General features: G+C 38.4%; 28 protein-coding genes and 1 pseudogene. 15 read left to right on the top strand and 14 right to left on the bottom strand.

Annotated features, from left to right (window positions below; translation table 11 throughout):
• The first annotated feature begins 541 nt into the window (after nt 1-541).
• From BVH04_RS22075 to BVH04_RS22025, 10 genes and pseudogenes are all read left to right on the top strand, one after another.
• Nucleotides 542-1,423, top strand: a complete 882-nt coding sequence (locus BVH04_RS22075; RefSeq protein WP_086543632.1) for an ABC transporter ATP-binding protein — start codon at nt 542-544, stop codon at nt 1,421-1,423.
• Nucleotides 1,424-1,426: 3 nt separating this feature from the next.
• Complete coding sequence (locus BVH04_RS22070; RefSeq protein ID WP_086543631.1) at nt 1,427-4,957, top strand: M1 family aminopeptidase; 3,531 nt, start codon at nt 1,427-1,429, stop codon at nt 4,955-4,957.
• 53 nt (nt 4,958-5,010) lie between these two features.
• Complete coding sequence (locus tag BVH04_RS22065) at nt 5,011-6,027, top strand: sensor histidine kinase (RefSeq protein WP_086543630.1); 1,017 nt, start codon at nt 5,011-5,013, stop codon at nt 6,025-6,027.
• Entirely contained in the window at nt 6,024-6,707 is a 684-nt protein-coding gene (locus BVH04_RS22060) for a LytR/AlgR family response regulator transcription factor (protein WP_086543629.1), read from the top strand. The genes BVH04_RS22065 and BVH04_RS22060 overlap by 4 nt, the downstream gene beginning before the upstream one ends.
• 863 nt (nt 6,708-7,570) lie before the next feature.
• Nucleotides 7,571-8,152, top strand: coding sequence for a hypothetical protein (locus BVH04_RS22050; RefSeq protein ID WP_086543627.1), 582 nt, complete (start codon nt 7,571-7,573; stop codon nt 8,150-8,152).
• A gap of 87 nt (nt 8,153-8,239) precedes the next feature.
• Nucleotides 8,240-8,509, top strand: a complete 270-nt coding sequence (locus BVH04_RS26735; RefSeq protein WP_086543626.1) for a nucleoside hydrolase-like domain-containing protein — start codon at nt 8,240-8,242, stop codon at nt 8,507-8,509.
• Between the two features lie 140 nt (nt 8,510-8,649).
• On the top strand, nt 8,650-9,159 hold the full coding sequence (locus BVH04_RS22040) for a nucleoside hydrolase-like domain-containing protein (RefSeq protein WP_086543625.1): 510 nt from the start codon (nt 8,650-8,652) through the stop codon (nt 9,157-9,159).
• A gap of 55 nt (nt 9,160-9,214) precedes the next feature.
• Nucleotides 9,215-9,595, top strand: a complete 381-nt coding sequence (locus tag BVH04_RS22035) for a hypothetical protein (protein WP_140160640.1) — start codon at nt 9,215-9,217, stop codon at nt 9,593-9,595.
• Between the two features lie 61 nt (nt 9,596-9,656).
• Nucleotides 9,657-10,325: pseudogene (locus BVH04_RS25240) on the top strand (IS1595 family transposase); the annotation flags it as partial.
• Nucleotides 10,326-10,343: 18 nt separating this feature from the next.
• Nucleotides 10,344-11,705: an apiosidase-like domain-containing protein gene (locus BVH04_RS22025; RefSeq protein WP_086543622.1), complete on the top strand. Its 1,362-nt coding sequence runs from the start codon at nt 10,344-10,346 to the stop codon at nt 11,703-11,705.
• Between the two features lie 738 nt (nt 11,706-12,443).
• Here BVH04_RS22025 and BVH04_RS22020 read toward each other — a convergent pair.
• Nucleotides 12,444-13,724 (bottom strand): DUF5690 family protein, encoded by a 1,281-nt coding sequence (locus BVH04_RS22020; RefSeq protein ID WP_086543621.1) that lies wholly within the window; start codon nt 13,722-13,724, stop codon nt 12,444-12,446.
• Between the two features lie 332 nt (nt 13,725-14,056).
• Here BVH04_RS22020 and BVH04_RS22015 point away from each other — a divergent pair, with 332 nt between their 5' ends.
• The 3 genes from BVH04_RS22015 (at nt 14,057) to BVH04_RS22005 (ending at nt 17,113) form a co-directional block, all read left to right on the top strand.
• Nucleotides 14,057-15,142 carry a zinc-binding dehydrogenase gene (locus BVH04_RS22015; protein ID WP_086543620.1) on the top strand — a complete coding sequence of 362 codons (1,086 nt, stop codon included), beginning with the start codon at nt 14,057-14,059 and terminating at the stop codon, nt 15,140-15,142.
• A 29-nt stretch (nt 15,143-15,171) separates the two neighbouring features.
• Nucleotides 15,172-15,873, top strand: a complete 702-nt coding sequence (locus BVH04_RS22010) for a phosphonatase-like hydrolase (protein ID WP_086543619.1) — start codon at nt 15,172-15,174, stop codon at nt 15,871-15,873.
• Nucleotides 15,874-15,979: 106 nt separating this feature from the next.
• Nucleotides 15,980-17,113, top strand: a complete 1,134-nt coding sequence (locus BVH04_RS22005) for a TIGR03364 family FAD-dependent oxidoreductase (RefSeq protein WP_086543618.1) — start codon at nt 15,980-15,982, stop codon at nt 17,111-17,113.
• A gap of 450 nt (nt 17,114-17,563) precedes the next feature.
• Here BVH04_RS22005 and BVH04_RS22000 read toward each other — a convergent pair whose 3' ends face one another.
• Nucleotides 17,564-18,142 carry a helix-turn-helix domain-containing protein gene (locus BVH04_RS22000; protein WP_086543617.1) on the bottom strand — a complete coding sequence of 193 codons (579 nt, stop codon included), beginning with the start codon at nt 18,140-18,142 and terminating at the stop codon, nt 17,564-17,566.
• Nucleotides 18,143-18,741: 599 nt separating this feature from the next.
• Here BVH04_RS22000 and BVH04_RS21995 point away from each other — a divergent pair.
• Nucleotides 18,742-19,320 (top strand): HDIG domain-containing metalloprotein, encoded by a 579-nt coding sequence (locus tag BVH04_RS21995; protein ID WP_086543616.1) that lies wholly within the window; start codon nt 18,742-18,744, stop codon nt 19,318-19,320.
• 166 nt (nt 19,321-19,486) lie between these two features.
• On the opposite strand, the gene BVH04_RS21990 is transcribed toward BVH04_RS21995, so the two are convergent.
• The 3 genes from BVH04_RS21990 to BVH04_RS21980 all read right to left on the bottom strand — a co-directional run bounded on the left by BVH04_RS21990 (nt 19,487) and on the right by BVH04_RS21980 (nt 25,421).
• A complete protein-coding gene (locus tag BVH04_RS21990; protein WP_205635905.1) occupies nt 19,487-19,978 on the bottom strand; it encodes an alkaline phosphatase family protein in 492 nt (163 codons plus the stop codon).
• 632 nt (nt 19,979-20,610) lie between these two features.
• Nucleotides 20,611-22,161 carry a SusD/RagB family nutrient-binding outer membrane lipoprotein gene (locus BVH04_RS21985; protein WP_086543635.1) on the bottom strand — a complete coding sequence of 517 codons (1,551 nt, stop codon included), beginning with the start codon at nt 22,159-22,161 and terminating at the stop codon, nt 20,611-20,613.
• A 44-nt stretch (nt 22,162-22,205) separates the two neighbouring features.
• A complete protein-coding gene (locus BVH04_RS21980; RefSeq protein WP_086543615.1) occupies nt 22,206-25,421 on the bottom strand; it encodes a SusC/RagA family TonB-linked outer membrane protein in 3,216 nt (1,071 codons plus the stop codon).
• Between the two features lie 708 nt (nt 25,422-26,129).
• Here BVH04_RS21980 and BVH04_RS21975 point away from each other — a divergent pair.
• Nucleotides 26,130-26,804: a phosphatase PAP2 family protein gene (locus BVH04_RS21975; protein ID WP_086543614.1), complete on the top strand. Its 675-nt coding sequence runs from the start codon at nt 26,130-26,132 to the stop codon at nt 26,802-26,804.
• Here BVH04_RS21975 and BVH04_RS21970 read toward each other — a convergent pair whose 3' ends face one another.
• The 9 genes from BVH04_RS21970 to BVH04_RS21930 form a co-directional block, all read right to left on the bottom strand.
• Complete coding sequence (locus BVH04_RS21970; RefSeq protein WP_086543613.1) at nt 26,805-28,358, bottom strand: ArnT family glycosyltransferase; 1,554 nt, start codon at nt 28,356-28,358, stop codon at nt 26,805-26,807.
• A gap of 189 nt (nt 28,359-28,547) precedes the next feature.
• Nucleotides 28,548-29,294, bottom strand: a complete 747-nt coding sequence (gene pstB / locus BVH04_RS21965) for a phosphate ABC transporter ATP-binding protein PstB (RefSeq protein WP_211328000.1) — start codon at nt 29,292-29,294, stop codon at nt 28,548-28,550.
• Nucleotides 29,295-29,305: 11 nt separating this feature from the next.
• On the bottom strand, nt 29,306-30,151 hold the full coding sequence (gene pstA / locus BVH04_RS21960; RefSeq protein ID WP_086543611.1) for a phosphate ABC transporter permease PstA: 846 nt from the start codon (nt 30,149-30,151) through the stop codon (nt 29,306-29,308).
• A complete protein-coding gene (gene pstC / locus BVH04_RS21955; RefSeq protein WP_086543610.1) occupies nt 30,148-31,026 on the bottom strand; it encodes a phosphate ABC transporter permease subunit PstC in 879 nt (292 codons plus the stop codon). The genes pstA and pstC overlap by 4 nt, the downstream gene beginning before the upstream one ends.
• Complete coding sequence (locus tag BVH04_RS21950) at nt 31,023-31,859, bottom strand: substrate-binding domain-containing protein (RefSeq protein ID WP_086543609.1); 837 nt, start codon at nt 31,857-31,859, stop codon at nt 31,023-31,025. The genes pstC and BVH04_RS21950 overlap by 4 nt, the downstream gene beginning before the upstream one ends.
• 513 nt (nt 31,860-32,372) lie before the next feature.
• A complete protein-coding gene (locus BVH04_RS21945) occupies nt 32,373-35,072 on the bottom strand; it encodes a bifunctional YncE family protein/alkaline phosphatase family protein (protein ID WP_086543608.1) in 2,700 nt (899 codons plus the stop codon).
• A 104-nt stretch (nt 35,073-35,176) separates the two neighbouring features.
• Nucleotides 35,177-37,177, bottom strand: a complete 2,001-nt coding sequence (locus tag BVH04_RS21940; protein WP_086543607.1) for a TonB-dependent receptor plug domain-containing protein — start codon at nt 37,175-37,177, stop codon at nt 35,177-35,179.
• Nucleotides 37,178-37,244: 67 nt separating this feature from the next.
• Nucleotides 37,245-39,695 (bottom strand): bifunctional YncE family protein/alkaline phosphatase family protein, encoded by a 2,451-nt coding sequence (locus BVH04_RS21935; RefSeq protein ID WP_086543606.1) that lies wholly within the window; start codon nt 39,693-39,695, stop codon nt 37,245-37,247.
• Nucleotides 39,696-40,177: 482 nt separating this feature from the next.
• Entirely contained in the window at nt 40,178-41,584 is a 1,407-nt protein-coding gene (locus tag BVH04_RS21930; RefSeq protein WP_205635904.1) for an alkaline phosphatase PhoX, read from the bottom strand.
• Between the last annotated feature and the right edge of the window lie 358 nt (nt 41,585-41,942).

Raw genomic sequence — 41,942 nt, 5'->3', positions numbered from 1 at the left:
TGGGTTTTGCAATAGTGTGGCTGACGTGCAAAGGCTCAAGTTCAGTTTTTCAATTTGGCTTTTGTGCAAGGGTTGGGCTGAAGGAATTCTATTGCCACACCATCGCAAAGCCCTAATCCGTTAGGTGCAAGCGTAGCGGACGACACAACAACCATCGACAGACAGACATTTAAACGAAAAAAGTAAACCATTTTGACAGGTGAACAAAGACATAGAAACGATATTACAAACGGTCTAAGAGTAAGCCGACACTCTTTGCCGACCCTTCTGTATTTTTTATTTTTTGCCGACCCACATTTTTTAAATACAATTTTAGCCAGCCGCACAAACGGCACATTTGGTTTTGCCCCGACACACAAGCCGACCCTTCGCAAAACCAAAAGAGCCGTTTCTTGCCAACGCTCCTTATCCATTTGTGAAAATATATTCGTACCAATTATTAGATATTCTACGTCAAATAATTACAATCCCATCACTTTCATTTTGTAACAGACAATGAAATTTGAATTTTTGCAGTATTCAAAATTTGAAAGAGCATTCTATGGCAATAATAATTTCCAACCTCAATAAGACTTACAGTAATGGTGTTAAGGCATTAGACAATATTAGCCTGACTTTCCACAACGGGATGATTGGATTACTGGGACCTAATGGTGCTGGAAAATCATCCTTAATGAGAACAATTGCCACCCTTCAGACACCTGATAGCGGAAGTATTTTGTTCAATGAAATTGATATTCTAAAAACTCCGATGGAATTGAGAAAAGTGTTGGGTTATCTGCCGCAGGAGTTTGGAGTATATCCAAAGGTTTCAGCAGAAGAGCTTCTTGACTATTTCGCAATTTTAAAAGGCATTACTTCAAAGAGTGAAAGAAGTAAAATCATACAATACGTTTTGGAAATCACTAACCTATATGAAGCCAGAAGGAAAAACGTAGAAAGTTTTTCAGGCGGAATGAAACAACGATTTGGCATAGCACAACTCTTATTGAACAAGCCTATGCTAATTATTGTAGACGAACCAACAGCAGGCTTAGACCCTGCTGAAAGAAACAGGTTTCTAAATGTTTTGAGAGAAGTTGGAACAGACAATACTGTAATTTTCTCTACACATATTGTAGAAGATATTAAAGACTTGTGTCAGAATATTTGTATAATGAATAAGGGCAAAGTTTTGAATTACACAACTCCTGCAAAAGCTATTCAAGAAATTCATGGTAAAATATGGGCCAAGAAGATAGCAAGAGAAATATTAGAAACTGAGGAATCGGAACATCAAATACTTTCATCAAAATACAATGCAGATAATAGCCTAACAATAAAAGTTCATTCAGAAAATCGTCCTGATGATGAATGGAATAGTATTGAACCACAATTGGAAGATGTGTATTTCATTTCATTAAAAAATAATGAAAATAAATAAGTAATGTTTAAGTCAATCTTAGCCTACGAATTAAAATACTGGGCAAAAAATCCAGCAGTATATTTCTACGGTATCATTTTATTCTTATTTGCCTTGCTATCGGTAGCAGGCAATGCAGGGTTGTTCAGCGAAACACAAAGCGGTGAAAAAAGTATTGCTAACTCGTCACTTGCTTTGTACAGTTTAATGTTGTTAGCAACCAAGCTAATGCTTTTTATTATTCCTGCTATTATAGGTAATTCCTTGTACAGAGATTTTAAAACCAATTCACATAGCATACTTTATAGCTATCCTATTACAAAACAAAGTTATTTATCTGCAAAATTTATTAGCTCATTAATCCCGCTTCTTCTGATTGTAATACTGTTTTTTTTAGGCTGCATTGTAGGAACTCAAATACCAGGTGTTAATAAATCACTTTTGTTACCTTTTAACTTCTCTACATACTTGCAATTGTTGATCATATATTTTTTACCCAATCTTTTATTGTTTGACATCATAGTTTTTTTAATAGTTTCTGCAACACGAAACTTATACACCGGATTTATTACAATAGTTGTGGTTTTAATCATTCGGCAAATAGCAATAAGATTAACAGCAAGTGCCGAAATCAGTTTTATAGCTATGATGATTGAACCATTTGGGGAAACGGCTACCTACTATTATACTAAAGATTGGAGTTTAACAGACCAAAACAATAATTTACTACCATTTTCAAAATTTCTTATCCTTAATAGGTGTTTTTGGATTACAATAACTGCTGCTATAACTTATCTTACTTTCAAATTATTTTCCTTTAGTGTAAATCCATTCAATCTAAGACTTTATAAGAAAGCAAAAGAAAAAAATGTTTTTCATGAGGTAGGGCAAGTATTAAAAGTAGAATTGCCTTTCGTCAGGTTTAGTTTTACATTATTGTCTAACCTATACAAATCATGGAAGTTATCAGCCATTGAGTTTAAATCTGTCACCAAAACAGGTGCTTTTGCAAGTATTGTTCTAACAGGTGCCGTTTTCGTATATGTTTTATTGTCTCAGATGAATTCCCCCTATGGCGTAAGAGTATTGCCTGTAACATGGGTTATGTTAGCATTTCCTGTTTTGTTTTTTTCTCTGCTTATTAACTTTATTACTTTTCTATACGCTGGCTTTTTAATAAACCGTAGTAAAGCCACAAAAATGTTTGCATTGGTTGATTCAACAGCAATCCCAAATTGGGTATTGGCATTTTCAAAACTCATTGCACTTATCAAAATTCAAATACTACTGTTATCTATTATCATGATTACTGGAGTAATTGTTCAACTATCTCAAGAATACTATCGCTTCGAAATCTTACACTATATTTTTGATTTATATGGTATTCATTTAGTTGGTTTTATAATCTGGGCATTTGTCGCATTATTTATTCACTCATTGTTTACCAATTCTTGGTTAGGGCTATTTGTGCTGATACTAATTTATTTTGGTTTGTCAGAACTACCATTGTTAGGTATCGAAAGATATATTTATCGCTTCAATCAAAATCCAGATGCTGGATTTTATTTAAGCTATTCAGATTTAAGTGGGCACAGCCATTCCATTTACGCATACTTTATTTATAAATTCTACTGGTTATTACTTGCACTAATACTTTTTGCAGGATGCTTATTACTCTGGCAGAGGGGATTAGTATTTTCATTTAAAGAAAGAATTGTTCTTGCATATAAAAGACTAAACCGAAAAACAGCAATACCCACAGTAGCAATATTGATTGTATTTATTTGTACGGCATATTCGATTAATACAAAAGAGAAAGGTTTGCCAAAACTTCATACAGAAACCGAAATAAATAATATTGCTGCCTATGCAGACAAGAAACATCATTCAATTGAAAAAATGATTCAGCCAAGAATTGTATGCGTTAATGTTTCAATGGATATTTATCCAGAGAGTTTAACTTTCATATCAAAAGGTACTTACACATTAATCAATAAATCAAATCAAAACATTGATACGTTAATTATTCAATCTGCTTTTGATGTTGTTACACAAATTTCTATCAATCAAAAAGCGACACTTATAACTAATGATACGATAGCAAATATTAGCGTTTACAAATTGGAAACTGAATTGCAACCAAAGGATAGCCTGATTATAGTTTTTGATGTAAAAAGTATTACTAACTCAATTTTTCACAAAAATTCATTGGTTGAGAAAAATGGCACTTACATTACTTCACTTATATATCCAACAATTGGGTATCGACTGAATAATATAGAAGGAATACCAACTGATTCATCAGCCCTTAAAAATCATAACCGTTCTGCTGATGCTGATTATATCAACTTTGAAGCCACTGTTAGCACAACACAAAATCAAACAGCCATTGCCCCCGGGTATTTACAAAAGAAGTGGCAGGCAAACGGAAGGAATTATTTTAATTATAAATCTACTACTCCTGTTACAATTGACTTTGCTTTTGTTTCAGGGATATATGAATTAAAGAAAGATGTTTACAAAAATCTTCCAATAGAAATATATTATCACAAAAATCATGATTACAATATTCAACTCATGATAAACGGAATAAAAGCAACACTTGAATATTGTGAAAAAAACTTTAGTACTTACCAACACAAGCAAGTTAGAATTATTGAGTTTGCAAGAACCCGAGGAGATTTTGCCCAGTCATTTGCTAATACAATTCCTTACTCGGAGTTAGGGTTTATTCTGGACATTGATGATGAAAATGAAACTACTTTAAATCTTCCATTCATTGGAGCAAGTCACGAATTTGCACATCAATGGTGGGGAATGCAGGCAATACCAGCCGATGTGGCAGGTGCTAAAATGATAACAGAAAGCATGGCGGAATATGTGTCCTTAAAGGTTTTTGAAAAGCACTATGGAAAAATCAAAGCATTGCAATTATTGAATAAATCACTAAACACCTATTTGAATAAACAAATAGATGCCGAAGAAACAGAATTGCCCTTAATTCTAAACTCAGGAAATAGCCAATCACATGTTGCTTATCAAAAAGGGATGTTGGTGTTTAATGCTCTGAGCCATTATATAGGTGAGGAAGCCCTGAATAGAGCGTTGAGAAATTATATGCAAAAAGTAAGACTTCAAAAAGCCCCATACACCACTTCATTAGAGATGGTTGATTTTATCAAAAAGGAAACACCTGATTCGATGCAGTATTTAATACATGATATGTTTGAAACAGTTACTTACTATGACAACAAAATAGTAAAATTGAATGTAACAACAGTATCAAATTCTAAGTATGAAGTAAGCATAAGCTATTTAATCAATAAGTATGAAAAGAAAACCAATGCCGCTACACTATTACCACTGAATGATTTTATTGAAATTGGCATTTATAAAAAAGGTTCGTTTTTGCCGGTGGAAGTAAAAATGGTTTTGGTAACTAAATCAAATAATCTGTTGAAATTTCAACTTGATTACTTAGCAGAAAGAATTGTAATTGACCCTAATTGTTTGTTAATAGACATTAAAAGGTCAGATAACAAAGAATATTTCTAAAACAATTCGCTCAATAAATTACTAAATTTGCAATCAATCGTATTCAAAGTGCTTTGAAAAACTTAAAAAGAAAAATACAAATAGTTGTTCTTAAAAAAGCAGAGTTACTTTTACTCCTTCTTTTGGGGTTCATTTATTTTACTATGGCAATTTTTGGAAGAGGAAATTACTGGAACTCATTTGAGAATACAAATCTCGTTGCAATCATTCTTTGCTTCCCAATAGTTTTTGTAATCAACTCCTATCTGCTAATTCCATTTTTAGCAAAAAATAAAAAATGGTTTCCGTATTTCGTTTTAGTAATTCTTTTATTCTTATTTATTGAATGGTTCAGAATTTTAGCAAATTCAGATGTACAGTTTTTAGGTAATGAAAACATTTCAATTTCATTTGTTCTTGCATTTGCAATGTCCTGGCTTTTTATAACCACAAGAGACTGGTTTCTTAATTTAAGACTAATTGAAAAATTGAAGGCAGCAAATTTAATAACAGAAATCGCTTTTCTTAAAGCTCAAGTTGACCCACATTTCATGTTCAATACTTTAAATGCAATGTATGCCTTAGCCTTAGAAGAAGAAAGCCCAAAAACCGCAGACAGTATTATAAAATTGAGCACATTGATGCGATACAATCTTCATGATTCCAACGAAGCATTCATAAGTATTGAAAAGGAAATTGACTACATTGAAAAATATATTGCATTGCAAAAGCTAAGATTAAATGAAAATAACCGACTTGATGTAGATATAAAACTGGACGCAAGCGTTACTCAAAATATCAAAATTGCACCACTTCTATTAATCCCATTTATTGAAAATGCCTTTAAGTTTGGAGTAAGCCCTTCAAAGGAAACAGAAATAGTAATTAAAATCCATGTCATTAATAATTCAATTGAATTGGAAACATCTAACACATTTTATAATAATGCTGTTGACCGTGAATTAAAAGGTATTGGATTACAGAATGTAAAAAAGCGACTTAATTTATTGTATCCGAAACAGCATACACTAACATCAAATCAATCAGGAGAAAAGTATTTTACACACTTAATAATTAAGTTTCAAAAATGATAAAGTGCATTGCCATTGATGATGAGCCTAAGGCTATTGAAATAATTAAATATCATGTTTCAAAAATTGACTATTTACAATTAGAAAATGTATTTACAGACCCCTTTAAAGCAATTAAATATATAAATGAATCAAATATAGAACTTCTTTTTCTTGACATTAACATGCCAGACATTGATGGAATGAATTTTGTTAAACACCTAATTCAAAAACCTTTAATAATATTCACTACGGCACACAGTGAATATGCAATGGAAAGCTACGAAGTTGAAGCTATTGACTTCTTATTAAAACCGTTTGACTTTTCAAGATTTTTAGCCGCAACCAATAAGGTGAAAGAGCGGTTATTAAAATTTCCAGTAATCACTTCTGCATTCTATTTTGTTAGTTCAGGAAATAGAAAAATAAAACTAATTTATGATGATATTCTTTTTATAAAAGGTGACGGCAATTATGTTACATATCAAACAAAATCAGAAAGAGTAATGGTGAGGACTTCAATAACAGAATCCCAAAGCGAACTACCCTCAAACACATTTATACAAATTCATAGAAGCACAATTGTTTCCCTAAAATGGGTTGATAAGATTGAGGACAATCATGTTTATATTGCCGACAATAAATTTCCAATTAGTTCAACCTATCGGGAATCATTTTTAAGAGCAATTAGAACAAAATAAAGCCAACGCATTTTGCAAGCACAATTAAAAACCGCACAAGACAACACACGACCAAAGTTTTTAATAGAGCTTGCAAAGCCGCCCCTAAAGAAAAATTGTTTTTAAAAAATTTGCAACGCTTCAAAAAAATAAAAAACGCAACTCACAGCCGACACTCAATGACACGACAACTCAATAACGACAATGGTTTACAATCACGGTGGACAAGAACGCCAGCACCTAACAGGCGTTTGGCAAAAAAGCGGGTTCAGTGCTTTAATGAAGAGTTGTGCTTCGTATCAAGTTCCGTGTTGGCAGACAGTTTAGTGCTTCGTATTCCGCTTCTTCGCCAAGCGCCAAAACGTCAGACTGTCTAAAAACCCTCCAGCATTTTCTTAAAATTCACCTACTTATCCCATGGGATTTAAGTAGTATTTTTTGTATCTTTTTATATGAAATTTATCCAAGGAACCGACCGAACTCAGCTCGCTCTTTTTCCCACCTGCCTGGATGATTCCCTTGAATTTGACAATGAAACCCGCCTGATTGATCTTTTTGTCAATTCCATTGACCTAACCTCTTCGGGGTTTGACATGGATTTTATCGACAACGGTCGACCCGCTTACCATCCCGGCGATTTGCTCAGGTTATTCATTTATGGGTACTTTTGTTACCTATGGAGTGGGACATTTCTATAGCTTGCCAGAGATATAGGAGTATGCATCTAAACGATTAGAAACTTTTTACAATTACACCATTGAAAAAGGTGGGTTTACGGAATACAACAATCCTGTTTATTCTTGGTTGGTAATGGATGAGTTAGCTAGGTTAGGGCAATATGTGATTGAACCGGAAGCTAGAAATAAATTGATGTTTTATATACCATGGCTTGGAATATGATGGCTCGTCATTTTCACCTTCCAACTTTCCAATGGGCGGGTACCCACAGTAGAAATTACATTACGCTGTTGCCTCTTGAGAAGCTTGCTTTTTTAAGTACTGCTTCAAATGGAACAGTAGAATACGCGGTAAATCCCAGAGAAAAAGATTTGCATAGGTTGAAACATAACATACCCACTGACTTGATCCCCTACTTCAAATCCCCCATTTTTCCAAGGTTGGAAGTTGATACTTTTCTTCGGAATGATCATCCAATTAAAGGCAACACCTTTTTGCAGGAATCATTCACCTTAGGAAGTGTTAATCGTTCAGACTTTTGGAACCAAAGGAGACCAATGTTAGTCTATTGGGGTGAAAAAGAATTGGTAAGTTTTTTACAGCCAGGGGTTTTGAACAACGGATATGATTTTGCAGTGGCACAATTTTTTTGCGTTCAGCATGAAAATATGATTTTGTGTGGGATCAATTTTGCTACAGATGGAGAAAACACTCAAATAAATTTGGACAGATTGAAAGAAGGACAAATTTATTACGAGGGATTTGAGACTCAGGTTCCTGTTGGCTGATGATCAAGATATGGAAACTTTTCTTATGGACAAACTCCGGTTTCCAAAAGGTTAGCCAATAATGATGAAGTAGACAACAGGCCCAGGATAATTATCCTTTCAGATATTTGCGTTCTAAAAGAACCCGATGATACCCAGTCGTTCGTCAGGTTCTTGCTTTATTCTAACGAGTTTGATATTGAGGGTATCCTAGGGAGAGGTTCCAAATATGGGCCTTTAAGAGGGGATATTGCTTATTTTGAAATGTTAATTGATGCATATGGTCAGGTAAGAAATAATTTACAAATTCATTCCAGTGGATACCCTACCGTGGACCAATTTAAATCTGTTTTAAGACATGTTCAACGTGAGGTATAGTTGGTATGGAAGGAGTCGGTAACGGTAAAAACACAGCCGGATTTGATTTAATTATTGAAGCACTTCTTAAGGAAGACGCAAGCCCATTATGGATAACCATTTGTGAAGCAACCGGAACTCTAGCATAGTCTCTTTGGGATATTAAGTATAATAAGCGCTTGAGTATTTCGGAAATTGATCTGCTCATATCGAGAATCAGGGTTTACGACATTGCAGGGCAGGATAATGCCGGAGGGTGGATAGCCGAAACATTTCCAGATATCTTTTATATAAGATCATCGGTGCAATTTCTGGGTTTTACCCAGGGGCATATTCCCGCTTCCCAGGAGGGTAATCTTTCGGTGGCCGACGGTGATTGGTTCCAAGCGAGTATAATGGGCCATGGACCTCTTGGCCCCCTTTACCCAAGGCAAAGAGCCATGTATGAGGGAGATACACCATCATGCCTATACCTTTATGGGAATTGGCTTTCTGATCCCGAATGTGTATATCAAGGTAGATGGGGAGGCCGTTTTAAGAGGGATAAGGTACAGAATGCCAATGAATACAGTCACACCAAGGTTGATGATTCTGATTTCTATGATTTCTACATCTACAATGATGTGCTTGATAGCTGGTCATATCAGGGGGTTGAATACAACAGTGTTTAATGCCCCCTATTCAGTCAGATAGAGAGAGGAGTACCAGAATGACTTCCTGGCCAGTATGAGTTGGACAATGCAGCCATTCGCAGAGGCAAACCATAATCCAGTATCCACTATTGACGGTGATAGCACCAAAGAAATAATCATCAAAAACATAGAGGCTGGACGTTGTTTCACTGCAGATGCCTCAAGTACATTCGACCCCGACACGGATAGCCTATCATTCGAGTGGTTTTATTACCGCGAAGCGGGTACCTACAATGGGGAGATACAAATATTGGATGCCGATTCTCCAAAAGCGCATGAAACCATACCAGATGATGCAGTAGGTACCGAAATTCACGTAATCCTTAAGGTAAAGGATAGCGGCAGCCCAAATCTTTACTCCTATCGTAAAGTCGTAATCGATGTAATTGGTAAATCAAATACATACTTTAAATAACAAATAATAGAGGTCACAATTTAAATGCATATAATTAAAGTCTAATAGAAGCTTAAAATGGATATTTAAAGGACAGAACCTTCTGGAGTTCTCTGATAAGTTCAAAACCAACGAAGATTGCAAAAAATATCTCTCAGAGGTCAAATGGGAATCCGGATATATCTGTAAAAACTGCGGTCATTCCAAATTCCAGGAACGTAAAGATTGTTCACGGACCTGCAATATTTGCAGTAAAACGGAATCAGCCATAGCCAACACACTTTTTCACAAAGTCAAATTTGGTATCCGCAAGGCTTTCTTCATTTGTTTCGAAATGTCTACGACTACCAAAAGCCTGTCAGCCAGATATATGGCTGTCCGATACGGGGTGTCTGAGAATATTGCGAGTCTGTTTATGCATAAAATCCGGGAAGGAATGAAATCCAGCGAGGCCAATCCCATGGATGGCAACGTTCATGTCGACGAATTTGTGGTAGGGGGCAAGCCAGGAAGGAGTTATGACAGCAAGAAGAAAAAAGTGGGTTGTGCGCTTCAGCTTACAGGCGACGGGAAAGTAAGACGTTTTTACTCCCTAAAAATTAAAGACTTCTCATCAGAATCACTGTCTGTTATATTTGAAAAGCACATCAGTGCCCAAGCAAATATAACCACGGATGAATGGCGTGGATACGGCTTTATCTCCAAGAATTATCAAATAAAGCAGATACCATTCAACAAGGGGCTGAACTTCAACAAATAATTTAAGACAATGAGAATAAAATTGACCATCCTGGCTGTTTTCTCGCTTGTATTCCTTTCCGGTAAAGGGACCTATTCAAAAACAAGCACATATCCATCAGAGCCAGTTGAATATCCGATAAAAATCAGTAAAAACAATCGGTATTTTACTGATTCGAATAACCGGCCCTTCTTTTATCAGGCATGTACTGGCTGGGAATTGCTCTCGAAACTAACCAGAGAGGAAACCGAAATGTACCTTAAAAACCGAGCAGAAAAAGGATTTAATACTATTCAGGTTACCCTGTTACCCTGGGAAGTTGACCTTGTAAACAGATATGGAGAACCTGCATTTCTCGATAAAAAACCATTTGGCCAGCCCAATGAAAAGTACTTTGAGCATATTGACTGGGTACTGAAAAAAGCCAAAGAGCTGGGGATTCAACTAAGTATTAATGTATTCTGGTTGCGCAACAACTGGCAAAAATATACAACAGTTGAAAATGCAAGAACATTTGGAGAGTATGTTGCAAAAAGGTTTTTAAAGCATGATAATATTATGTGGTTTACCGGAGGTGATATCAATCCACGGGAGCATATCGAATCGCAAAAAGCATTGTCGGAAACGATTCATCTTTTCGACAACAAACATCTATTGAGCTATCATGGGGGCAGGTATTCCGATGGTTCGAGCACTTCAAGTTCCGCACTTTTTCACCGTGAACCTTGGCACGACTTTAATATGGGTTATTGTTACGATCCGTATCACTGTCCAAGGCTCGATCCTTATGCCCCGGTGGAATTCATCCATGCTTACAATTTAAAACCTGTAAAGCCGGTCATTTTAGGAGAAAGCTTTTATGAAGGTCTTGCCAACTATAGCTTTAAAGATAATAATGAGCAGTTATATGCAGTCCGCCGGAATCCGCTGTGGGCAATTACCTGCGGTGCTAAAGGCCATGCCGTGGGACATAGCAAAATTTATCCCTTTAAAGAAGGATGGCAAAAGGCCCTTGACGAGCCCAACAGCATTATGGTTAAAAACCTGACCCGACTTATGGGTGAAATTCAGTGGTGGACACTTATCCCCGACCAGTATCACGAAGTAGGGATTAACGGGTTCGGGAATTTTGGAGGAGAAGATTATATCTCTCTGGCATATGATCCAAAAGGAAAACTAGCCATGGCATATTTCCCTAACAAAGGGAAACTTACCGTTGACATGTCGAAGTTTTCGGGTAAAGCCAAAGCCCGGTGGATTGATCCGGTAAATGGGAATGTAACTCCGGTCGCAGTCAATTTACCCCAAAACGGGACTTTCCTATTTTCTCCCCCGGGAATGAAAGCCGATGGATATAACGACTACCTTTTGGTTATAGAAGTAATGAAATAATTAATTTATCTGAATAGGAAATACATTTATATAACAAACATTTTTTTGTTTTATGCTATTGGCCTTCATGCACAACAGGACCAAAACGGGAAGCCTTTTTCTTTCCAAAGCATTCTTTTTGGTTTGGTGTTTGGTTTTACCATTCGTTATTCCTTGGACAGAATGGACGAAATAGGAAGACCATGAAGAAAGGGCTGCATTAGGTTGTGCACAATTCCTCACGTTGCTAAACCATTGTATTCATAAGCTAACGGGAGTTAAGGAATAATGATGGAATAAACGAAAGGGAATGATTATAAACTGCTTATTTTCAATACTTATAACAAAACGTTAGTCAGAATCCTCCATATATTGAAACATTTACTTCTTAAGCTAAGGGGGGACAGCACCATTCCAACTTTTTCGTATATTAGTGAAGCTCTTTGTAAGGCCGATTTTTAAACTGTTGCACCTTCGGGTAGCACGGGCGCAATCCTGGTTCGGATGCTTGCGATTACTTCAGTGGTGGTACAGACTTTAAAAATCTGTAACCCCTTTCAGAATATTTTCTTGCCAAAAGCACATCAGGATTAGAATACATTTACCTCATAAAAGGAAGTATAAAGTTCGAGCTTGGATCGGGAATATTCGGACTTGAAGAAGGCGACTCGCTATTTTTGACGGCAATATTCCCCATGTACCCAAAAATGAAACCACTTCAGATGCGATAATGCTCGTCCTTTATTTCATCATGAAGAATTAAGTGTTCAATGCAAATTCAGGCTGCTTTTTTGATTTTCCATGAATTAAAAACAACGTTATAATGCAAACAGCCGTCATAATGGTGCCAGCTATTTGATTGAGGTCTCCCAGGAAATTGACCCAAGTCACCTGCGAATCACTGAATTCTTTGAACAGCATCACTCCCACACTTCCAGTGTAGCCCAGCGCGTCAGCGGTGTAGAACAGAAAACCCACATTCCCGGTAAAGCGCAACATCGCTATAAATCGCTCAAAGATCAGACAGTGAAACAGAATGTAAGGCAGATAAAGACCGACACCGTTGATAACCATCCACCAGATTGGCGACATAGCTCCCTTTTCAAACAACATTGTCAGCAATACGATCCCAATGCAGCATGCGATGCTCAGATAGACCCCATAATCAAATGCCTTTCGGTTGTCCCGAATCAAAACTCCAAAAGCTGCAATCAGCAAAACAAACACTGCTACAGGAATCTCAGTCAGCGTGATCAGCTCAGGATTACCTTGCATGCCCAGCTCCGCCCAAAATTCCACCATGAAATTGTCTCGAAAATCACGCACAATCGTCAAAAGCACATAGACTACCACGAGACCGCTAAAGACCAGCCCGTGTTTTCGCAAAAAATCCATTCGCTGACGGGCATCCATCGGTAGCCGTTCGGACCGAAGACTCAGATCTTCCGCAGAGCGCTGCTGAGAACTGCTGAGCATTCTCACTGACACCAAAAAAAGTGGAAAGAAAAGCAAACCCGTGAGAAACGGCATAATGAATTCACCTACTCCAAAATCCTGCATCAGCCATAACCCTACTGTTTTCACAAATCCCGTAGAGAATATAAAAGTCGCACTCAATGCCGCAGCCAAAAGTTCTGTATTTTTCCTTCCTTCCAGATAAGAAAAAACTAATCCAAACACCATTCCAAGAGGCAGTCCATTCAGAAACAGCGCAAACGGCTTTAGACTTATAGGCAAAATTGCGAAAGCCAAAAGCATGAGCAAGCCGAATCCGACCAAAGCCACTAAGGAAGTTGCCCGCTTATTGGAGGTCATTTCGGATACCAGCTTGATCCCTACAAACTTCGAAAACATATAGCCAAGCACCTGACTTATTACCAACACAGTCTTGAAATCCATTCCATAAAACTCCATTTCTAGATATTGCCCAGCAAGAAATGCCTTACGAACAGCATACATACCCGTGTAGCAAAGAAATGCACCAGCCATCAGCAAAATCGTAGATCTTTCAGGAAGATATTTTTGAGATACTACGGTCATATTTTTTATATTATGAAATTTTTATAATCACAATTAAGAACTAGCTCCAGAGTCAAAAAATCAAGCTACGGCTACTTTTTCTCACGACACAACTAAATCAATAAATCCCAAATCAATATCAATCATCTACCTACAAACTAATAATATCATATTTCACTTTTTAACCTAAAGGTATTGCATCGAATCTGAAATTTGAACCCTGTATGTTAAGTGATTATTAATTTTTGTAGCAAGAAATTAATTTTCCACTTAGGAAATTTTTTAAGTTTATTTGTAAGCATTTCAATAGTAAATTATAAACTACATCAGGTCGACAGACAGAATTTTTGTAGATGAAAAAAGTAGCCTTAGCAATGGTCTTTGAGGAAATTGAGAAGCCATTTCGCCCTCTTTCAGTATATCTTCCTGCCTTAAAACAAGGTGAAGTGATCGTTGAGATCACCTATGCAACAATCTGCACGAGTGATCTTCACTCCTACTTTGGGCGTCGAGGCACCCCCGCACCAAGTGTTCTAGGCCACGAAATGCTCGGCCGGATTGTTAATCTCCCTCAAAACGAAATGCTGGATTTTCTCGGAAACCCACTTAAAAAAGGTGACCTAATCACCTGGTCAGTCTATGCGTATGACCATACAGCAGACATGGCTACCAAAGGAATTCCCCAAAAATCTAAATCACTTTTTAAGTATGGCCATGAGCAGATTCAGAAAAATGATGTACTAAGTGGAGGATTTGCGACACACTGTCATTTACGAAACGGAACAGATATTTTCAGAATTCCAGAAGGAATCTCCCAAAAAGAGGCCGCTCCGTTAAACTGCACACATGCGACGATCGCAGGGGCTATTAGATTGGCAGGAAGTGTACAGGACAAAAATGTGATGATCATTGGAGCTGGAATGCTTGGAATTTCTGCATGCACGATGGCAAGATTTGCCGGTGCAAAGAAGGTGCTGGCCATGGATTTAAACTTGCAGCGTATCGAAAACATTTTTCGCTTCGGAGCAGACATGGGAATCAATGCCAGTCATTCGCCGGAAGAAATCCAGAAAAAAATCCTACCAATCGGCGGAATCGATGTGGTAATAGAGACTTCTGGATCTACGGAAGCCATGGAAAGAGGCCTCGATCTGCTTAATGTAGGAGGTATATCCATCTGGGTAGGCGCAGTATATTCTCAGCGAAACGTTTCAATCTGTGCAGAGTCTATCGTGAGAAGAATCTTGACTATCAAGGGTCTGCACAATTATAAACCGGAAGACCTTTCCTACGCAATTAAATTTCTAAAAGCGAGTCATTCGACTTACCCTTTTGATTCACTTGTGGGGGCTGAGTTTCAATTGAAAGAATTGGACAAAGCCTTTACAATTGCCAAGGAATCCGGCTCTTACCGAGTAGGAATTACACCCAACTACTAAAAAAAAATCATCTTTATTATCGACTGCAAATGAGCGAAAAACACTACATCAAACTTATCGTTTTTGATATGGCAGGCACTACTGTCAATGAAGACAATGTAGTCTACAAAACCCTCCAACTGGCTATCAATAAGCTTGGTCATAATTTCACACTGAACAATGTGCTCCTGAATGGAGGGGGCAAAGAAAAGCTTCAGGCTATCCGTGACATTATGAAACCTGCTTATAACTCTTCTAAAATACTTGAGAAAGATGCACAGATTGCATTCTCAGACTTTGTTATAATGTTAAAAAAATCCTACGAAAACTTAACTGTGAATACATACGACGGTACGACAGAGCTGTTCGAATTTCTCCGAAAAAACGGGGTAAAAGTAGCACTGAATACGGGGTACAATACGAAAACAGCACGGTCTCTGTTGGATAAATTGAACTGGAGCGAAGGTCAGACATTTGATGCTTTGGTAACCGCCGACGATGTGGCCAATAGTAGACCCGCTCCTGACATGATTTTGCTGGCAATGGAAAAATGCGGGATATCCAACTCAAAGGAAGTGGCAAAAGTAGGTGACACAATCGTCGACATTAAGGAAGGAAAAGCAGCCGAATGCGGACTGACACTTGGCGTGACTTCGGGTGCACAGACGGCAGACCAACTCACTACCGCTGATCCAGATTTCATCATCGATTCACTTCTAGAACTGAAACAGATAATAAGACTAAAGGATTAAAGTTTAATTTTCAAAAGACGAAGTGGCATTTTAAACTACTCCTTAATTCCTCGTATCAAGTAATACCCTAATCACACTTTAGATGTATTTATAAAAATCGCAACTAATGAATCAACAACATGCTATCGTAATTGGCGCAGGAATCGTAGCGCTATCTGTGACTAGGGCACTTCATGCTCAGGGCTGGAAAGTGACTGTCATTGAGCGTCATCCCCAAGCTCAGGGAGCATCCGTAAGAAATTTTGGGATGATTTGGCCAATCGGCCAAGCTCAAGGCTCAAGCTTTGACCGCGCGATACGCACCCGTGAAATATGGTTAGAAATGGCTCAAAAAGCAGGTTTTTGGGTTGAACAAACTGGAGCATTACATTTGGCTCACACTGATCTTGAGCTTCAAGTGGTCTATGAATATGTATCTGCCATGAAAGACAAGAATTCGGCTCAGCAACTTTCACCAGAAGATACACTCGCAAAAAGTCCTGCAATCGTTAAGAAAGGACTTAAAGGCGCACTTTGGACATCAGAAGAAATGATTGTGGATCCACGCGAGGCCGTCGCCAAAACGGCCAACTACTTGGATAGCATCGATGGCGTTGACTTTATATGGAACAGAGCCATCTCGCGCATCGAAGGAAACACAGTTTACAACGGTCAGAAATCTTGGTCAGCTGACAAAATATTCGTCTGTAGCGGTGCTGATTTTGAGACCTTATATCCAGAATTATTTGAGTCTATTCCTATCACTAAGTGTAAGCTTCAGATGATGCGTCTTGTGAAGCAACCCGAGAATTGGCGTATTGGTCCCCCGCTATGCGCTGGGTTGAGCTTTATACACTACAAGGGTTTTCAGGTTGCAGCTTCATTGCCGAAGCTTAAGGAAATCTATGCCGAGCAGTACCAAGAACTGATAGACCTAGGCATTCATGTCATGGTATCCCAAAATGGCATGGGAGAACTAACCATAGGTGATAGCCATGAATATGGACTTAACTTCACACCCTTTGACACTAAACATATCAACAAACTGATCCTCGATGTACTCAGGACTTTTGCTCAATTTAAGAACTGGGAGATAGACAGTTCTTGGCATGGGATTTATCCTAAGATGACCAACGGTGCGACGGAATTTGTCCATCAAATCGATGACACCGTCACCATTGTCAACGGAATGGGAGGCGCAGGCATGACACTCTCTTTTGGATTGGGTGAAGAGGTGGTAGCCTCCAGTCTGATTCACTAGAAAAACAACCTAGAATTTCGTATCGATGTATCATGCTCTTTACTACTCCGATGATGATGAAAATGGCAACACTTGGAAAGGTAAAAGCAGCTACGGAGACAGGCGCTTCAGATACTTTTAAGGCTGATGGAAGATAATGAAGTGCAGGGAGTATTCTTTGGACACTTACATACCTACATGATAACATTTCGGATGAAAGAGGATAAATTTAACCTCAACGAAGGCATTTACTTCATACAGATAAGAGGAATGTCGGTAACTTAGAGGGTTTTGCCCCATTAGATTGCCATTTGTAGTGAAAACGTTTCGAGGCTTCCTCTAACTAACCGTTACATCACTTCCACAAGTTTTGAGCTAAGAATGTTTAAAACCGCAAGAGATATTTTAGATCAGCTCCTCCACACAAACTAATGCAAAACAACCTTCCATATACCTAATTGCGAGGGCATTCTATGCTTTGTCCTCAAAGAAATAAACTACCAGCAAATGCACAGGAATATCACCCACATTCACTGGATTATGCTCCAATCTTCCGTCAAATAATATAGAATCTCCCGATTCAAGATCAATTTCCTGGTCTCTGAAAACATACCGTACTGACCCAGAGATAATGAATTTGTACTCAAAGGCATCAGTCTGCACAAAATCCCTTGTAGATCCGGGCTGAATCTCGAGAAGCACAATATCTATGGTGCTTTGCTTAACTTTCTTTGTGAAAATTCGAAAATACTCGTAGCCATTTGCTGGTTCCTTTTCAAACCTCTCATAAGCTGACTTACGCTGGATCAATATCGAGGATTCTTTCGTATGTAGGTTCAACTCTGTGAAAAACGAATCCAAATCAATTTCTAAAGCTTTGATGATCTGAATCAGAACTAGCAAAGATGGAATCGTGCGACTGTTTTCAATCTGTGAAATCAAGCCCTTAGTGACTCCTGCTCGATCGGCCACATCCTGAAGTGTCATACTTTTCTCTTTACGAATACTTTTTATTTTATTGCTGATCTGTACGATCACTTCATGCTCCATGTCCAGCTATTTTGGGAGTGCTAACCTATCTATTTATTCCAGAGTATAAAAGTAGGTCCAGCAAGATTTAGATAATAAAATAGTCCTTTTCGCCAGGTAAGGAAACTAATTGCTTGAAGTTTGATAAACAAATGCATGCTTAAGTCAACAAAAATAAAAGGGAGCTTCATTCAAAACACTCACTCCCCGAAGTAATAAACCAACTTTATAATTGTTAAATCTGCAAGTACGCTTTTCTGCCAGTAAGCAAATTCTCTTTGGTCAACGGGCTGGAAGACCGATGACCGAAGTAAACCAGAATTCAATGTGTCTTTGCTCCTTCGATCCTATAAATTTTCTACTGGCAAGATTCCGTATAATCACATTGTTTAGTAAACTTAAACATCAAAATATATCGAAATCGTAAAATCCTGTTATTTATATGTTATGTTATCATAAAACTCCTCAGAATTTGAAAAATCCAAACAAAGATTATCATCATTAATATTGATTTCAATCGGAAATCTGACCACTTCTTTACCAAATCACAAAACCTTAATACAATTTTTTTGGGAAGTATGATTTCAATACTTTATTTAGTACATATAAATTTGTCAGTTATGAAAATCAAAGGATCTGAGATCAGCAGTGCAAAAAGAATTGACATGGTGTTTGATCTTTACAGAAAGTTTGGACACGGAGACTATATCGGAGAGCCTGTATCGCAGATTGAGCACATGAGCCAATCTGCCCAAATTGCAGAAGAAGAAGGACAAGAAACCGAGGTGATTTTGGCCGCATTTTTCCATGACATCGGCAACTTATGTGTCAACAGGGGAGGCTTTGATTCCATGAATGGTTATGGAACACTGAGCCACGAGAAAATTGGAGCTGACTTTTTAAGAGACCTTGGGTTTCCGGAGCGAATAGCCAAATTGGTTGAAAACCATGTTCAGGCCAAGCGCTACCTAACCTACAGATATCCAGAGTATTTCGAAAAACTCTCGGAAGCAAGCCGAAAAACACTTGAGTTTCAAGGAGGGAAAATGAATGAAGAAGAAGCTCGTGCCTTCGAGACTGACCCGCTCTTTGAGTTGTCACTTAAGATGCGCACTTGGGACGAAATGGCAAAAAAAGAACACGTTCCCCTTCCCGATTTGGAAAGCTACATACGGATGGCCGAACAATTAATCAGCTAGTGTTACATGGCTTAATCTAATCGTCGCAACCCATTTTTAAAAAAGTGAGGAGATAGATTTTTCATTTGAGAAAACACCCCTCAAAATGTTGGAGAGGCATCTTGTCCAGATTCAGCTGTGTAGGAAATGAGAAAGAGTAGTCCTAAATCTAAACACTTTATTTGGCTCATTCCAACATCTCGTTGATCACTTTTCCAGCCTTCGCATCAGGGTATACCATTCCCAGCAGCTGGAAAATGGTTCGGGCGATCATCACAGATTGCCGTTGGCCTTGCGATTTCATTTCATCGGCAGCTGGTGTATCGGGGCCGATTGAAGCCATCCATATTTCTCCAGCTTCAGGTATAGAGGAACCGTGACCTCTCCAAGAAGTCTTGGTAATTCCACGACCGTGATCGGTAGTGATATTTATCGTAGTCTTGTCCTTGTATTGAAGATCTGATTGTATAAAATCCCAGATTTCCTTGATGTAAGCATCCGTTTGCTTGGAAGGCCAGAGGTATTGATCGTAGTGATTTTCTTGTGCCCAGTTATCGGTCTCTCCGTAGGAAATATAAAGTATTCTTGGCTTCTTATTTTTCAAAGCCGCCATCGCATAGTTTTGTTTAAATACATCCAGTCTCACTCCGCCCCAAGGACCACGGATTTCGGATTGCATCTTGTTTGTCAGGATTTCCTCGGGAGAAAGATCTGACCTTCTTTTGCAAGGGTATTCCAGAAAAAAGGAAATAACGTTACTCTTTACCAAAGCGGTTTTTCGTTCCAAAAATCTTCCAAAAGAGATCCTGGCCCTTTGATTATCCCAGTATCGTCCACCATCAAGGAATCACCGCGTTTGAAAACTTCTTGCCATCGCATACCATCCAAAGTGATCAAAATGACATTTTCAGTGTTGTAATCCTGAGCTTTTAAAATTGCGGTCTGGAAAAGTAATCCCTTAAAGCAATCAAAACAATTGAATTTTTAAATATAATTTTTTAATGTTATTAGTTCTATTTCAATCTTTAAGAGCTTATATATGATTATCTTCCTTTATAACCCAGACCCTCTTGGCTGGACTTTTCTTTCTTATGTTTTCATCCAATTTCTATTAAGTAATAATAGAAATTTACTCCACTTTTAAAAAAAAAGCCACCTTCCAACTGAAGTTGAAGAGTGACCTTATTTTTCTATAATCATTTCTAAATTCAGTGAAGGCAAAAGCAACGTTGAACTAAGTAAATTCAGAGGATAAGAATACTTTCCTACCTATCCGGCTTATGCGGGTCTTTTGTTTCCGTTCACCCTTTTCTAATCCACATCCCACCACACATGTGTAGTGATAGCATCTGCGCCTTGACGAGCTAATGCAATTTCATAATTCTGCTTGTTTAATGCCTGGACACTTCCTGGATACATGAAGCGAACTGGTACCGTACTGATGTATGCCGCTGGGCCAGGGGTGATTTTAGGATAATCCGTTCTTCTCCAGTCATACCAGCCTTCCATACCTGAGAAAAATAAAGCAAGCCATTTTTGAGTACCGATCTTTGCCAGTTTCTCTTCACTAGATCCTGTATAGGTTACTCCTGACTGCGCAAAATATGCGTCTCCCACTACCAACTTATCTGCAATCTGGGGAAGATCGATAACTTCATAGCGACTTTTATAGTAAGCAAAAGAAGACTTAACACCATTAGTATAATAATCTTCAGCTGTGCCAGTAGTAATATATCCTCTTTCTCTAGCTTCTGCCAATACAAACTGAAGCTCAGAATAGCTCATCAAAATCGCCTGAGCTCCAATAGGATTGGCCAAGGATGTACATGCAGAACAAGACCATAGATAACCGACCCTGGAGATAAAATTAGAACCACCTTTAGCAGGATCTCCCGATGGAGAATAAGCCAACGCTTCTTCATCAGCCAAACCGTTTGGCACACCCTGATAAGCGTCCTTCGCTCCAATCACTCCTGCGCCGGAATCATTCGTCGGCTGTGCATAGGCATACAATCTTGGGTCATTCAGATCTTTGAGGACACTTTCCATTTTTTCACTCAATCTATACTCATCAAATGAACCAGAGCGGGTAGTGTATAAAATATGCTGATTCGGCACATCCTGAAGGTATTGCAACAGCGCGTGATCGTCATTGGAAGTGAAAATCGGGAACTGTGTAGGATTAGATACTATCGCCTGCATGTCTGCCGCTGGATTCATACGGTCAGAAAGTCTCATCAGGATTCGAAGCCTAAGGGAGTTTGCATATTTCTTCCATCTCATCACATCTCCATCGAACAGAATATCTCCTTCAACGCTTTCTGATGTAGATCCAAGTAAGGTATTTGCCTGCTCCAGCTCTGAAAGAATCCCCTTATAAATATCTTCTTGCGTATCAAAAACCGGGTAATTTACTTCTGACTTAGCCTGTGTAGCCTCCACATAGGGCAAATCACCATAGGCATCCGTCATAAATGAATAAAGACTAGCTCTTAATACAAGTGCTATACCGACGTAATTACTTTGCCCAGCTTCGGATGAGATCTCAATCACATTACTCAAATCCCGCATGGAATTGTAAAACGTCCCATAAGGATCTCCTTCCGGCCCCCAGTTGTACCTGTCTTCATTGGTAAACTGGATCTTGGCCGTCTGCTGCATTACTACATTACCATAACCCCAAGCCTTTCCAGCGATTTCATTCGTAGTATTTCGGATGATTGTGGGTAAAAGCAAACTTGAAGAAACCGTCTCTGGGCTGTTAGGATTTATGTTTACTTCTTCGAAATCCTTGTCACAGCTGCTCAGCGAAAGCATTGCTGCTACCCAGATTCCTGCTATATATTTTGTATTGAAATTCATAATTTTCTGGTTTTCAGAGTTTTTTAGATTCAACCTAACGCTACTTAAAACTTTATATTGATATTAAAGCCCATGCTTCTGGTAGAGGGAAAAGCCATATCCTCCACACCCGGTATCAGAGTACCTCCACCCATTGCCATAGTCTCAGGATCGAAGTGCGGATTCTCTGTCCAAAGCGCTAGATTTCTGCCTACCAAAGAGATTTTCACATCTTCAAATGGCAACCTGCCCAAGATGGATTTAGGAATCGTGTAACCTAATGTTACTTCTCTCAGCTTCAAGAACGTAGCTTCATATTTGGCAGCTTCTACGTTACCTCTTTCATAGTACCTATTGTGCCAATTCCTAGAAGTTGTTTCAAAGGTATTCGGGCTGTAAGACCCATCTGCATTTGCTACTATGCCTTCACTGATAATGCCGTTACCTTCGCCTTCCAGATCGTAACCTGATTCACGACCAAAAAGCGTCTCAGCCAATTGACCTGAAGTACTACCTATAGTTTTTGTTCTTGAAACAACTATACCGCCATATCTGAAGTCAAACAAGAAACCCAAGTTGATTCCTTTGTAGCTTAGGTTATTCTGCCAGCCTAGCATCCAGTCTGGATTATAATTACCCTGAAGTTTCAATTCAGGATCCAAAAGCGGTGTACCGGTAGAGTTGTGTATGATCTGACCGAAATATTCAGAATTTTCATCTTCTACTCTGGAGAAGCCTCTTCCGTAGATATTCCCCATTCTCTCGCCTACTCTCGCTTGGATGTTTGCTCCGTTTCTGCCTGTCAGGGTGTAAGTGTCCAGACCTTCAGTTAGCTCCAATACTTTACCTCTGTTTCGTGTGAAGTTGGCAAGAAAGCTCCAATTAAATCCACTGGAAGTATTCACCGGATTAGCACTTAGGACGATTTCTATTCCCTTATTTTGAATTTCTCCAGCATTGATTATTCGGGAGGCATAGCCTGTAGCTATATCCAGTTCAATTGGAATGATCTGGTTTCTCGTACGATTATCAAAGTAGGTGAAGTCAACACCCAGTCTTCCTTCAAAGAATCTTACATCAAGACCAGTTTCAAAAGCTCCTGTTCTTTCAGGTTTTAATCCTGAGTTAGAAAGTCTGTTTGATTCTGATTTTGACTGGATAGATCCCCACGCAGTTTGAGAGCTATACACATTGGAAAGGCTGTATGGATCTGTATCATTTCCTACCTCCGCATAGGCCAATCTAGCTTTCAGGAATGAAACAAATTTCGGCATGGTCAACATATCAGAGATTACTGCTCCGAAGGTGGCTGAAGGGTAGAAATAGCTATTGTTATCTGAAGGTAAAGTACTTGACCAGTCATTTCTGCCTGTAATATCAAGGAAAAGAATATTTTTGTAACCAATCTGGCCAAAACCATACAAAGAGTTGATGCGCTTTTCCGAGTTATACTGAGCCACCTCAAGGTTTACTGCTGTATTGGTGAAGTTGTATATATCAGGGATCAATAACTGAGGAGCTACAGTCTGCACGTATCTGTTTTCCTGACGCATTTGATTCCCACCTACAGCAATGCTATAGGTAAATACTGGATTGGTAGATTCGGAATAGGTCAGCAAAAAATCAGAATTTGTTTCTGAGAAATACAAATTATCTTCTCTGTAATTTCCTTTCGGAAAACGCTGTGTACTGAAGGCTCTTTTTCTGTCTCTCAGTTCGTTATAAGTATCCAGCCCAGTTCTCAACATCAAGTTCAATTTGTCTGTAAACTTGTAGTTCACTGAAATATTACCGTAGATTCTATCCTTAGACTGTCCATTTGTATTTTCATAAACATTGAAATACGGGTTATCGTGATAATTATAGTTGTAATTAAACTGCTGCTCACCTTCGCTTCCAGCCATCCAGTAATCTCTCAGGTTTGCGGTATTGATCTGACGACCATACCAAATCCATAAGTACATGAGATTTTCTGTACCGTAGCTTATATTTGGCCTGTTGTCACTGTCAGTTCGCTGAAAATTGACAGTCGTATTGACAGTAAGCTTATCTGTAAGATTGAGACCTCCATTCATTGAAATGGTATTCCTTTTCAAATCTGTATTGGGTACAATCCCAGTTTGATCCAGATTGGTCCACGAAAGACGAATATTAGCACTCTCATTTGCTGCTGAAAGTGCTACATTATTTGAAAGTGTCACACCTGTCTGGAAGAAGTCAGTTATGTTATCGGGATTGGAAACCCACGGAGTAGCTAGGATCGTGCTGCCTGCCGGAGCATTCAAATCACCACCTCTGAAGCCTGGCACATCTCTAGGAGAGTCAAATTGGGTAATTTGCAACCCATCATCAAGTCTAGGTCCCCAGCTTTCATCCACCCCATCAGCGATACCAGAACCAGTACCATCCACAAACTCAAACTGACCATTATTACCTTGTCCGTAAGTATTTTGCCAATCTGGAAGTCTTAGTGCATTATCGAAAGTCGTATTGGAATTAATTGTGATTCCTAGTCCTTTTTTATTTTTAGCCGTTTTGGTTGTAATCAAAATCGCGCCATTCGCAGCTCTAGAACCATAAAGTGCCGCCGCCGCAGGGCCTTTCAATACGGTCATAGAAGCAATATCATCCGGATTGATTTCGCCTGCTGAATTCCCATAATCCACTTCCTGATTACTGGAACCTGAAGATCCTACAATGTTGTTGGAAATAGGAACTCCATTAACTACAAATAGTGGTTGGTTTGAATTGATATTGAGAGAAGATTCACCTCTGATTACCACTCTACTGGAACCACCCAGTCCAGAAGAAGAATTGGTGATTTGCACACCGGCTACACGGCCACTTAGTGAGTTCACTACATTGGTCTCACGAGCTTCTGTAAATCTATCCCCATCCACTTCCTGAATAGCATACCCCAAAGCTTTGGTCTCCCTTTCTACTCCCAGAGCTGTCACCACCACTTCGTTGAGTGCCAATCCTTCATTAAGGGTAGCGTTAATGAGGGTTGCGTTTCCTATTATTTTTTCATGTTCTTCATATCCTACAAAAGAAAATACAAGCGTCTCACCGGGAGATGCCTGAATAGAATAAGTTCCGTCAATATCAGTTACCGTACCACGGCTGGTACCTTTTACCAGAACTGTAGCTCCGGGTAGAGGCTCATTATTTGCGTCAATTACTTTTCCTTCGATCATGCTTTCTTGGGCGAAAGAAAAATTGATGATAAACAGCAGGCAAGCCGTTATCATACATTGCCAAATGCTTTTTTTAGCAGTCATTTTAGAGTAGAGGTTTTGAATAAGTAATATTTTTGGTTAAAAATTTTAACGAAACTATACTTATTCTGGCGGATTGAGATTAAATCAACTTTACCAAAAAATGAAATAATCTTTTGTTAACTCGACCAAAAACATACTCATTTGCCTTATAAATTATGAATTTAGATATTGCTGAGACTTATCATTTTCCCCAATATTTCCTTTTGATTACCAAAATTTTAATAAAAAAAGTATACAAATATTAAACTTTTAAAAGTTTATTAAAAAAATTACAGTTCAAAGATATTCAGATTCTTTCCTATAGACCAGATTTCCTTCAATGAACCAATCAACTATGAAATAGAAACTTTTGGAGGTACACAAGCAAAAAAAAAGAAAATGACAATCTGAACATTAAGCTCTTCAATATTACAGCTCTTAAGCTCTTCAATATTACAGCTCTTTTACACGAAAGCACCTTAAAATATTGATATACAAACCTTTGGATAGATCCCTTTAAAATGCGAAAGGTATTTGGATCCCAAACCATATGATTATCGCACTTGTAGGTAATATGACTTGATTTAATATAATTAGCCATAGTTTAAAATTAAGCACAGCTACTAGGACATGACCCCTTAAAACAGTTGGTTTTTAAAGAGGAATTAAAGAACTTATAATAATGGCATAACAAAATTCCTCCCTTCTCTGCCTAGCTTTTCAAAAGCTATGAAAAGGAAAAAAACCTACGCAAAGGAGTATTTTAAGGCATATTGTATCCTATTAATCGTTGCTTGTCTATTTCTTCCCTTGTATGAGAAAGGCAAATTTGAATTAATTGTTAACAAGGCGCATGATCCCATTTTCGATAGTGTTTTTGCTGGGATTACTCATTTGGGGGACGGGGCGATTCTGATCCTTCCTATCATATTTTTGCTCTTTGTAAAATATAGCTATGCAATATTACTAGCTTGGTCCACGCTTTTTCACATGATATTTGTGTCTTTAGGTAAGAGAGTATTGTTTAGGGGAGCGCCAAGACCTTTAGAATTCCTTTCAGGTCTTGATATCTATACAGTACCTGGAGTACACATAAGCCATTGGAACACCTTTCCTTCAGGCCATACAACTACAATTTTCATGTTGACTTGTGCCCTAGCTATGCTGAGTCCCAAGAAAATATGGCTTCAATTAGCACTACTGGGCATAGCCATACTTACTGGATTCAGTAGAATCTATTTGATGCAGCATTTTGTACTCGATGTATTAGCAGGCTCGGTTTTAGGGGTTATTTCTGCATATGGTGGCAGGTGGCTAACGTTAAAATTTTTTTCAAAAAAGAAATTCCGAAAAAGTCTATATCCAAAAAGAAAAAGGGCTCTTGGTCAGCTCATTCCTTTCTAGTTAATCTACTCTCAAAATTATTGTCACGGAGTTTTCAAAGAGATCACCACCTTCAAAAACCTGTGATGCGTCTACTTGCAGTTCTTTAAAATCAGGAAGACTTTCCTTGTTTGTCAATATTAAATCACCTGATTTCAACTGTAAAATATGGCGTTCTACAGCAGGAATCTCGCGATTCATGTTAAAAACAAAAGCGGGGTTAAAGCTTCGAAAATGAAAAACCCTGAGACTGTCCTTCCATATTCTTTCCGAATTTATTACAGGATTTTTGCTATCAATAGAAGGGAAAGCCTGGATAATAAGAAGTGCAGTAAATGCAACAAATCCAAAATTACTCATGATCCAGGCCAGTTCCCATTTTTTAGAAAGAGCCAAAAACAATGAAATGAAACCTACTAAAGCAGGAACCATAAACCAACCCGAAATCGCATCTATTTCTTTTACCTCAACCCACTTGAAAGAAAAATATAGTCCTATTGGAAGAATCAGAATCAATAAAGAGCAAAGATAAGATGGCCATTTGAAACGCTGAGACTGCTCAAAACTAAAATACCAACCGACGATTAAAGCTAATAATGGATAGATCGGCGCAGTGTAATTTGGCAATTTGGTCCCTGAAAACATAAAAAAGATTATGGTGACGAAAGAAAAAATAATAGAAAGGGAAATCACTGCCGGCAATCTATGATACAAAAATGCTTTTCTGATTGCTGAGAACAATACAAGGGTATTAGGTAAAAACCCAATAAAAACAAAGAGGAGCGATAAATAAAAACCACCGCCATGCCCTTCCATCGGGGCAGAAAAACGATTTAAGTTGTGCTGAAAAATAAATTCCACCAACCAGACCCCGTTGGTTTTCCAAGAAATTAAAACAAACCAAGGCAAAGCAACTATTAAAAATATTATCCAAGCTTTCTGATCTACTATTGCTTTGAAATGGAGTTTAAATGGTTTTGTATCCAGTAGCATAAAAAGTAGAACAGTAAGACCTACCAGAACAATGGCCACAGGCCCTTTGCTCAAAGTGGCAAATGCTAAAAATAACGCAGATAATCTCAAATAATACTTTGATCGAAAATCTGAGGATACAAACCTTTCATAATTAATTAAAGCTAAAAAAATGAATAGGATCAAAAATGGGTCAGGTACAGCTAAATGGAATTGGACGATCCAATGAATGGAAGAAAGCAATGCCAAGCCAGCAAAAAAACCGGCTTTCCTTCCAAATGATTTCGAGGAATACACATAGACAATCATAAAACAGATCCAACCAGCCAAGGCTGGAAAAAACCTTGCAGCAATGGGATTAACTCCAAAAATCTTGTAACTCAATATGAAAAAAAAATAATGGAGCGGGGGCTTATCAAAGCGTGGCATTCCATTGAAAGTCGGTAGAATCCATTCGTTATTCCGCATCATTTCCAAAGCGGCAGTTGCATTTTTGGTTTCGTCCAAAATATAAATGCTGAAAGACCCAATCGCCAAAAAGTGTAGTATGAGTCCAAAAGCCATGAATGTAAATGGAAACCACTTCTGGTTATATAATTTCATGACTTCAAATTACAAAGGGATTTAAATTGGCTTATAATTAAATCATTATCATACTATTAGTTTATTGCTATGAAAAAAGCAGATCTCTAAAAAATGATCAACCAGCTATTTAGTTTTCCATTACCCCTTTCAGTAAAGCCAAATCCTATATATTAGGTTAGTTTTGCCATCCAAAATGAAATGAAAATGCTACCCGAAATGTCCTCCTATATATTCTTTTGTCAGCTCTTGTTTTGGGTTACTAAAAATATTTTCGCATGAGTCGAATTCTATAAGTTCACCCAAATACATGAAAGCAACTTTATCTGAGATACGCTGAGCCTGTTGCATATTGTGTGTTACAATAATAATTGTGTAGTCTTTTTTAAGTTTTAAAATCAGGTCTTCAATTTTCCGGGTACTAATTGGGTCTAAGGCTGAGCAGGGTTCATCCATCAAAATCACTTCGGGTCTTAATACAACAGTTCGGGCAATGCAAAGCCGTTGTTGTTGTCCTCCTGATAATTTCACAGCAGGTTTTTTTAATTCTTCTTTTACTTCATCCCACAAAAAACTTTCCTTTAAGGCATTTTCAATAAGTCCGGGTATTTCGGCTTTGGGGAAATTATGAATGTGCAAGGCATAGGATAAATTCTCAAAAATACTTTTTGGTAAAGGATTGGGTTTCTGAAAAACCATTCCTATTCTTTTCCGGATTTCTGTTACTGAATTTGCTTTGTTATATAAATCCATTTCATCCATTTTCAATTTTCCTTCAATTCGTGCATCGGGAGATAGATCATGCATCCTGTTAAAAGAACGAAGCAAGGTGGATTTACCACAACCTGATGGGCCAATCAAAGAAGTAACCTGATTTTTGGGGAAATCAATGCTTAAATTTTTAAGGATTTGTTTATTCCCAAAAAATAGATTCAAATTCCTTGCAGAAAGCTTTATTTCTTCCATAATTAATCTTGGGTCCTATATTTAGATCGAATTATGAATGCGACTATATTCAATAAAAAAACTAAAGTGATCAAAACAACTGCTGTTCCATAAGCCAATGGCCTTACCTGTTCGATAGCATAATGCTGTGTTGAAAGCATATATAAGTGGTAAGGTAATGCCATAAACTCTTGGTTTATTGAAGTAGAAACGCCGTTGATGTAGAAGGCCACACCTGTAAATAAAATAGGAGCTGTTTCACCAGCGGCTCTGGAAAGTGTAAGGATTACTCCTGTTAAAATTCCAGGCAGAGCCTTCGGCAAAATAACATCTTTGATAGTTTCAAATTGGGTTACTCCCAATGCCAATGTTGCTTCGCGCATACTGTTAGGTATTCTTTTTAAAGCTTCTTCGGTAGTTATTATGATATAAGGCAGGGAAAGTAGCCCTAATGTAAGGCCAGCAGACAAAACAGAAGTGCCAAGCTTCATAGCTTGCACAAATAATGCAAGCCCAAAAAGCCCGTAGATTATGGAAGGGACGCCAGCTAGATTTCTGATCGAAGCCCTGATAATATTTGTAAATAAGGAGTGTTTTGCATATTCATTCAAATATACTGCACAAGCCACCCCAAAGGGTACAGCAAACAATGTCGTAATAAAAGTAAGTAAAACTGTTCCTACGACAGCCGGCAGAATGCCACCTTGGGTCATTCCGTCGGTAGGATATTGAAGTAAAAAATCCCAAGAGATTGCTGGTAGGCCTTTTGAAAAAATGTCCCATAAAATAATGCCCAAAAAGGTACAAACCAGTAAAGTGCTGCCAAGTAAGAGTAACCAATCAAATGCATGTAATAATTTCTTTTTCATGCATCAAATTTTCTTAACCGGTTCGCGAAATATTCACCTAAAAAGTTAATAGATAAGGAAATCAAAAATAAAATTGCTGCAATTGCAAATAAGGCAAAGTAGTGTGTGGTTTGATAAGGCACCTCTCCCATTTCAATGGCAATAGTGGCTGTAATTGTTCTTACAGAGTCCAAGAATCCTTTTGGGATTGCCGCAGCATTACCTGTTGCCATTAATACAGTCATTGTTTCGCCCAATGCTCTGCCTAGCCCTAGCATTACAGCGGCAATTAACCCTGGCAAAGCAGCAGGGATCGTAATTTTAAATAAAGTCTCCCATTTATTGGCACCTAGTGCTAATGAGGCTTCTCTATGGCTATTTGGTACTGAATTTATAGCATCTTCACTGATGGTGATGATGGTTGGCAAAGCCATTATAGCTAACAATATGGAGCCGTTTAAAGCATTTAATCCATTTTGAATACCAAATAGTTTAGAAATGAAAGGGCCCAAAAGTACAATTCCTAGAAATCCAATTGCTACAGAAGGAATAGCAGCCAACATTTCGATAACAGGTTTTAAAATCATTTGTAATTTTTCAGGAGCCACCTCAGATAGAAATGCTGCGGTAAGGATACCTAAAGGAACAGCAATTACCATTGACCCTATAGCAACTAAAAATGTACTAACCAGTAAAGGAAAAATACTGTAACTAGTATCAGGATCCCATTGAATGCCTGTAAAAAAATCTATGGGATTTATTCTAGAAAAGAATGAAAATGCATTATACATCAACATAAAAAAAATACTGCCTAAAAGGGCAATTGTAAGGAAACCGGCTCCTTTAAAAACCTGTTTGAAAGTCCAATCTATCATTTCCCTTTTATAGCTTGTCATTTTACTTTCTTTATAGGATAGTAACCTGATGCATTAATGATTGCGGTACCTCTTTCTGTTTTTTCAAAATCCAAAAATGGCTTCACTTTTTCATAATCACTCTTTTTATAGTATTGAAACAAAGGACGTTGAAAAAAGTATTCCCCAGAGGCAATTTTTGCAGAATCCAAAGGAGAAATTGAGGGCTGATTGTCAGTATAAATTTTCAAGACCTTTATTTCTTTACTATCCCCCATTTTCACATAACCAGCCCCCACATATCCTATTCCTGAGTTATCTGCCTTAATGGCTTCTAAAATCTGTGCATTGCCATTCATTTGTTTGGCGTATGGGGAGAAGTGAATATTGAGAATGTCTTTTACAAACTCGTAAGTGCCGGAATTACTTTGGCGGCCGTAAATATTTATAGGAATATTTTCTTGCAGTAAATGTGACCAGTCTTTGTACTCACCATTCAAGATTTTGGACAAGTCCGATACACCAATTGAATCAATTGGAAGTGTATTTGAAACCACAAAGGCAATTGCGTCCTGAGCAAAAATGAAAGAATCTAGTTCAATATTTTTTTCTTTAAACAGCAACATTTCCCCCTCATTAATTCTTCTGGAAGAATTTGCAATATCCGCAGTCCCGTTCAATAAGGAAGCGATTCCCAATCCTGAACCACCGCCAGAAATGGAAACTAGTAGGCTATTGTTTTTTTGGTGAAAGGATTCTGCTAATAACACAGCTAAATTAACTTCTGTATCAGACCCTTTTACTTTAACTGTACTGGTTTTAGTAGAGCATGACTGCAGGAAAAAAACACAAAAGACAAAAGTAAGGTAATGCATGTGCAAAGATGTTAACTAAAAAATCACCTACATCCAGATTTGGTTTAAGTTTTTGTTATATTTTTAGGGTTATTTGCTTTAAAATATTCAGCCAACAGTTCCATTAATATGCTTCTGGTCTATTTATTTGGTTCTTTAGATCTGATATACTTTCTAAATCATACAAATAAGATGTAGAAGTCATATGATGATTCATATATCAATTTTCTTGATAACCTAAAAATTGAATTTTTTTTATACTTTACAAATCTTGTCATAAAATATTTCAATTCCCCCATTATTTATATCACAGAAAATATCGTTTAAATTCATGGATGCAATTGATTCATAATTTCCCCTATTTTCAACTCTTTAATTAGTAACCCAAAGTGTATGAACTGTACAGAATGTTTGTTCCCTGTATGCATATTGAGACCAAAAGATGGTCGGTCCTACGATTGAAATGCCTTAACCAATTCGTAAACGTCCTCTGTAAAAACCACTTGTAGTGGGCTAAAAAAAAGTGGTCAAACCTCAATTATTTTTAAACTCTTTCTTAATTATATCTACATCGTCCATTTCGGGCCCTTGCATGATGGATTTCCAGTCAACCCATTTATTATACCTCTGCATGGCCTTGTCCGCATTGAAAACTCTTGGGTCGTGAGGTTCAACCGTATATGGTGTATAGTCTGGAATTGATGTAAAAAAGTCCTGAAGCAAAGACGCTGTAACATCGTATTGGTTGACATACGGTACGCCAAGAATGTTGTAGATCGTCTTGAGAATGGAGCCAAAATTGGCGTGGGTATGGCTGATTTGGCCTCTTTTTACGTACGGACCAGCCATCATCAAGATACTGCGGTGCGCATCAATATGATCCACGCCACCCTGCGGATCGTCTTCGGTGATGATGACCAGCATGTCTTTCCAATAGGTGGTGCGTGACAAGAAATGTAGAATTCTACCCACCGCAAGGTCGTTGTCGGCAACAAAAGAAGCGCTGGAGAAATAACCATCTTCAGGTCTTGGAGAGGCTGTGTGGTCATTGGGAATTTGTACGGTAATTAAGGAAGGCATTTCTTCCTCCCCTTTGAGCCACATTTTGGTAAATTCTTCTTCAAATTGATTCATCCTAAATTGGTCAGGAATATTCATATTGTAACCGGCATAATTGGTGCTTGTCCTTGAAAACAAGGCCTTTTGCATGGGTACCATGACACCATGGGCAGCGCCTGTAAGTGTGTCTGACCAAGTCTCTCTCACATGCGCGGTTTCATTGGCTTCACCAAAATTATAGAACTCCAATCCCTTACGTTCCATTGCTTCCCAAAGACCGCCTATTTCTGCATAATCTTCAGGGTCCATGCTCCCCGTAGAACCGGGAAATCTCCTACCCGGAGCAGGCGAAAAAAGCTTTGCTGTCTTATCTACGCTGGAATTGCTCTCTACCCATTCGTTTGGAATAACTCCCACCATCCAATGATGACCATGGATGGATGCATCACTGTCGCAATAAAAATTATCACTTAATGCAAATTGCTTGGCGGCCTTGTGGTGATTAGGCGTCACTTTCATGATTTCTATTCCCGATCTTAAGCTATCAGGAAGGGTATGCTCAGCATTGATCCCAAATCTGGCAAGACTTTTATCGCCATTGACACCTTCCATTTGTCCAAATACCTCATCAAATGTCCTGTTTTCTTTGGTGATGTAAACAATGTGCTTGATGGGACTTTCTTTTGCACCTGGGTAGATAGGCAGTGGGTTGGGATCGGTAGGATCGGCCATCACTTCGCGGAAAGTATTATCAATAGTTTGCTTAGTGTAAGATGCCAATTGGGATGAATTAGGTATAGCGATCTTTTGAAAACTACCCAATTGTATATCTCCAATGTAAGTTCCCTGTGGGGGTGCTACAAAGCCTTCCCCTCCATTTGGTCCGGCACCTAGACCTCTGCAAGAAATGACATACATCTCTTTTTCGTCTTCAGATAATCGCACTCGGGTTGGTCCCCAACCTGTAGGAATCAAGCCGAGTGTCTTTTCACTTTTGATGTCTATGACCGCCACCGCATTCATACCCAAGAGCGCTACATACAGTGTTTTCTCGTCCTTACTTAAGGTGATGCCAAAAGGTAAGGAGCCACGATAGCGATCAATTCGTTGGTCAATTTCAACCGGGATGTGTTTCACTATTTCGCCTATTTTATGGTCAATCACAGCGATGTTGTCATTGGTGGCATTGGTGACGTAGAGGTATTGCTCACCAACTGCAATCGAATTAGGACTTGCTCCACCCACGACTTCTGCATCTTCTACCATTTCCCCTATTTGACTGCCTGTTTTGTATTTGTTGATGACTGTATTGGTCGTCAGGTCTATTGTGAATACACTCATGGCATCCGGAGACAAAGGATCTCCAACACCCGGTATAGTTTTACCATCGATGATGGTACCTTCAATAGATTCTTTAGAATTATCAGCGTATGGATGTCTCGAAATGAGCATCTCATTATAGTTTTCTTCCGTCAATCCTTCGATCAATGAATACGAGTACATTCCCACATTTGCAACAAAAGCCTTCTTGTGGTCTGGGCTGATGGCTAAGCCAAAAGGCTGTCTTCCAACTGGAATCGATGCCGTAATTTTCTTCTTATGCAAATCATACCTTACCATCCTGAAATTACCCCGATCCAATACGAGCAATTCGTTGTTTTGGTACACTAAATCTGAGGTAAAGCTATCCTCGAAATTTTTACCATCAACGACACCGTTGAGCGAAATGGAATCTATTCGGATCATTTGCTCAACATCGTAAACGATCACGGCTCCATTATCGCCTCCACTGAGGTAAATGGTTTTATTATCCGGGTCAAAAGCAACACCGAGAAAAGAGCCGTCGGAAAGAGGAGACACAATGGATCGATCATAACTCGGAACACGGGTAGCATCCAAGTCAGAAGTATGGATCACTGTGAAAACACCATTATGCAGACTAATTGCTTTTTTGCCATCAGGAGAAATAGCCAAACCAAAAGGGTCATGTGTAATTCTTATCAATTCTCCGGCAGGAGTCAAGGTGCGACCACTTGGCAGTACTGAGGTTCCATCTTCATTGATGATACTAATCTCAGATTTTGCAGGCACTTCCAAGATGGGCTGCAGTTGCTTTTGGGCATAACATACAAGATATGAAAAAATAAAAACTAGTGAAAAGGCTATCAATCTCATGGGGCTTCAATTAGTTGTCAATGAATAGTTAAAATTATATTACTTGGGTTCCTCAAATTATAAAGGACAGTTAACATTCTGTTGTTTATCAATTTCCAAATAGATCAAAAGGATACTTTTATTCCCAAAATAGCACTTCTGCCTACGCCATTGATACCAGATCCATGAAGCCTATAATCAGCATTTCCCAAATTTTGTAAGGCTAGATTTAGGGAAATTGATTTCCAGGTATATGAACTAAATATATTGAGTATTTGCCAAGCTGCCGTTCCATTTGGATCTATTCTATTGTCGGAAATATCTCCCGCAGCCAAGCGTTTTTGTGCAGCAGCGAATTGGAGTTCTGGCCGTACTAAAAAGTTTGATTTTGAAAACTCTATCCCAATTCTCCCAAAAGTAGGTGGCGTTCTTCTTAAGGGTTCATTTTTACTGAGGTTTTGGGCGTAGGTATACGCGAGGTTGGCAAAGTATTTTAATGAGTTATTGATTTTTCCCTCTACCTCAAATTCGAAGCCTTTTATGCTAGCTGATTCTACATTTTCTTTGATGTAGACAGGGTATCCATCAATTTCCTGATTTTCTACTTTGACTCTTGTGATAAGATTACTTAGCTTATTGTAGAAGATAGAGGAAGTAAAAGCGATATGCTCCGAATGGTATTTATATCCCAACTCAAAGTTGTCAGCATGTTCTGGTTTTAAATTATACGCTGGTATCTCGTATCGGAAATCCACAATCCCAAGGGTTCCCATGTCATCAATATTGGGAGCTCTAAAACCTCTGCTATACCGACTATATAATTGCAAATTTGTAGTTGGAAAATAGGAAATAGCCAAACTTGGAACTGCTGACTTAAATCGTAATTCGCTTATCCCAAGCGTTTCATCTTTTACATTCAAGACAATACTATTAAATCTATATCCCGCAGTGACGCGCCACTTATTTATCAAATAGGTATGTAGGCTATAAATGGCATAACTGGTCGCCGATGAACCATCTGGATATAAGCCCCTACTTTCAATCGGTGAATCTGAGGAACGAATTATTTTATCGCTTTGAACCAAATCATGGTAGATCTCCACACCACTGCTTGCATTCCAATGATTAGAAAAAGTTGACTTAATATTGATGTTAAGGCCTTTCGTATCAATTTGATCATTTTCCTCCGTCAAGCTTTGAGAGGTATTTTTTTGAGACTCCCTTGTCTCCTTGGATTTTTGCCATGAAATGGTAGAATTTATTTGCTCAAAAAAAGGATTTTGGGTTTTGATGGAATATTTCGCGTAGCTCAAATTTCTTTGCTGAACAGCAAATTGATTGATCCGGAAATCTTCTAAAAGTATTTTATGGTAAACGGGGATATCATTTGCTTCAAAGTATTGATGGGCAAGCGTTAGTTCTGCATTTTTTAGCTTAAACACCGATTTAAAATTCCCCATTTGTTCTCCATATCCTGAGTTTTTCTGGACTCCTGTATTTCTACCTCCAGGCAAATCCCCGAATTTTCTTTTGGTGAAATCTGCCATAATCGCCACATTTTTAGCACCATAAGACAACTCTGCTCTGCCCGTTTGTTCTATATTTTGTGTGCCGATACGGCCTGTGACATTTCCATGAAATCCCGAATCGAATACTGGATTTTGAGTAAATACCTGAATAGTACCCCCAAGTGCATCAGAGCCATAAGCAACCGAGCCTTCACTTTTTAACACCTCAATTCGAGAAATGGAAAAAGGGTCAATGGTATTTAAATATTGGTTGGGTCCATATCGGAAAGTGCTGTTATTCAATCTTATTCCGTCAATTAGCAGTAGAATTTGGTTTCCTGTAAGGCCACGAACGAAAGGCGAGCCTCCTCCATGGTTGGTTTTTTGGACAAAAACACCCGCCGTTCCCATCAAAATCTCTGGAGTAGATCGTGCAAGTCGAGCGTTGATGTGATCGCTATTGACTACACTTATGGTGGAAGGAATACTGATAATTTCACTTTCGGAACGAAGGGCTGTAACCACTACTTCGCTTAGTAAATTTTTCTGATTCTTAGCAGAGTCAGGTTCTGAGCCAAATAAACTCGCTGATAGTTGAAGAATAAATAATAGTTTCATTCAAGGGTGATGATTTTCTAAATTTCTTTTTCGAAGAATTTACTTTGGGACTTTTCAGAATATAAAATCAATCGTCATCATCCTCATCACTTTCGCTGAATCTTAGGAACGCACTTCTTTTTGGAGCTGGCATTACACTATTCAGACCCTTTACAGATTGCCAAACTATTCGATTCAATTCCAAGTCGTCGATCAGATCAGGTTTTGAGAAATCCATCTTCGCCGATATTGCAGCGTTTTTATTGAACTTGACGTTCATTTCGTTGAGGTCAATTTGGTTATTTCTCTTAACAAAACCTTTAGCATCAACATTTTGGCTAAAACAGCGGAACATTGGAGTCGCAGCCGCATCGTACTGACTCATGGGAGGCAAGCCTAAGATAAGTTCGATGGTTCGCAGCATACCCGAGGTAGAATATGGGGTATGGTCAACATAGTTCCTTTTCACAAAACCACCTGCCACATAAGCGGTGGATCGATGAGCATCTACATGGTCTGAGCCATTTTGAGCATCATCTTCCAAGATAAAAACTACAGATTGCTCCCAAATGGAGGATTTGGAAAGGTGTTCCACAAACATCCCTACCGCCAAATCATTATCTGCGACCATGGCTGAGGTAGTAGGCAATCCTAAGCGTGCACCTGCTGTGTGGTCATTTCCCATTCGAACCAAATTTAACCTTGGGACTTTTTCAATGGCTAACATTGAATCAAAGTCTGTTTTCCAAATTTCGAAACGAAGGCTGTCCTTTATGCTCAAATCATAATCAGGATATTTGGTACAGATATTATTTTGGAGATTGGGCAGAAATTCTGGCTTCCCAGTAAAAATCCCATAAGACCGAACACTCAAGCCTGCTTTGACAGCAAAGTCCCATAAAAACCCATTTTTGGGATGAGCGATTTTTCTACTTCCTTCATAATCATAGGTTCCACCTCGGCCTCCGTAGCTGGTCACCCAGCTTTTCTCTACATAATCATTTGCATAGGCCGCCGTACTCCAATTGTGCCCATCGGCACTTACTTCTGCATCAACATAAAAATTATCTAACAAAACAAATTCATTGGCAAGGGCATGGAGATTTGGTGTTACTTTTTCCGGAAAGAGACAAAGGGTAGAATCCCCGTTTCCCTTTTTGATATCACCGAGTACTTGGTCATAGGTTCGGTTTTCTTTGATAATATAAAAAACATATTTAATGGGGGAATCTTCGCCTACTTTCATCGGAATAGGATTGCCTTTTTCCCCTTCAGGGTTCAGCTCTTTTTCCTTAGTATATGGGGTGTTTTCATAAACTAGCTTCGAATACTCAGCCAATAGGCGTTCGTTTGGAGCATCAAAAATGCTGAGGGTTCCTTTAAAAAGCCCACCAATGTATTGAGACCCTTTAACTACCTGAGGATTTGGACCTTTATATTGCGGATCTCTGGAGCTTATCGGGTTTGGCCCGTCAGGATTTGGAGAGGAGGAAAAACCTTTGCCATTGGTAAGATAAATTTTATTTCCAATTGTTTTTACAGCTGTAGGGTACCAGCCGGTAGGGATAAAACCAAGGGGTCGGCTTTTACCTTTTATCTCCACATCAAACACTGCCAAGCAATTGTTATCAGCATTGGCTATGTACAATGTATGTTCATCATCACTCAATGCTACTCCATTTGGGGTGGAGCCTAAAGGGGCATCCGGGTAAAGGGAACAAGATAAAATTTCGATCCGAGTTAAAGATTCGGTATCTATAAGAGATACAGTATTGTCATTGCCGTGGGAGACAAAAAGATGTTTCCCATCTTTGGTGAGCACCATATCGTTGGGATTTTTATCCGTTTCGATGGCTGACTTAAAACTTAAATCCTGACTATCTAAGACCCAAATGCTAGCACCGCCCCATATTGAAACATAAAGAGTTGACTTATCTGGCGAAAGAATACAAGTGTAAGGTTCGGCAGGTAAGTCGATACGGGTTTCAATGCTTTTTGATTCAATGTTAAGTTTATACAGAGAATTGTTTTCTTTGGACACTACATAAATGTACTTATCCGTAACACAAAGTCCTGCAGGGGAGACTTTGACAGGCCATGGTTCATCCAAAACAATTTCTCCATCAAGAATGAGTTTTTTATCGATGATCTTATAAATGAGTATTTTATTGTCGTTTCCGCCTGAAGCGTACAAATATTTTTCATCCGGGCTAAAAGCCAGGCCCAAATATGCTTTTGCAATGGTAACATCATCCAGTACTTGTTCGGATTGGGCGTCAATAAGGGTGATGCTCTGCGTGCTTTGACCATTATTGGTTACTGCCAATAATGTTTTGCTTGGCGAAACAACTAGATTCAATGGGAGGTCTTGAAGGTTAAGACTATTGCCTGCGGGCGTAAGAGACCAGCCATTAGGCAGCTGGATTCGGTTGTTTCTTAAGGCTTGGGTTTCTTTGCTTTCCAAATCATTGATCACATTTCGTGGATTCTGACACCCGAAGAAAATTAATATGAGAAAAATATATAGTGACGATCTCATTTTTTGGGAGGTTTTGTGGATACTGAAAACTGTGATAGAAAGAAGTCTAAACCTACAGTCAAATTTCCCAAGTTTTAGCTAATCAATATTATCTAGCTGTTAACTTTTTGACTAACTTTTAATACTACTATTATTATAATAGTTCATAATAAAAGGTCAAAACATCTTTGGAGTATTAACAAAGCAAATTTAAACTTAAAATAAAGGTTCTGTAAATAATAGATTATTATAAAACTTAAACTTATTTAATATTGAATAAAATACTTAGAACATGCAATTTTCAAGGACCTTAAACGAAAATACTATCATCATCTAAAAACTTGACTTAAAATATACTGGTATTACGAGACTCAAACCAGTCACTTCTAATAATTTAAAAAAACTTTCACATTTATTGGCTTCTATCCAGAGTCATACTATTTCACATAGTCAAATAAAAAACACAGGTATACCCATATGCCTAATCAGTATCTTTAAATTAATTAGGTTAGCATAGGCTCCCAGGGGCCGGTAATCGCCAGTGTAAGACCTTCATGTTGGATGTTTACAAAAAGGGTCTTACCACTGGGAGAAAAGCAAACGCCTGCCAATTCAGATTCATATCCAACGTTTAGTCCCAAATGGTAAATATCTCCTTTCTGGGTAATGCCGATAATTCGTGGCTGGAGATTATCTTCACAAAGAACGATGTCCCCCCAAGGTGCTACGGTCAGATTATCGCAGGAGCTTATTATTTTTTGGTCATTAGGTTCAGCAAAAAGTTCCAAAACACCTCCACTCTTTACAGCTCCTTTCTTTTCATCTCTACTGGGAATATATCTAAAAACCTGTCCATTTTTAGCCTTGCCCCCATTTGTACAGGCAAAATAAATCTCATCATTTCCATACCACATTCCTTCCCCACGTGCAAAACGTGCTGCCCCTTGGTTGAAGCCTCTTAATCTGAGATCATCTTCTTCTGGGTCAGTATCCTCAAGGTCAATCCATTCCACTGCCATCTGATCCCCTATTTTAATGGTTTGTTTATCCCAATTACGGGTGTCAAATCCTTTATGAACCTGTAAACTCAAAGCCTGTAGCTTCCCGCCTGCACGAAGGTTTCCCCACTCATTGGGAATAAATCTATAGATAAGTCCATCGCCTCTGTCTTCTGTGAGGTAAACAAACCCACTATCTGGATCAACTGCTACTGCCTCATGGTTAAAGCGACCCATATCTCTAAGTGGAATGGGATCCGCTAATTTAGCTGTCTCTGAGACAGGCACTTCAAAAACATAACCATGATTATGCTCATTTACTCCTTCTTCCTTTTTTTCAACTGTTTCTTCGCAGGATAACCAACTGTTCCAAGGAGTGGGTCCGCCCGCACAGTTGCGGATCGTACCTGCCAAGGAAAAGTACTGGTATTCCATTTTCTGGGTATTCTCATTAAACAAAAATGTGGTGGTTCCGCCAAGACTAGGTTTTTTACCATAGCCGCGATCATAAATCTGAGAATTAGACAGTTGATATAGTTTGGAGTTATCAGCTCCGAAGGGACCACTTTCAGGATCGTCAGATGATATTTCGTGGTTACGAATAACCAGCACTTTACCATCTTTACTTTCAAATGCAGCCATAGCATCGTTTCTACCCGGAGAAATAAAACCGTCGTCCATGAGTTCACCGGATTTTGAAATTATTTTATAAGAAAAGCCCTTTGGCAGATTTAATATACCTTGGGGATCATCCAACAAAGGCCCATATTTATCATATAACTGAAAGCCGTCAGGAGCTGTAGACTTAGAAACTGAAAAATACCTTAACCCCATAAAACCAGCACTGACCATCAATGACTTTTTAAAAAATTCTCTACGCCCCGAATTATCTTGCTTTTGCTCAATTTCCATGATTGCCGTTAGCTTAATTATAGTTGAAATTTAAGCCAATAATACCTTTTGAATCATTTAAATAGATGAAATAAACTTTATCCTTCTGTGAAGTTAAATGTATTTTAAGTAGTCCAAAGTCAGATTTGTAATGATTTTCACTAGAGTATCATGGAGGAAAAGTAGGGTGTCTTTTAAGTCTTTTGTGAACTTATTTCGGGTTGTATCAAAGTATTCTATGCTAGAATCGGTTTACAAAAAATGCTACCTACCATCAATAAATACGATGATATTTTTCCAAAGTCTTGCTTGTCTTTTACATTTTAGTTTGAGAAGCGCCCATAAAGATCCTCTGGGCTTAACCCAACTTGCAGCCTTT

Origin of the sequence: Algoriphagus antarcticus, from assembly GCF_002150685.1 — a bacterium.
GTDB classification, from domain to species: domain Bacteria; phylum Bacteroidota; class Bacteroidia; order Cytophagales; family Cyclobacteriaceae; genus Algoriphagus; species Algoriphagus antarcticus.
This window is presented reverse-complemented; position numbering and strand designations above follow the sequence as displayed.

Excerpts from the sequence above, each read along its gene's own strand:
- BVH04_RS22075 (WP_086543632.1), top strand. The coding sequence starts at position 542 with ATGGCAATAATAATTTCCAACCTCAATAAGACTTACAGTAATGGTGTT.
- BVH04_RS22070 (WP_086543631.1), top strand. The coding sequence starts at position 1,427 with ATGTTTAAGTCAATCTTAGCCTACGAATTAAAATACTGGGCAAAAAAT.
- BVH04_RS22060 (WP_086543629.1), top strand. The coding sequence starts at position 6,024 with ATGATAAAGTGCATTGCCATTGATGATGAGCCTAAGGCTATTGAAATA.
- BVH04_RS22050 (WP_086543627.1), top strand. The coding sequence starts at position 7,571 with ATGGCTTGGAATATGATGGCTCGTCATTTTCACCTTCCAACTTTCCAA.
- BVH04_RS22035 (WP_140160640.1), top strand. The coding sequence starts at position 9,215 with ATGAGTTGGACAATGCAGCCATTCGCAGAGGCAAACCATAATCCAGTA.
- BVH04_RS22025 (WP_086543622.1), top strand. The coding sequence starts at position 10,344 with ATGAGAATAAAATTGACCATCCTGGCTGTTTTCTCGCTTGTATTCCTT.
- BVH04_RS22020 (WP_086543621.1), bottom strand. The coding sequence starts at position 13,724 with ATGACCGTAGTATCTCAAAAATATCTTCCTGAAAGATCTACGATTTTG.
- BVH04_RS22015 (WP_086543620.1), top strand. The coding sequence starts at position 14,057 with ATGAAAAAAGTAGCCTTAGCAATGGTCTTTGAGGAAATTGAGAAGCCA.
- BVH04_RS22010 (WP_086543619.1), top strand. The coding sequence starts at position 15,172 with ATGAGCGAAAAACACTACATCAAACTTATCGTTTTTGATATGGCAGGC.
- BVH04_RS22005 (WP_086543618.1), top strand. The coding sequence starts at position 15,980 with ATGAATCAACAACATGCTATCGTAATTGGCGCAGGAATCGTAGCGCTA.
- BVH04_RS22000 (WP_086543617.1), bottom strand. The coding sequence starts at position 18,142 with ATGGAGCATGAAGTGATCGTACAGATCAGCAATAAAATAAAAAGTATT.
- BVH04_RS21995 (WP_086543616.1), top strand. The coding sequence starts at position 18,742 with ATGAAAATCAAAGGATCTGAGATCAGCAGTGCAAAAAGAATTGACATG.
- BVH04_RS21990 (WP_205635905.1), bottom strand. The coding sequence starts at position 19,978 with ATGCAATCCGAAATCCGTGGTCCTTGGGGCGGAGTGAGACTGGATGTA.
- BVH04_RS21985 (WP_086543635.1), bottom strand. The coding sequence starts at position 22,161 with ATGAATTTCAATACAAAATATATAGCAGGAATCTGGGTAGCAGCAATG.
- BVH04_RS21980 (WP_086543615.1), bottom strand. The coding sequence starts at position 25,421 with ATGACTGCTAAAAAAAGCATTTGGCAATGTATGATAACGGCTTGCCTG.
- BVH04_RS21975 (WP_086543614.1), top strand. The coding sequence starts at position 26,130 with ATGAAAAGGAAAAAAACCTACGCAAAGGAGTATTTTAAGGCATATTGT.
- BVH04_RS21970 (WP_086543613.1), bottom strand. The coding sequence starts at position 28,358 with ATGAAATTATATAACCAGAAGTGGTTTCCATTTACATTCATGGCTTTT.
- pstA (WP_086543611.1), bottom strand. The coding sequence starts at position 30,151 with ATGAAAAAGAAATTATTACATGCATTTGATTGGTTACTCTTACTTGGC.
- pstC (WP_086543610.1), bottom strand. The coding sequence starts at position 31,026 with ATGACAAGCTATAAAAGGGAAATGATAGATTGGACTTTCAAACAGGTT.
- BVH04_RS21950 (WP_086543609.1), bottom strand. The coding sequence starts at position 31,859 with ATGCATTACCTTACTTTTGTCTTTTGTGTTTTTTTCCTGCAGTCATGC.
- BVH04_RS21945 (WP_086543608.1), bottom strand. The coding sequence starts at position 35,072 with ATGAGATTGATAGCCTTTTCACTAGTTTTTATTTTTTCATATCTTGTA.
- BVH04_RS21940 (WP_086543607.1), bottom strand. The coding sequence starts at position 37,177 with ATGAAACTATTATTTATTCTTCAACTATCAGCGAGTTTATTTGGCTCA.
- BVH04_RS21935 (WP_086543606.1), bottom strand. The coding sequence starts at position 39,695 with ATGAGATCGTCACTATATATTTTTCTCATATTAATTTTCTTCGGGTGT.
- BVH04_RS21930 (WP_205635904.1), bottom strand. The coding sequence starts at position 41,584 with ATGGAAATTGAGCAAAAGCAAGATAATTCGGGGCGTAGAGAATTTTTT.